The organism is Micromonospora sp. NPDC005220 (assembly GCF_040607895.1).
Classification (GTDB): domain Bacteria; phylum Actinomycetota; class Actinomycetes; order Mycobacteriales; family Micromonosporaceae; genus Micromonospora.
In genome coordinates, this window is record NZ_JBEXHP010000012.1 from 31,410 (window position 1) to 86,532 (window position 55,123).

The following is a 55,123-nucleotide window of genomic DNA, read 5'->3' on the forward strand; positions in this document are numbered from 1 at the left end:
TCCGCGAACGACGACAACTGATCCACCATCGTGTTGACAGTCGACTTCAACTCCAGAATCTCGCCCCGCGCGTCCACCGTGATCTTCTGCGACAGGTCACCCTTCGCCACGGCCGTGGAGACCTGCGCGATGTTGCGGACCTGGGCGGTCAGGTTCGACGCCATCGAGTTCACGTTGTCGGTCAGATCGCGCCAGGTGCCGGCGACCCCGCGTACCTGGGCCTGGCCGCCGAGCTTGCCCTCGGTGCCCACCTCACGGGCCACCCGGGTCACCTCGTCCGCGAACGACGACAACTGATCCACCATCGTGTTGACAGTCGACTTCAACTCCAGAATCTCGCCCCGCGCGTCCACCGTGATCTTCTGCGACAGATCACCCTTCGCCACCGCCGTGGTCACCGAGGCGATGTTGCGGACCTGGCTGGTCAGGTTCGACGCCATCGAGTTCACGTTGTCGGTCAGGTCCCGCCACGTACCGCTGACGCCCTTGACCTGGGCCTGACCGCCCAGGTTGCCCTCGGTGCCCACCTCACGGGCCACCCGGGTCACCTCGTCGGCGAACGACGACAGCTGATCGACCATCGTGTTGACGGTGTTCTTCAGCTCCAGGATCTCGCCCTGGGCGTCCACCGTGATCTTCTGCGACAGGTCACCCTTGGCGACCGCCGTGGAGACCTGGGAGATGTTGCGGACCTGGCTGGTGAGGTTGCCGGCCAACTGGTTGACGTTCTCGGTGAGGTCACGCCAGGTGCCGGAGACGCCGCGTACCTGCGCCTGACCGCCCAGCTTGCCCTCGATGCCCACCTCACGGGCCACCCGGGTCACCTCGTCGGCGAACGACGACAACTGGTCCACCATCGTGTTGACGGTGTCCTTCAACTCCAGGATCTCGCCCTGCGCCGCCACCGTGATCTTCTGCGACAGGTCGCCGCGCGCCACCGCCGTGGAGACCTGCGCGATGTTACGGACCTGGGCGGTCAGGTTCGACGCCATCGAGTTGACACTGTCGGTCAGGTCCTTCCAGGTGCCCGCCACATTCGGCACGTCGGCCTGGCCGCCCAACTTGCCCTCGGTGCCCACCTCGCGGGCCACCCGGGTCACCTGCTCGGCGAAGAGCCGCAGCGTGTCGGTGAGGTAGTTGATGGTGTGCGCCAACTCGGCGACCTCACCCTTGGCCGACACGGTGATCTTCTGGGAGAGGTCACCCTTCGCCACCGCCGTGGACACCTGGGAGATCGACCGGACCTGGTAGGTCAGGTTCGACGCCATGGTGTTCACCGAGTCGGTGAGGTCTTTCCAGGTGCCGGCGACACCCCGCACGTCCGCCTGACCGCCCAACTTGCCCTCGGTGCCCACCTCACGGGCCACCCGGGTCACCTCGTTCGAGAACGACGACAGCTGGTCCACCATCGTGTTCACGGTGCGCCCGATGCGCAGGTACTCACCACGCAGCGGCCGACCGTCGATCTCCAACGCCATGTGCTGGGACAGGTCACCGTCGGCGACCGCCACGATCACCCGGGCGATCTCGGTGGTCGGTCGACCCAGGTCGTCGATCAGCGAGTTGATCGCCCGCTGCCCCTCCGCCCAGGAACCGTCCAACCCCTCGTCGTCGAGCCGTTCGGTGAGCCGGCCGTCCCGACCGACGATCCGGCTGATCCGCCGCAGGTCCAGGTACTGCCGCTCCTGGAGCGAGACAACCTCGTTGAAGGCGTCCGCCACCTCACCGGCCGCCCCGGCGCGGCGGGGAAGCCGGACCTTCAGGTCGCCGCGACCGATCCTTCGCAGTGCCTCGGTCAACTCACCGAGGAGCGCCTCGTGGTCGGGCACGGACGGGTCCGCCACCGACTGCTTCGACGTGGTCATCATTCCTCGCTCAACTCGGGGGCACCGGTCCGTGCGGACAACACCGGCACCCCATATTGTGCCCGCGCGCGCCGTGGTGCCAGGGTGCGCGACCCGCCAGGTGCCATCGATCGCCAGTCGAACCGCCCGATCGGCGTCGAGCCGGCACGACGCGCCGCAAACCTCACCCGCCCTCCCGCAGCGGTCGTTTCGACGCGGCCCGCCGCCGCGCCGCTAACCGACGCGACAGCCCACGATCCGTGATCGGCTTGGCACCCGGCAGGGGAACGGTGGAGGATACGGGGGTGTCAGCCGAGACTGGGCCCGCGACGGCCGGGGCCCGGGACGGGGCCGTCCGGCGTGTCCGGCTGCCCGCCGACCGCCGCACACCGGCCGCCGCCCGCGCCGTGGTCCGCTCAGTGTTGACCGAGTCACACCTGGACGAGCTGGCCAACGAGGCGCTGCTGCTCACCACCGAGCTGACCACCAACGCCGTCGAACACGCCCGTACCGAGTTGGACATCGAGGTCGTCGCCGACGAGATCGGGCTGACCGTCACCGTCTCCGACTTCGCCCCCGGCTCGGGCGACGAGCTGACCGTCGGCGACCGCAACGACGCCACCGACATCAACGAGGTCTCCGTGCGGGGCCGGGGCCTGCTGCTGGTCGACCACTTCGCCAGTCGCTGGGGCACCACGTACCTGCCCACCGGCAAGGGTGTCTGGTTCCGGCTGGACCGCCCCGGCGTCGACCCGGCCGCCGCGGGCACCGTCGGTGAGTCGACACCGGCCAACGCCGGCCCTCCGACGAGCGCCGACGGGTCAGCGCCGAGCGCCAGCGCGATGAGCGAACTCATGCAGACCGCCCCCGACCTGTACGGGGACGACCCGTTGCCCGACTTCGCCGCCAGCCTGCTCAGCCGGGTCGCCGAGATGGTGGGCGCGGCCGGCGGCACCATCTACCTGGACCGGGGCGACGGGCAGGGCCGCCAGGTGCTGGCCCGCTTCGGTCGGCCGCCCCGCCCCGACAGCGACCTGCTCCGGGTGCCACTGACGGTGCACCGCCCGTACGCCGGGGAGTTGGAGTTGGACGCCGCGCCGTCGGCGTACGCCCGACCGCTGGCGGTGCTCACCGCCGAGCGGCTGTCGCTGCACCTGGAGAACGACCGGCTGCGTAGGACCGACCTGCGCCGGCAGGTGTGGCTGACGTTCCTGGCCGAGGCGAGCGAGCTGCTGGCCCAGTCGCTTGACGTCGACCTGACCATGGCGCTGGTGCCGCAGTTGGTGGTGCCGCGACTGGGTCAGTGGTGCGCGGTGCACACCACCGACGAGTGGGGTCGGCTCCGGCTGGCGGCGGCCAGCCACGCCGACGAGTCGACGCTTCCGCAGCTGCACAAGGTGCTGGCGGAGACCGGGCCGGACTCGATCCAGGCCCGCCTCCGCGAGGCGTCCCGGAGCGCGGCGCAGATCCCGCTGGGCGGGCCGATGGAGGGTTTCGCGGTCCCGCTGATCGCCCGCGGCCAGCGGCTCGGCACCCTGGCGGTGGGGCGGCACCAGCGGCATCGGCACGACCCGGACGAGGTGGCCGTGTTGGAGGACGTGGCCCGCCGGGCCGCGCTGGCCATCGAGAACGCCCGGATCCACGCCGAGCGCCGACGCGTGGCGCAGACGCTCCAGCAGTCTCTGCTGCCGCCGGTGCTGCCGGTGGTGGAGGGAATCGGTTTCGCCGCCGAGTACGTCCCGACCGGCGACGACGCCGAGGTGGGCGGCGACTTCTACGACGTGGTGCCGTTGCCCGACGGGCGCTGGCTGGTGGTGATCGGTGACGTCTCCGGCAAGGGTGTCCAGGCCGCTGCGGTGACCGGGCTGGTCCGCGACGTGATCCGGGTGCTGGTCGGCGACGGGAAACCGTTGCCGGAGGCGTTGGCCCGGCTCAACGAGACACTTGTCGAGCGCGGAGGCGGTCGTTACTGCACGCTGGCGCTGGCGGCGGTCGGGCCGGGCGAGGGCGACCAGTTGGACGTGTCGCTGCACCTTGCCGGGCACGACCGGCCGGTGCTGCTGGCCGGCGCGGGCGGCGCCGAGTTCGTCGGCACCGGCGGCACCGCGCTCGGTCTGCTCGACACGATCACCTCGCCGACCGCGGAAATCACGCTCGCGCCGGGCGATTCGCTGATCTTCTACACCGATGGTGTCACCGAGCGCCGACGCGGCCGGGAGTTGTTCGGCACCGACCGGCTGCGGGACGCTGCGGCGCCCCTGGCCGGATATTCGGCCGACGTGGTGGCTGCCCGCCTGCGCGCCGCGGCGATCAACTTCTCGGTCGAGCCGCCCCGCGACGACATCGCCGTCCTGGTGCTCCGCAACGACGCGACCTGACCGCCAGCCTCACAGGCCGCCGGGGAGCCGTCCGGGCGCGAGTCGGTGCTCCGGATCCAGGTGCCGCTTCGCGGCTCGCAACTGCGCCAGGCCGGCCAGCTCGCCCCAGAGGTCGACCGCCTGGCGGACCGCCGCCGGAGCCGAAACCACTACGCAGCGGCCCTGCCGGGCCAGCAGCACCCCTCGGACGGCGGCCAGGATGGACGCCACCCGGTCGGCCGCCAGGGCTCCCGGCAGCGCCGCGTGCACCACGCCCAGCCCGGCGGACCCGCGCACCGGCACCGGCGTGCCGGCCGCGTCGCGTAGTGCGTAGACGGCGGCGTGCAGGTCGCCGATCGGCACTTCCAGGCGCAGCGCGGTGTCACCGGGCGCGAACGGGTAGCGGCGCCACCACGTCGGTGCGGAGTGGGCGATCGTCGCCTCCCCGTGCAGCAGACCGACCAGCCGTTCAGCTCGCTCGGTGACGTCGGCGGGGCCGCCCTCCAGGAGCACCACCAGGCTGCCGGCCCGGGACGGCGCGCCGGCCCGCCCGGACATCGACGGATGGCGCTCCCGGGCGGTGGCCGACGGGTGACCGGGCGGGTACGGCGTACGCGGCCGAGGGGTGCCGCCGGGCAGGTCCAGCTCGATGGCCGACGGCTCCAGCCGCGCGGCGAGGATTGTCCGGACCAGGTCGTGCACCTCCAGCGGCGTCCACACCGGGCGGGACACCCAGAGCCGGCTCGCCGGCACCGGCTGGACCCGCAGGCTCGCCGAAACCAGCACCCCGAGCGCGCCCTGGGAGCCGCAGAGCAGGCGGGCCAGGTCGAGGCCGGGCGCGCCGCCGTCGACGCTGACCAGCTCGCCGTCGGCGGCGAGGTAGCGCACACCGAGCAGTTGGTCGCAGGGGCTGCCGTGGCGGTGACGCAGCGGACCCGCCTCACCGGCCGCGAGCACGCCACCCACTGTCGCGCCGGGTGACGGGGCGTCCATCGCGAGCCGCTGCCCGGTGCGTTCCAGCGTGGCCTGCACCGCCCGCAGTGGGGTGCCGGCCCCCACGTCGGTCACCAGCGAGTCGCTCGGCTCGTGACCGATACCGGCCAGCCGGCCGGTGTCGAGCAGGATGTCGACCTGAACGGGGGTGGCACCCCAGTCGATCTTCGTGCCCGCGCCTCGGGGCACCACCGTCAGGTCGTGCACGGCGGCCAGCCGCAGCACCTCGGCGGCGGCGTGCGGGCCGCCCGGAACCGCCACCCAGCGCGCCGGTCGCCCGGCCACCTCGTCGGCGGGCCCGGCCAGGCGGGAGAACGGCGGACCGCAGATCGCCGCCAACCGCCGGGTGATCTCGAGGGCTCCGGACCGGCCGAGGGAACTCGCTGCTGCCGCCATGCCGGCCATCGTACATGTGTTCGAAAGCCGTGGTGGCGGGGATCAGGATGCCGCTGGTCCGGCCCACTACGGCTGCCGGCCGGTAACGTGGCCGCCGTGACCACCGAGATTGCCCCGCCCGCGGCGAAGCGGGTGCCCAGCGAGCGCACCCACCACGGCGACACCGTCATCGACGAGTACGCCTGGCTCGCCGTCAAGGACGACCCGGAGACGATCGCCTACCTGACCGCCGAAAACGAGTACACCGACGCGCGTACGGCACATCTGGCCGACCTGCGCGCCGAGCTGTTCGAGGAGACTCGCCGCCGCACCCAGGAGACCGACCTGTCCGTGCCGACCCGCAAGGGCGGGCACTGGTACTACACCCGCACGGTCGAGGGGCAACAGTACGGAGTGCAGTGCCGCCGGGCGGTCCGCGACGGTGAGACCGACCCGCCGGTCAGCGTGGACGGCGCCCCGCTCGACGGCGAGGAGGTGCTGCTCGACGGCAACCTGCTGGCCGAGGGGCACGACTTCTTCTCACTCGGCGCGTTCGACGTCAGCCCGGACGGTCGCTGGTTGGCCTACTCCACCGACTTCTCCGGTGACGAACGGTTCACCCTGCGGGTGAAGGACCTGACCACCGGCGAACTGCTGCCGGACGAGGTGCCGGACACCTTCTACGGCACCGCCTGGTCGACCGACGCCTCGGTGCTGTTCTACGTGACAGTGGACGACGCCTGGCGGCCGAACCGGGTCTGGCGGCACACCGTCGGCTCCGCCGCCGCCGACGACGTGGTGGTCCACCAGGAGGACGACGAGCGGTTCTGGGTGGGGGTGGAGCTCACCCGGTCGGAGAAGTTCATCCTCATCGACATCCACAGCAAGGTGACCAGCGAGGTGCTGGTGATTCCCGCCGGCAACCCGACCGGCGCGCCAGCCGTGATCGCGCCCCGCCGACAGGGTGTCGAGTACACGGTGGAGCACCACGGCCACCGGTTCCTGATCCTGCACAACGACGGCGCGGAGGACTTCGCGCTGGCGTTCACCTCGGCGGACGTACCGGGCGACTGGGTGCCGCTGATCGAGCACACCCCCGGCACCCGACTGGAGGCCGTCGACGCGTTCGCCAACCACCTGGTGGTGTCGCTGCGCACCGACGGGCTCACCGGGCTGCGGGTGCTGCCGATCGGCAGTGACGACGCGTACGACATCGACTTCCCCGAGCCGCTGTACAGCGTCGGGTTGGACGCCAACCCGGAGTACCGCACCGGCCGGGTCCGACTGCGCTACTCCTCCCTGATCACCCCCGACTCGGTGTACGACTACGACCTGGTCACCCGGCAGATGGTGCTGCTCAAGCAGAAGCCGGTGCTGCCCGGGCCGGACGGGCGACCGTACGACCCGGCCGAGTACGAGCAGCACCGCGACTGGGCGCTCGCCGACGACGGCACGCGGGTGCCGATCTCGCTGGTCTGCCGCGTCGGCACCCCCCGGGACGGCTCGGCGCCCTGCGAGCTGTACGGCTACGGCTCGTACGAGGCCAGCATGGACCCGTGGTTCTCGGTGGCCCGACTGTCCCTGTTGGACCGGGGCGTGGTCTTCGCGGTGGCGCACATCCGGGGTGGCGGCGAGCTGGGCCGACGGTGGTACGACCAGGGCAAGCTGCTGGCCAAGAAGAACACCTTCACCGACTTCGTGGCATGCGCCCGGCACCTGGTCAAGGCCGGCTGGACGACCAGCGACCGGCTGGTCGCCCGGGGTGCCTCGGCTGGCGGCCTGCTGATGGGCGCGGTGGCCAATCTCGCGCCGGACGCGTTCACCGGGATCGTGGCGCAGGTGCCGTTCGTGGACGCGCTCACGTCGATCCTCGACCCGTCGCTGCCGCTGACCGTCACCGAGTGGGAGGAGTGGGGCAACCCGCTCGACGACCCCGAGGTGTACGCGTACATGAAGTCCTACACGCCGTACGAGAACGTGGCCGCCATGGATTACCCCGCGATCCTCGCGGTGACCAGCCTCAACGACACCCGGGTGCTCTACTCGGAGCCGGCGAAGTGGATCGCCCGGCTGCGGGCGGTCGCCCCGGGCGGCGACTACCTGCTCAAGACCGAGATGGGCGCCGGGCACGGTGGCCCGAGCGGTCGGTACGACTCGTGGCGCGAGGAGGCCTTCATCAACGCCTGGATCCTGGACCGCCTCGGCCGCGCCTGACGACGGGGGCGGCGGCGATGACCGACGAGGGCGAGCAGGGGTCGGCGCCCCGGCGTGCCTCCGCGTGGCTGATCCTCGCCGTGGTCGCCGCCGCCCTGCTCGTCTGCTGCTGCTCCGCCGCCGTGGGCCTGGTGATCTCCTGGTCGGCGGGGCTCTTCCACACCCCGACCTGACCGGTCGGCGGCTGATGCCGACGGGGCTTCGGTCCAGGCGATGGCCGACTCCTCGTCAGGCCGTGCGCAGCTCGTCCAGCGCCGTGCTGGCGCGCAGGAAGAGCAGACCGACACCGACCGTCACCAGCACCGCGACCAGCGCACCCGCGCCGAGCCAGGCCAGGTGCTCCAGGGGTACGGGAACGGCTCGCCGCACGTCGGGAATGTACACAATTCGGGTGTACTGCTCGCGAGTGGCCGGGTCGTCACAGAGTGCCGCCGCGGCCTCGCAGATCTGCGCCGATGAGCCGCCCGTTGACACCTCCGCGATGAGCCCTCGACCGAGCAGCGTGCCCACCGCGAGCGCGAGCATGATCGCCGGCACCGCCGGGGCCAACGCCTGCCAGGCCACCGAACGGCTCAGCACGGCGCGGGGCACCCCGGTGGCCACCAGCGCGGCGTAGGCACGTCGGCGGGCGACGATCCCCTCGACGAGCGCGACGATCAACCCGCCCGTCGCGATCAGGATGGCCACGGCCACCGCGCCGTCGACAAGATCCATGGTGGACAGATAGAAGGGGTTGGCGCCACCGTCCACCCCGGCGAGTCGACTCTGCTCCCGTTCGAGCTGGTCCTTGGTGGCGAAGTAGGCGCGCTGGGCGGCTGCGCCCCCGCCGAAGATCAGGGCGGCGAGCAGCGCGGCGAACGTCCGACTGCCCGCCCACGGGTCGGCCATCAGCCGGCCGGCCGCAAGCAGGGCCGCGGGACGGCGGGCGTGCCGACGCAGCAACAGCCCGCAGTGGTACGAGATCCAACCGGTGCCGAACACCACGCCGACCATCGCCGCGATCCCACTCGCCGCGAACATCAGCGGCGCCAGCCAGGCCACCAGCACGCCGTGGTCGTCGTACCGCTGTGCCACCGGACGGATCGCCGCGAACGAGACCACACCCAGCCCGATCAGGACGCCGGCCCACGGTCGCGGGCCGCGCTCGCGGGCGGCCTTGCGGCTCACCCCGAGCGGGCTGGTGGTGACCGTACGCAGCATCAGGGCGGTGGCCAGCGCCGCGACGGCCGGCAGACCGAGCAGCACGGCGGCCAACGCGCCGGGCGACGGCAGCACGTCGGTGGGCAGGGCCAGTCGGCCTCGCCCGTCCGGACGGTGCAACAGATCGCGCCCGACCAGGTAGGCGCCCAGCCCGACGAGCGTGCCGAGCAGGGCGGCCACCCCGGTCTCCAGCACCGCCAGCCGGGTGACCTGCCCGGGAGTGGCACCGGCCAGCCGGAGCGCGGCCAGTCGGCGGTCCCGTGCCGGTGCACCGAGCCGGGCGCACTGACCGGCCAGCGCCAGCACCGGGATCATCAGCATCAGCAACGCGAACGCCGTCCCGCCGCGTAACCCGGGCTCCACCAGCAGAGCGTTGTGGTACTGCTCCGACCACCTGTTCGGGTTCTCATCCGTCGCCGCCGGGGTGGGGATGGCCAGCACGGTGAGCGCCGCGAGCCCGGCCAGGGTCGCCAGCAGGGCGCTGAGCGCGGTGAGCACCACCCGGGCGGTGTCGGTGCGGGTGCCGGCCAGCGCGAGGCGGACCAGCGTCGTCGGTCTCACCGGGCACCGCCGGCCAGCGGCACGTCGAGCCCCAGGCCGGTGTGGTCCACCAGACCGTCACGCAACACGACCTCCCGATCAGCGTACGCGGCGATCCGTGGCTCGTGAGTGACCAGCACGACGGCGGTGCGCTGCTCACGGGCGAGCCGGACCAGTTGGGTGAGGACCTGCTCGCCGGTGAGCGTGTCCAGTGCACCTGTCGGCTCGTCGGCGAAGAGCACCCGAGGCTCGGTCACCAGCGCCCGAGCCGTGGCGCACCGTTGCTGCTGACCGCCGGACATCGCGCCCGGCCGTACATCGGCCACCTCGGCCACCCCGAACCGCTCCAGCCAGGTGAGCGCCGCCGTCCGTGCCTCTCGCCGCCCCGTGCCGGCGAGGAGCAGGGGCAGGGCGACGTTCTCCGCGGCGGTCAGCTCGGCCACCAGCTGACCGAACTGGAACAGCACCCCGAACTCGGTGCGCCGCAACCTGGACCGGGCCGCCTCCGACCAGGTGTCGATGCGGTGCCCGCGCCAGGTGACCTCGCCGGCGTCCGGGCGGAGGATCCCGGCCAGGCAGTGCAGCAGGGTCGACTTGCCGCAGCCACTCGGCCCGGTGACGGCGACGATCTCGCCCTCGGCCACATCGAGCGTCACGCCGCGCAGCGCGGGCGTCGGGCCGTACGCCCGAACCACACCGCGAGCCTGGAGTTGCGTCACGGATGCACCTCCCGGTGCCAGTCGGCGACCCGGCCCAGGGTGGCGTGCAGCCACCGCAGGTCCGCGTCGAGGTGGGCGATCGCGAAGTCGGCCGCGACCACATCGCTGAGGGTGGCGGCCAGGTCGGACTTGACGGCGGTCAGCTCGCGCAGCCGTGCGGTGTGCGCGGCCCGCTGGGCGATCAGGTAGGACCGGGCCCGATCGACGTCGGCGACCAGCAGCGCCACCACGACCTTGGCGAAGAGCGTGCTGGCCACGTACGGCATCGGTGGTTCCACGGTGGACAACCACTGGTCCAGCGCGTCCCGCCCCTGGTCGGTCAGCGCGTAGGCGGTGCGGTCCGGCCCGGCCACCCGGTCCTGCCCGGCGGTCGCCACCAGCCCGTCGCGTTCGAGCCGGCCGAGCGTGGCGTAGACCTGCCCGAAGGCCAGCGGCCGAGCCCGTGGCAGCCGCTCGTCGTGCGCACGCTTCAGCTCATACCCGTGTCGGCTGCCCCCAGCAAGCAACCCGAGCAGAACAAACGGCGTAGACACCCCGCCCACTATTCACCCAGCGAATACCCAAGTCAACAACCCACCCCAACCCCCAACCCCGCCCCAACCCCGCCCCAACCCCGCCCCGCCCCGCCCCGCCCCGCCCTCAACAGAGTTGATCAAGAGGTTTGCGTCAATAAATCGACGAAATCTGACGCAAACTTCTTGATCAACCAGGACGGGGTGGGGGGAGGCCGGCTGTTAGGGGGTTTGGGGCCAGGTGGGGGTGCGGCCGGTCTGGGCCAGGAGGTGGGCCAGGTCGGAGGGGACCGGGGCGCGGCTGGCGGTCGGGACGGGGTCGGCGAAGACGCCCATCTTGCGGGCGGTGGGGCCCAACTGCTCCACCAGCCCGTGCAGCTCGGCCACCACCTCCGGGGCCGGGTGGTACGGCTGGTCGGTGGCGACCGCGAGGTCCCAGCCGTGCACGGTCAGGTCCAGCAGGGCCATACCACCGACGAGGGGCTGCGGCATGCCCATGCCCGGTGACACGCCCTCCAGAGTGGACGGATCCGACCAGGCGGCGATCAACCGGCCGGTCTCCACCTCGAACCGGTCCCGCCAGCCGTCGCCCAGGTGGTCGGGCTTCTCGGCCCACTCCACCTGTCGCTTCTCGGCCAGCTCCTGAAAGTTGACCACCACCTGGAAGAGATGATTGAGCAGATCACGGACCAGGTAGTCCTGGCACGGCGTGGGCAGGTCCAGCTGGTCGTCGGAGATGCCGCGCACGACATCGACGGTTCGCGGCGCGGCGGCCGCCAGCAGATCGCTAGTCTGAGTGGACATAGGGCCAGCGTATGAGGGTGGTCTTGAACAAATGCGACAGCGACCGCGTGGCGACAGCCGGGGCATTCTCGACCCCGGGCGGCTGCTGCGCGAGGTGCGCTTCCGTCGACACCTGCCGGCGGAGTCGCTGCGCCCGCGGGTCGAGCACTACTGGTTGATCGACTGGGTGTTGCGCACGCCGTTCGAGCAGCGGGTCGTGCCGCACCCGGCGGTGAACGTGGTGTTCCGACGTGACGACGACGGGCCCGAGTCCGGCGAGGTGGCCGGGGTGGGCCGCGACCTGTTCCGGATCACCCTCAACGGCACCGGCCGGGTGTCCGGGGTGCAGTTCCGCCCCGGCGGCTTCCACCCGTTCTGGCAGCGCCCGGTGAGTGAGCTGACCGGCCGCCGGGTGCCGCTGCCCGCCGGTCGGCTGACCCACCCGGACTTCCCAGTGAGCGCGGGCGGGTCCACCTCGGCGGCCGACGACGACGAGCGCTGCCGGGCGTTGGACACCCTCCTCAGCGGCTGGCAGCCGGAGCCGGACCCGATGGCCGAGGAGGCCATCCGGCTGGCCGAGGCGGTCCGTACCGACCGGACGGTGCTGCGCGTCGACGACTTCGCCGCGCGGCACGACGTTCCGGTCCGCCGGTTGCAGCGGCTCTTCCCGGAGTACGTGGGGGTCGGGCCGAAGTGGGTGATCCGCCGCTACCGGCTCCAGGAGGCGGTCGAACAGGCGGCTGGTGGCCCGCTGAGCTGGGCTGACCTCGCCGCCGACCTCGGCTACGGCGACCAGGCCCACCTGGTCCGTGACTTCACCGCCGTCGCCGGGGTGTCCCCCGCCGCGTACGCCCGGTCGGTGCGCTGAGAGAGCCGGGAGAGCCACAGATCAGCGGCGACGCAGGACGACCACGGCGACGTCGTCCTGGATCTCCGGTGGGGCCAGTTCCACCAGCAGTCGGGCGCAGAATCGGTCCAGGTCACCGTCGACCGTCGCGGCGACCGCGGCGAGCGCGGCCAGCCCTTCGTCGATGGTGGCGTCCCGTCGCTCGATCAGCCCGTCGGTGTAGAAGACCAGCGTGGCCCCGACCGGCACCACGAACTCCAGGTCGGCCGGGCGCGGGGCGCGGACGCCGAGCAGCGGCGCGGGGTGCTGCACGAACTCGACCTTGCCGTCCATGACCATCAGCGGCGGAAGGTGCCCGGCACTGGCCAGCCGGACCCGTCCGGTCGGCGGGTGCAGCAGCAGTACGCAGAGCGTCGCCAGCTCGTTCGGCAGCAGCGTCCGCATCAGCTCGTTGACCCGGTGCAGGATCTCGCCGGGCTGGTGGCCCTCGACCGCGTACGCCCGCACCGCGTGCCGCAGCTCGGCCATCACGGTCGCCGCGTGCAGCGAGTGGCCGGCGACGTCCCCGATCGCCAGCAGCAGGTGCCCGTCGAGCATCACCAGCTCGTAGAAGTCGCCGCCCACCTCGGTCTGCGCGCTGGCCGGCTCGTAGCGCACCGCGAGGTCCAGGCCGGCCACCGTGGGCAGCCCGCGCGGGAGCAGGCTGCGTTGGAGGGTGACCGCGATCCGGTGCTCCTCGTCGAACGAGCGCTGCCCCTCCACCGCTGCCGCCACCGCCTGGGCCAACTGCTTGAGCACCGGCGTCCGCGCGGTCTGGGTGGCGGTCGGCACCACCACGTACAGCGGGGCCCGGTCCTCGCGCAGCCGGGCGGCGGCGACGGTCACCGTGTCGTCCGCCGGCCAGTCGACGAGCGACCAGTTCGCCGGGGTCTCCACCCGAACCGTGGCCCCGGTCGGCACCCCGGTGTCGTCGACCACCCACGGCACCACCGCGGCCACCGCGCCGGGGCCGGCGCAGACGCCGGCGAGGCAGTCACCGTCGAAGGTTTCGGCGATCACCGCGGCCGGGCTCTTGAAGATCTGGGCGGCCCCCTCGGCGGCGGCCTCCAGCAGGCGCGCGAAGGTCGGCGCGGCGTGCACGGCCACTGTCGTGTCGGCCAGCCCGAGCAGCCGCTCGGCGAGCAGTTCGGCGCGCTGCCGGGCCTGGTAGTAGCGCAGCACCGCCCGGGTGGTGGCGATCAGCTCCTCGGGCTCGATCGGCTCGGTCAGGTACGCGTCCGCGCCCCGGGTCAGCCCCTGGGCGCGGTCGGCCACGTCCACGGCGTGCGCCGACACGTGGATGACCGGCAGCACCGGATGCCGCGCCTTGATCTGTTCGCAGACCTCGTAGCCGCTCAGGTCGGGCAGCCGGACGTCGAGAACCACCAGATCGATCCGGTCCACCTCGACCCGATCCAGCGCCTCGGCGCCGTTCTCGGCCTCCAGCACGGTGAACCCGGCCCGGGTCAGCCAGCTGACCAGCAGGTAACGCTTGGTACGACTGTCATCGACCACCAGGATGGTCGCCGGCACGCCGTCCACGCCGTCACACTCCCCCGGTGGGCAGAGACAGCGTGAACGTGCTGCCCCGGCCCGGCGCGCTGGTCAGCTCCAGCGTCCCGCCGAGCAGCGTCACCAACCGCCGGGCGTACGGCAGCCCGAGGCCGGTGCCGCCGACCCGGGTGGCGCCGGGCACCTGGTAGAACTCCTCGAAGATCCGGTCGTGCAGCTCGGGAGCGATGCCCGGCCCGGTGTCGCTGACCTCGAACTGCCAGCGGTCGCCGTGTTGGCTGGCCCGCAGCCGCACCTCGCCGTGCTCGGTGAACTTCAACCCGTTGTGCAGCAGGTTGCGCAGCACCTGGCCGAGCAGCACCTCGTCGGTGCGCAGCAGGGCCGGCGCGGCCGGCTCCTCCACGACCAGCTCCACGTCCGGGCGGGTGGCCAGCGCGCGCAGGGTGCCGCGTAGTTGACCGAAGACCGGGCGCAGGTCGACCTCGGCCAGGTCCGGCTCGATCCGGCCGGATTCCGCCTTGGCCAGGTCGAGGAGTTCGTTGACCAGGTTGAGCAGGTCTGCCGCCGACGACCGGATCAGTTCGATCTGCCGGCCCTGCTCGTCGGTGAGCGGGTCGGAGGCGGAGTCGGTGAGCAGCCGCCCCAGGCCGATGATCGCGGTGACCGGGGCTCGCAGCTCGTGGCTCACGTTGGCCAGGAACCGGCTCTTCGACTCACTCGCCGCCCGGAGCTGGGCCGACTTCTCGTCCAGCTCGGCGTAGAGGGCGACGACGCCGCGGTTGGTCTCCTCCAACTCCTCGGTGAGCTGGTTGTAGAGCGCCAGCACGCCCCGGTTGGTCTCGGCCAGCTCCTCGTTCAGCACGGCCAGCTCGTCACGCTGACTGCGCACCTCGTCGAGTGCGGCGATGAGCTGCCCGTTCTGCACGGTCAGCTCGTCCAGCGCACTGGCCGGCGCGGTACGGCCGAGTTCGGCACGGAACTCGGCGAGCCGCTCCGGGGTCGGCGTCGGCGCGTTGGCCGGGACTCGTCGGGACATCCTTACGACCGTAACCCCCTCGACGGTCGAAGCGCTCAGTGAGTCGACCAGTCGGGCCACCGCGCCGGACTGCGGTTGGTAACGGCCGCCCGGAAGCGGGGAGATCGGGGCCAGGTCGGCGCGCAGGTGGAATCGGCCGTCGGCGGCGGCGTCGACGTGGAAGGAGACGTCGGCGCCACCGGTCATCCGCAGCAGGTCCCGGGCCACCTCGCTGAGCGCGGTGGCGATCCGCACCTGGTCCTGGTGTTCGAGGCCGACCACCGCGGCCACCTCGCGCCCCCGCTGGCGGATCACGAAGATGTCCTGTTCGACCCGCAGCGCCATCTGCAGCAGCGGCAGCGCGGCCGGCTCCCGGGTCATGCCCAGGACCTCGCGACCAGTACGCAGGCGTCGTCGCGGCGCACACCGGCGTCACGTAGTAGCGTCGCCGCCATGACCAGCGGGGATCGCTCCGCCAGGCCCGGGTAGTCGGTCATCCGCCACCGGTCGACCACCCCGTCGCTGTGCATCACCAGCCGGGCACCGGGACCGAACGGGTAGTCGTACTCCCGGATGGTCGGCCGTTGGTGGCCGGCGATGCCGGGCAGCGACACCAGCCCTCGGCGCTGGCCGTCACCCTCGACGATCGCGCCGGAGATGTTGCCCAGGCCGGCGTAGTGCAGCACGCCGGCCGTCGGCACCAACTCGGCGACCGCGAGCGCGGCGCCACGGGTGTGCGACATGCTCCGGTGCAGGTGACCGACCACCACCGCCGGTGGGCCGGCGGGGGCGTCCCGGAACGCGGCCAGCGCCGCGTCGGTGGCGGCCCCGGCCAGCGGGCCGTGCCCCAACCCGTCGCTGACCAGCACCTGGTGCCGCCCGTCGGCGACCCGGACCGCGTAGCCGTCACCGCTGACCGTCTCGCCGGTCAGCGGGCGGGTGAGGGCTCCGGCCCAGGACGGCCGGGCCGCCTCGGCCGGCCAGACCTGCACGGCGAGGACGGTGCCCCGGCCGGGCAGCGAGTATCCGTCGAACCAGCTGGACTGCCGGACGATGGCGCCCAGACCGATGCCGAGCGTGCCGGTGGTGGAGTGCCCGTCCCGAAACGAGACGGTCAGGTCGGCCATGCCGGGCCCGGAGTCGATGGCCACCAGCTCCACACCTGCCTGCCCGGCGCGGCGTACCGGCCGCAGCAGCAGGACACCGTCGTCGGCGTGCTTGACCAGGTTGCTGGTCAGCTCGGCCGCGACGATGGCGAGGTCGGCGATGCGCGCCTCGCCCATCTCCACCTGGGCGCCGAGGCGTTCGGCGGCACGCCGGACAGCGCTCGCCGCGCTGCTGGCCTCCACCCGGAACCAGATGCCACTGTCGGTGACCGGGTCCCCGATCACCGGGACCACTTGGTAACCGTGATCCGAGTACCGGTCTCCGCTGACGTCTCGATCTGGAACTCGTCGACCAGCCGTCGCGAACCACTGAGCCCGAGGCCGAGACCGCCGCCGCTGGTGTAGCCGTCGGTCATCGCCAGGTCAAGGTCGGCGATGCCCGGCCCGGAGTCGGCGAACAAGATCTGCACGCCCTTGCGTCGGCCGTTGTCCACGATCGTCACCTCGACCGAACCGCCGCCGCCGTACACCAGGGTGTTGCGGGCCAACTCGCTCGCTGCGGTGACCACCTTGGTCTGGTCGACCAGGGACAGCTTGACGGCCACCGCCACGGCCCGGACCAGCTGCCGGACGCGCACCACGTCCTCATCGCTCCGGACCGACTGCGCCTGCGGCTGGCCCAGTTCGATGCCCGCGGTCACGGCGTCGCCGTCTCGGCGTCCGGTTCGTCGTCGAGCTGGTAGTCGAGCTCGTCGGCGTGGGCCGCCGCGATCAGCTCCATGCCGCGCTCGACGTTCAGCGCGGTACGGATGCCGTTCAGCGACAGCCCCAGTTCGACAAGGGTGATGGCGACGGCGGGGCGCATCCCGACAACCACCGTCTCCGCGTCGAGCACCTTGGAGATCGACGCGATGGTGGAGAGCATCCGCCCGACGAAGGAGTCGACGATGTCCAGTGCGGTGATGTCGATGATGACGCCGTGGCAGCCGGTGGCCACGATCCGCTCGGCGAGATCGTCCTGAAGCTGGACCGCCGTCTGGTCGGACATGTCGAGCTGGATGGAGACGAGCAGGATGTCGCCGATCTTGAGGATCGGTACGCGTTCCATCAGACGCCCCGGCGCGGCTGGCGGCGGGCGGTCTCCACCCCGGTCAGTCGCAGCACGTGGCGCAGCGCGTCGGCGAGGCTCGCCTTGGTGGCGATGTCCCCGAACTCGATGCCGAGCGCCACGATGGTCTGCGCGATCTGCGGGCGGATGCCGGAGATGATGCAGTCGGCGCCCATCAGCCGGGCGGCCACCACGGTCTTCAGGATGTGCTGGGCGACCTGGGTGTCCACCGCCGGTACGCCGGTGATGTCGATGATCGCGTACGGCGAGCCGGTGTCGACCAGGGTCTGCAGCAGACGCTCCATGACGACCTGGGCCCGGGCCGAGTCCAGGGTGCCGACCAGCGGGACGGCGACCACACCCTCCCAGAGCTTGACCACCGGCGTGGAGAGTTCGAGCAGCTGCTCGGCCTGATCGGCGATCAGGCTCTCCCGGGTGCGGACGAAGCTCTCGAAGGTGAACAGCCCCATCTCGTCGACCAGCTTCGAGAAGGCGACGTAGTCGTGCAGCGCGTTCGCGCCGCCGGTCTCCTGCACCAGCTCGGCCAGCACGTCCTTCAACGCGAAGACGCTGATCGTGGTCTCGGTGGCGGAGAAGCCCTGCCGGGCCCGGCCACGGGACAGCTCGGAGAGCGCGGCGCGCAGTTCCCCGGCGCTGTCGGCGGACAGGTCGATGGTGCCCTGCTCGCCGCTGACGACGATGGCGCGGTGCAGGTCCTGGACCTGACGGCGCAGCTCCGCCTGGCTCAGCCGGCCTCGCAACGAACTGGTGACGATCTCGGTCCACCGAGTCGTGACCCGTTCGTCCTGCCCACTGAGCAGCGCGGCGAGCCGACCACTTTCTTCGGTGCTCAACGCCATTTCGAACCCCCTTGACCTGGACCGGGCGGACTCTATCACCGGGGGCCGACCAACTACTTGCCCCGTAGCAACGGAATGGCGATGGCCACCGGACACCGGCTCCCGTTCTACGTTCGGCAGTGGTCGTGGGATACCGTTCCCCCGATAACAGGAGGTCTGGCGAATGTCGTTGACGGTGCACACGGAACAACGCGGCGACGTGGTCGTCGTGGCGGTCGCGGGCGAGCTGGACATGGCAACCGCCCCGCAGTTGCAGGACCAGATCACCGACCTGCTCGACAAGGGCCGTAACCGGCTGGTGTTCGACCTGGCGGAGGTCTCGTTCTGCGACTCGACCGGGCTGTCGGTCTTCGTCCGCGCGAAGAACAGCTGCGACGAGGCTGGCGGCGTGGTCCGGCTGGCCGCCCCGCAGCGCGGCGTACTGCGCATCCTTGAGGTGAGCGGGCTGGTCGAGGTGCTGCACACCTACCCGACGGTGGATGAGGCAGTCGCCGGCGAACCAACGCCGACTTCCTCCTGACCGTCAGCGTTCGTCACTCGTCCTCGACGTAACGGGGACGAGCGATCGCCATGCCCGCCGTCGTCTGCACGGCGAGGGCGCCCAGGAGGAACCCGATCGGCGCGGTCCAGCCGCCGGTGGCCTCGTAGAGGATGCCGACCAGCAGCGGGCCGAGGGCGGCGATCACGTACCCGGTGCTCTGCGCGAACGCGGAGAGCGCGACGGTCCCCTCGGCGGTGCGGGCGCGCAGGCCGATGGCGGTCAGGATCATCGGGAACGCGCCCTGGCCGATCGCCAGGAGGGCGACCCAGAGCAGCGCGGCACCGTGCGGTGCGAGCGCCAACCCCAGGTAGGCCAGCGCGGACGCGGTGGTCAACCCGAGCACCAATGGACGCAGGCTGCCCAGCCGGCCGGCCAGGGTGGGCATCAGCAACGCGATCGGTACGCCGAGCGCGGTCACCCCGGCGAGCAGCAGCCCGGCCGACTCCGGATGGTAACCGGCGTCGCGGAAGAGTTGGGCCAGCCAGCCCATGATCGCGTACCCGCTGAGCGACTGCGCCCCGAAGTAGACGGCCATCGCCCAACCGAGCCGGGTTCGCGCCGGCCGGACCCGCGCCGGCGTGGCGACGGCCGCCGTCGGGGTCGCCCGCCGCGCGCCTGCCCGGGTCCGCAGCGCCAGCGGCACCCACGGGAGTACGGCCACCGCGGCCATCGCGGCCCAGACGCCGAGCCCGGCCCGCCAGGACCCGAAGGCGTGCGCGATCGGCACCGCGGAGGCGGCAGCCACCGTGGTACCCACCGTCAACGTCATGGTGTACGCCCCGGTGACCAGGCCGGTGCGGTGCGGGAAGTGCTGCTTGACCAGCATCGGCAGCAGGATGTTGGCGACCGCGATGCCGGACAGCGCCAGCGCGCTGGTGAGCACGAAGATCAAGGCCGAGTCGGTGGCGACCCGCAGCACCTGGCCAACGGCGAGGGCGAGCATGGCGACCACCAGCACCCGGGCCGGTGCCACCCGGCGGACCAGCCACGGGGTGAGCGCGCCCAGGCCGGCGAACGCGATGGTCGGCAGGGTGGTGACCAGACCGGCGGTGACGCCGGAGAGGCCCAGCCCGTCGCGGACCTCGTCGAGCAGGGCGCCGAGGCTGGTCACCACGGCACGCAGGTTCAGCGCGACCAGCAGCATCCCGACCAACACCAGCGCGCCACCGGTCGCCGGGTGGGTCCGGCCGCCCGCAGCGTCGCCCGTCGGGCGGGTGTCAACGGCGACGGGGGCGGGCGGGGCCGGAGCAGCGATGGGTGGCGGGGTCATGGCCTCTAACCTACAATCATGGGATGAATTTGGGACCGGTGATGTAACCAGTGCCACCGTCGGTTGAATTCCCCTCCGCCCCACCGGTGCCGCCCCCCGGCCAGCCACCCGTGCCACCGCGCGGCCACCGGGTCCGGCAGACCACCGAGCAGCTCCGCGCCCGGATCCTCGGCGGCGAATGGCCCGTCGGCGGGCGCATCCCCACCGAGCCACAACTCGTCGCCGCGCTGGGCGTGGGGCGCAACACGGTCCGCGAGGCGGTCCGCGCCCTGGTGCACGCCGGGGTGCTGGAATGCCGGCAGGGCTCCGGCACGTACGTGGTGTCCACCGACGAACTGGCACCGGTGGTCGCCCGCCGACTCGCCGACGACCGGATGGCCGAGGTCATCGAGGTACGCCGTGCCTTCGAGGTGGAGGCCGCCCGGCTCGCCGCGCTGAGGCGTACCCCGGAGGACCTGGCGGCGCTCGACGGCGCGCTCGCCCAGCGCGAGGCCGCCTGGCACGGCGGCCGGGTCGACGCGTTCGTCGAGGCCGACGCGGCACTGCACACGGCGGTGGTCGCCGCCGCGCACAACGCCATGCTCGCCGAGCTGTACGCCTCGGTCGGCACCGCCCTGCGCAGCACTGTCGCCCAGGCCATGGGTGAGGCACTCACCCCCGAGCGCTACGTCGACCACACCCGGTTGGTCGAGGCGATCCGGGCCGGCGATCCCGGCCGGGCGGCGCTCGAAGCCGGCGCTTTTCTGGAACCCGCCGAACGGGCATAGGTTGTGCCCGACAGAAAAGCGGACACCTCGGGAGTACGAATGCTCAAGGGCTTCAAAGACTTCATCATGCGCGGCAACGTCGTCGACCTGGCGGTCGGTGTCGTCATCGGCGCCGCGTTCACGGGCGTGGTCACCGCCCTCACCAACTCGTTCCTCAAGCCGATCATCAAGCTGGTCGGCGGTGGCGAAGATCAGTTCGCTGGCCAGTGGGAGATCAGCAAGGGCAACTTCATGGACTGGGCGGGGTTCATCAACGCCCTGATCACGTTTCTGCTCACCGCGGCGGTGCTCTACTTCTTCGTGGTGTTCCCGATGAACAAGCTGGCCGAGCGTCGGCAGCGGGGCGAGGAGCCGCCGCCGGCGGCGCCAAGCGAGGAGGTCAAGCTGCTCACCGAGATCCGGGACGCCCTGGTCTCCGCCGGTCACACCACCCCGGGCCAGCAGCGCGGGGCGCTGGACGACGTGCTGGGCCGTCGCACCGAGCCGCCGACGCAGCGCTGACCCGAACGGATGCACATCGGCCCCTGTGGGATTCCCGCAGGGGCCGCACCTTCTCGTACGTGTGTTCGATAGAGTCCCGGCATGGAGCAGCGAAAGCACTGGTGGAACGGGAAGTGGGGGCGACTGGCCCGGCGGGACGTCTTCCTGCGGGTGGACGCCGACCGGTGGCACGTCGAGCAGCGGGCCGGCGGCGCCGAGGGCATCTCCCGTTTCTACGAGTACGGCAGTGCGGACGAGGCCGAGGAGACCGTCCGGGCGCTGCTCGACGGCCCGGACACCTGGCGGGAGCTGTCCCCCCGCCCGCCCGGCGGCTGGACCCTCCCGAACGGCTGAACGGACGGGTCCGTCGCCCGGAGGCGGTGCCGCTCTTCACGGTGATGACTCTGCGGCATCGTGATGCCACCCAGTCATCACGCTCTCCAGCCCCATCGCTTCGAGAGCCGTGCGCCAGAGCGAAGCGCGGCGCCTGCGAGCGACGGCGTTTAGCGGCGCGCGGCCCCGGGAACCGCAGCGAGATGGATCAGCAGGACGCGCAGCAGGCGACCATCTCGCGGATCACCACCGGGATGCCGGTGATCGATTCAGCCGGCACCGAAGTCGGGACCGTGGACCTCGTCCAGCGGGGCGACCCGAACGCGGTGACCGTCCAGACACCCACCGCCGACCCCGGCAGCAGCCTGGACGAGCTGATCGAGGCGACCGCGGTCGAGGAGCCGGACGTGCCGGCCGATCTGGCGGCGCGGCTGCTGCACAGCGGCTACCTGAAGGTCTCGACCGAGCTGACCCGCACCGGCGCGGTCTACGTACCGGCCGACCGGATCGGGTCGGTGGCCGACGGCCGGGTCCTCCTGGCCGTGGGTGTGGCCGACCTGCCGCCCGAGGAGTGACCCCACTGCCCTGATCGGCTGTGGAAGAGCAGCAGCATCAGGCAGCCGGCGACCAGGCCCCAGAACGCGCCGCCCACGCCGATCAGCGTCACCCCGGACGCGGTCACCACGAAGGTGACCACGGCGGCCTCGCGGGTCGCCGGGTCGGTCACCGCCGACGCGAGCGCGGTGGCGAGGGCGCCCAGGAGCGCCAGCCCAGCGACCGCCTCGATGAGGATCGGTGGGGCGACCGCGACCAGTGTGGTGGCCACGCCGGCGCCCAGGCCGAGCACGGCCAGCCCGGCGCCGGCGGTGACCGAGGCGATCCACCGGCGCTCCGGATCCGGGTGCGCATCGGGGCCGGCGGCCAGCGCGGCGGTGATCGCCGCGAGGTTCACCGCGTGCCCGCCGGCCGGGGCGGCGAGCAGACTGGCCAGGCCGGTGGTCCGCAGCGCGGCGCCGAACGGCGGACGGTAGCCGTAGCCGACCAGCACGGCCATGCCGGGTACGTTCTGCGCGGCCATGGTGACCAGGAACAGCGGCAGGGCCAGCCCGACCAGGGCGGACGCGTTCCAGGCCGGCGCGGTCAACGTGACCGATGGGATCAGCGCGGCACCGGTCAGGCCGGCCGGCGGTGTGGTCAGCGCGATCGCCACCACCGCCACCACCAGCGCGCCGGGCACCGCCCAGCGGCGGGCGAACCGGTGCAGCAGCAGCCAGCCGACCACCACCGGCCCGGCCACCATCGGCAGTTCGACCAGCGCGCGGACCGGGGCGGTGCACAGCGGCAGCAGCACCCCGGCGAGCATCGCGCCGGCCACCGGCTTGGGGATGGCGGCCACCGCCCGGCCGAGTGGCGGGAACAGCCCGGCCGCGACGATCAGCAGACTGGAGACGAGGAACGCGCCCACCGCTACCCGCCATCCGCCCGGCGGTGGTCCGGTCGCCACCAGCAGCGCCGCGCCCGGAGTGGACCAGGCCGCGCTCATCGGTATCCGGTACCGCCAGCCCAGCCATGCGGCGACGAGTCCGCTCGCCACGCAGAGAGCGAGCAGGCCGGAGGCGGCCTGCGCGTCGGACGCGCCCGCCGCCCGGAGCCCGGCCAGCACGACGGTGAACGAACTGGCGAAGCCCACCAGCGCGGTCACCACCCCCGCCAGCACCGGTTGCACGCGTCCGGCCACCCCACCCTCCCGACTGTTCCGTTTACGGAACGGAAGCGTGTAGCACGATAGCCGGGTGCCGCACCCACCACCAGACCCGCGTCCGGGCCTCGACGTGGATCCCGCCGTCGTCGGCCGCCGGGTCCGTGCCCTACGCGAGGAGCGAGGGCTCTCGCTGTCCACACTCGCCCGGCTCGCCGGTATCGGAAAGGCCACCCTCTCCGGCCTGGAGCACGGCACCCGCAACCCGACCCTGGAGACGCTCTGGGCGGTCACCGCGCAGCTCGGCGTACCGTTCACCGCCCTGCTGGCCGAACCCGCGACCGAGCCCACAGTGCACGGCACCGCGGTCACCGCCACCCTGCTGGAGGTGTTCACCGACACCGATGCGACCTACGAGCTGTACCGGATGCGGGTCGCGCCCGGCGTCACCCAGCTCTCCCCCGCCCACGCGCCGGGGGTCACCGAGCACATCACCGTGTTCGCCGGGGTGCTGCGCGCCGGGCCGGTCGACGCACCGCTGACCGCCCCGGCCGGTGGTCACCTCCGCTGGGTGTCGGACGTGCCGCACAGCTACGCGGCGGTGGGTGACGAGGAGGTGGCCGCCAGCCTGCTACTGCGCTATCCGCGCCGCTGAGGCGCGGCCGATCGGTCACCGACCGTTCTACCGGTCGACGAAAATCGCAATCATTTCTCGACCGAGGTAGGAGGCGTAGAGACGAATGCGGGTTGTTCTTGGCAAGCTTGACCCCATGACGCTCATCCTCCGCTCGGTCATCCTCAACGACATTGGCTTGGTGCGCACCAACAACGAGGACTCCGCCCTCGCCGGTGACCGCCTGATCGCGGTCGCCGACGGCATGGGTGGGCTGCCTGCGGGCGAGGTGGCGAGCGAGATCGTGATCCGGATCCTGGACGAGCTGGCTCCGCCCACCGACCCCGACGGCGCCGCCGACGCTCTGCGTGCCGTGGTCAGCACCGCCAACCAGCGCATCCACGCCGCCATCACCGTCGACCCGAGCCGGGACGGCATGGGGACGACGCTCACCGCGGCGCTGCTGGCCGGGGAGACGCTGGTGCTGGCCCAGGTGGGCGACTCCCGCTGCTACCTGCTGCGCGACGGGGAGCTGACCCAGCTCACCCGGGACGACACGTTCGTGCAGGCACTTGTCGATCAGGGCACCCTCTCTCCCGAGCAGGCCCGCCACCACCCGCAGCGGTCCCTGGTGACCCGGGCCGTGCAGGGCGCCGACACCCCACCCGCGGTGGGTGTGCTCGCCGTGGTCCCCGGCGACCGGCTGCTGCTGTGCAGCGACGGGCTCTCCGACTACGTCGAGGACGAGGCCATCGCGGCGGCCCTGGGCATGTACGCAGACCGCCAGCAGTGCGGTGAGCAGTTGGTGAAGCTCGCCCACCACGCCGGCGCGCCGGACAACGTCACAGTCGTGGTCTCCGACGTCGTCGCCCGCTGACCTCGGCGCCGCGGCGACCGGGGTGGCTCGGCGGACGGCCCGGCAGATCGGGCCAATCCGGTTGCTGCGACCCGCGCGGCGGGTTGAGATGGGCGAATGACCATCCGCCGGGTGACCGACGACGACCGTCTCACCACCAGCTTTCCGCTCGCCGCGTACGCCTTCGAGTCCTCGCCGCTCAGTGCTGCCCGGACCGCGGAGTTCCGCGACTACCTGCCCTACAACCAGGGCAACCGGACGCTGATCGCCGAGGAGGACGGCACCACGTTGGCCGCCGTCTCGGCCATTCCGATGCGACAGAACCTGCGTGGCGTGGTGCTGCCGATGGCCGGTGTCGCCGGGGTGGCGACCCATCCACTGGCCCGCCGGCAGGGGCACGTCCGGACGTTGCTGCACCAACTCCTCGACGAGATGCGCGACGAGGGGCATTCGCTCAGCGCGCTCTATCCGTTCCGGCCCAGCTTCTACGCCCGGTTCGGCTACGCCGGGCTGCCCAAGCCACGGCGGGTCACCTTCACCCCGGCCAACCTGGGCTCGCTGCTCACGGTGGAGCTGCCCGGCGAGGTGGGCTGGGAACGCATCGCCGCCGGCTATCCGGCGTGGCGGGCGTTCACCGAGCGCAACCTCCAGGAACGACACGGCTTCGCGATCTTCCCGGAGCACCGGGCGATCGGAATGCGCGACCGGGACGAGTTCTGGCTGCTCACCGCACGGGTGGCCGGGGAGGTCACCGGTGCGGTGACGTACCGGATCGACGAACACGGCGGCACGCTGCACGGCAACGAACTGCTGGTCACCGATCCGCTCGCGCGGGCGCTGCTGTTGCAGTTCTTCGCCCGGCACGTCGACCAGATCGAGCGGGTCACCGTTCAGGTGCCGCCGGACGAGTTGCCCGAGCTGTGGCTGACCGACCTGGACGTGCACGTCGAGGCCCGGACGGCAGTGCCGGGCTCGTCCGCGCCGATGGCCCGGCTGCTGTCGCTGGACGCGTTGCGCGGGCTGCCCGCCGGCTCGGGCCGGGTGCGGATCGAGCTGACCGGGGACCGTTGGCTGGCCGGCACCCACCTGCTCGACGGCACGACCGGCGCGCTGGAGCTGGTCGACGACACCACCGGCCGCGCGCCGACGGCCACGCTCACCGCCGCCGGGCTCTCCGCCCTCGCGTACGGGGTGCTGGACCCGGCCGAGCTGCCGCTACGCGGCCTTGGCGAGGTTCCGGGGGACGCCGCCACGGAGCTACGCGGCCTGTTCCCCCGCCGGGTGCCGTACCTCTTCGCCGACTTCTGAGCGCGGTTTGCCACCCGGGCCGCACCGGGTACGTTCCCCAGAATGCCGGAGTGGTTACAGGCGGGTGGCTGGGGACTGCTGGCCGGGTCGGCGCTGCTGATCGGGGCGGCGGTCGGCTGGTTCGTCCGCGTCCCGCAGCGGCTCACCGCGTCGATCATGGCGTTCGGCGCGGGGGTGCTGCTCTCCGCGGTCTCCTACGAGCTGATCGAGGTCGCCCACGACCAGGGCGGAATGCTGCCCACCGTGATCGGCGCGGCCGGCGGCACGGGTGCGTACACCCTCGCCAACGTGGCGCTGGCCCGGCGCGGCGCGCGTCATCGCAAGCGGTCCGGCGAGCAGCAGCCCTCCGAGGGCGAGCAGCCCGGCTCCGGGTCGGCGATCGCGGTGGGCGCGCTCCTCGACGGCGTACCGGAATCGGTGGTGATCGGCGCCAGCCTGCTCAGCGGCGGCGCGGTCAGCCTGGTCACGGTGGCGGCGGTGTTCCTCAGCAACGTTCCGGAGGGGTTGTCCAGCGCGGCCGGCATGCGCCAGGCCGGCCGCACCCGACGGTACGTCTTCCTGCTCTGGACCGGGATCGCGCTGATCAGTGGCGTCGCCGCGCTGGTCGGCAACACCCTGCTGGGCGGCGCGCCGCCGGAGGTGCTGGCCGCCATCACGGCGTTGGCCGCCGGGGCGATCCTCGCCATGATCACCGACACCATGGTCCCGGAGGCGTTCGAGGACGCGCACCTGCTGGTCGGTCTGATCACGGTCGCCGGTTTCCTGACCGCCTTCGCCCTCTCCCACGTCTGACGATGGCGGCTTAGCAGTGCATTAAACCGGCTCGGCGGATTCGTCGCGACGCCGTCGTGGCTCCTAGCATCACCAGGGTGCGCATGACATCGCTTGCCGCTCTCCTCGTCCTCGGTGTCGCCACCGCGACCCTGCCCGCCTGCGCCCCCAACGACCCGGCCCCCGCCTTCGAGGCCGGCTCGTCCGCTTCGCCGTCGCCGAGCGGCGGCCAGGCCGAAGCGCCGGTGGCCCGGGACGGCCTCGGCGGCCCCGGGGCCAGCGCGAGCCCGAAGCCCGCCACCAAGGTGCTCGCGGCCGGCAACCCGAACGGCAAGGCCACGGTGCCGGCCGAGGCACGGGCGGTGGACACCTCGAAGCCGACCCGGACCATCGGCACCGGCACCCCGGCGAGCTGCACCTCCGCAGCGGTGGTCAAGGCCGTCGCGGCCGGCGGTGTCATCACGTTCAACTGTGGACCGGCCCCGGTGACGATCAAGATGGCCGCCACCGCGAAGGTCCGCAACGCCAACGGGCCGAAGGTCGTGCTGGACGGCGGCGGCACTGTCACGCTCAGCGGCCAGGGGCAGCGCCGCATCCTCTACATGAACACCTGCGACGAGGCCCAGGGCTTCACCACCTCGCACTGCCAGAACCAGGATCACCCGCAGCTCACCGTGCAGAACCTGACCTTCGCCGACGGCAACTCCACAGGCGAGAAGGCCGAGGGCGGCGGCGGTGGGGCGATCTTCGTACGCGGCGGGCGGTTGAAGGTGGTCAACTCGCGCTTCGTCCGCAACCGCTGCGACCGCACCGGCCCCGACCTGGGCGGCGCGGCCATCCGAGTGCTGAGCCAGTACGAGAACAAGCCGGTGTACGTCGTGGGCAGCACCTTCGACGGCGGTTCCTGCTCCAACGGAGGCGCGCTGAGCAGCATCGGCGTCTCCTGGGTGGTGCTGAACAGCCTGCTGAGGAACAACGAGGCGATCGGCAGCGGCGCCAACCCGGCCAAGTCCGGCACACCGGGCGGCGGCAGCGGCGGCGCGATCTACTGCGACGGCAACGAGTTCACCGTACGGCTCGCCGGCACGATCATCGAGAACAACAAGGCCAACGAGGGCGGCGGCGCGGTCTTCTTCGTGAGCAACAACCGCACCGGCACGATGAAGATCGAGAACTCGACCCTTCGCCGCAACCCCAGCGCCAAGTTCGAGACCCGCGGCTTCCCCGGCATCTTCTTCCTCGGCGCCCGCAACCCCACGGTGACCGGCTCCAAGCTGAGCTGAGGCTGCGTACCTCAGTAGGGGTTTCCTTCGCCTGGGGGGCGGGCGTGCAGGAGTGCGGCGGGGCGACCGGGCAGGTCCCGTGCGCCGGACATCGGCGGGCTCGCCGTGTGGTCGCCGTCGGCCATCCCGGCGAAGAGTTCCTTGAGCGCCGTCAGCGCACTGATCTTCGGCTGCCAACCCAGCTCGGTCTCGGCGCGTTCGCTGGACATCAGCGGGGCGTTCAGACCAAGCTCCACCCAGCCCGCGTCGACCGGTTGCAGCCGCGCCCGCCAGGTCAGCGCAGCCGCCGCGCGCAACACCGGCGCGGCGACCGGCACCGTCCAACCGTGGAAGTGCCGGGCCACCAGCTCCGGGGTGAGCACCGGGTCCGCGGCGACGTTGAAGGCGCCGCGCGCATCACCCAACACCGCTCGGGCGTACGCGTCGGCAACGTCGTCGGCGTGTACCGCCTGCATCCGCAACCGACGGTTCGTCGGCACCAGCGGGATCCGGCCGAAGCGCAGCAGCCGCACCGGAGCCAGCGGGCCGAGGAAGTAACGCGTGATCTCCGCACCGGCGGCCCGCTGGAAAATCAACCCGGGTCGCATCCGCACCACCCGCAGCGTGGGGTGGTCCTGTTCGACCCCGTCCAGCAGTGCCTCCACCTCGGCCTTGTGCTCGCTGTACGACGAGCCGGGCACACCGGTGGCCGGCCACCGTTCGCTGATCGGGTGGTCCTTCGGGCCGGGCGCGTAGGTGCCGACCGACGAGGCGTACACCAGGGCCGGCACACCGGCCCGGACCACCGCGTCGATCACCGCCCGGCTGCCCTCGACGTTGGTCCGGCGCAGCACCCGCTGGTCATGGCTGGGCTGGATCTGCCAGGCCAGGTGCACCACCACGTCCGCACCCGCGAACACCTCGGCGAGCTGCCCGGCCGCACCCGGCGCGCCGATGTCACAGGAGTGCCACTCCACCTGGTCGTACGGCTCGCCGGCATCCGGGCCGGGCAACCGTCGAACGACCCCGGCCAACTCCACGCCCCGCTCCCGGCGCAGCCGCCGCAGCAGCGCCGTACCGACGTTGCCGCTGGCCCCCACCACCACGATCCGCATGCCCGACCCCGTACCCGCCCAGCCGCAGCTCAACCACCACCCACCGACACGCCCACGGCCCACGGCCGGCTTGATCAACTCGACTTCCTGAAACTCGGGCCAACCGACCGGCCACGACACCCCGACTTCCGGAAACGCGAGTCGATCAAGGGCGAGGCGGGTGATGACCGGCCAGCCGCAGCCATCGACGGCCGGCCGGAAGCCGGGAGTCGTCGGCGCTCACCGGCGGGTAACCTGAGCGCGCGGGCCGCTAGCTGCGGAAGTATCACCCCTCTGCTGTCGCTCCCGGCTGATCCCCGCAGGTCCCGCAGGCGTTGTCCAGCACTCGTCGACGTACGGTCCGGTGTCGTGCGGCCTGACACGTGAGGGCAACTGTGAGCAGCGCCGCGCCAGCGAGAAGAATCAAAGACCCAGTGGTGACGACGAGGCCCGCCGGGGTGTGTCCGCCGCTGGTCCCCCAGATCGCCTGGCTGAGTTGATCGGTGCCGAGCAGACCGGCGGGGGTGGTGAGGAGCAGCGTCGCCCAGAGTCCGGTGTCATCGGCGCGCAGGGCGCGGCCGAGTCCGACGAGTAGGACCAGGGCAAACAAAAGCCCCCCGGCCATCGCCAGAAGTTCCGGGGTCGAGCTGTAGAAGACGAACCAATTCCCGCCGTTCTCGGCAGAGCTGAAAGCCGCGGACACGGCTGTTCCGGAGCCGGCCGCGAGGAGCGGCAGGCCTCGTGCGATCCAGCTGGGATGAGAGGTTAGTGCGAGGGTGGCGAGGCCAAGCGCGATGGTGGGGAGCAGCACGGACAGCGGCGGTCGGGGTTGTCCGATGAGAGCGGCCACAAGTGGCAGTGCGACGGTCAGCAGGAGACCACCGATCGCGGCGGTCCGCGCCCAAGACCCGGGCAGCGCCGTCGCGGTGAGGCCGACGACCAGCCAGCCCAGCCAGATGACGGCGCCGAGGGTCTGGAACGGACCCGCCGGGTCCAGCCCGGTGACGCGAGGGTCGTTCAGCTCGACCCGAAGGAGCAGGAAGGCCGCCAGTGCGACGAGAGTGTTCAGCGCGGCGGTCGCGGCCAGCGGAAGGGCGGCGGCCAGCCCGAGGGCGCCGTACCCGCGCAGTCGCTCCCGAAGTCCAGCAGCGAGCAGGTCGAGGGCGTCGTGTGGGGAGGGCCAGCGCCGCCCCGGTCCGACCGTGTCGAGGTACGTCCCGACGATCTCGTCGCCCCGCTCGGCCTGGTAGTCACCCGGGTAGGCGCGCAGCAGCCGCCGGTAGCGGGACTCCAGTGGCGATCCGGCCTGTTCCGGCGCGGGGTTGGGCTGGTTCATGCCAGGCCTCCGGTCGGTCGAAGGGTGGGGCGGGCGACCGCCCCCGGGAGGTTGACAGGGGCGCGTGAGGTGTCGCCGGCGGCGGGGATGCCTGCGGGCCGAATCCGTAGCCGCTGGCTGGCGGCCTCGACATTGCGGCGCAGACGTTCGGTCTCCGCGGTGAGCACGGACCGGCCCGCTTCGGTGAGCCGGTAGTAGCGGCGCAGCCGTCCCTCGACGACCTCCTCGTGGTCCCGCTCGACCAGCCCTTCGTCGCTGAGGCGATCCAGCGCGCCGTAAAGGGTGCCGGGCCGCAGTGCCAGCCGACCCCCGGAGAGCGCGGCGACGTCGCTGATGATGCCGTAGCCGTGCATGGGCTCCCGCGCAAGGGCGGTGAGGATGAGGAAGGTGGGCTCCCGTAGCGGCGTGGGTGTGGCCATGGCCTCAATATATCGGTGATGAAGCTATACCGGTGGCCAGGCGTTCAGAAACGCCGGCCCGGTCCTAACCAAGGGCGATCACTGGCGGATCTTGCCGGTCAGGTCAGGTGTCGTCCTCTGCGGCCGTCGGCGCCGACAAGGATGGCCGAGGAGATCGCTGCGGAAGCCTGTCCGCCGCTGATTGCGCCGGCGAGGTTGTGAACCAGCCACGAAACGGCAGCGGCCGGGAGGCGGCCAAATAGCTCGGCCGCGCGGTCGCCAGATTGTGGGCGAGGTGGCCGCTGGCCGGGCGAGGTTCATGGCTCGGCGGGCGGTGCGGGCAGCGTGAAGGTCCAGTTCGCCGGACGGGTTGGGAAGACTATCTGACCTGGCAACGGAACCCGATGAGACCGCTACCCACTCTTCCGCAGACCGTCTGGCACGAAGACGACCTGCCAGGATCCGGTGAAGTGTTCAGGCACAATCTCGATGGTCACTGACTCGCCAGGACGTAGGTCGAGGCCAAACTCGCGCTTCCAGGCCGCGTCCTTGTCTCCGTACATCCCGTTACCGCTCATCGCGTAGTCCCACCACTCACCGGTCATGACCTCCACCCCGTTGACCCGGAGGTGGAGGAGCCCCGGCGTCTGGGCGACCATGCCGATCGAGTCCAACGGCCTCCAGGTCAGGGTCCGCCGGACGGAGCGCATCGGATCGTCTGGGTTCGACCGGATGATGACGGCGTCCGGGCACAACGCCTCGGTGCAGCCTGCCGGGAGCGCCTGGTCCAGCGAGCCGAGCGTTGCTGGCCGGGGAGGCAGCGGATACCGGTCGAACGGGACCCGCTCGCCGATCGCGATCCCAAAAGTGCCAGCGTCCGGGATCGGCACCGAGACGTCACCCGTCTCCTCGGACCGCTGCGCTCCGTTGATCGTCATGACGAACGTGGCGGGCCTGCCGACCTCGACACCTCGTGCGTTCCAGCCCGAAGGTCGGATGGCGCTGCTGCAGCTACCCTCGCTGAGATCGTGGCCGTTGACGGTCAACGCCATGCCTAGCGCGATCTTCTCGTCAGTGCTGTCGCAGCGATTGAACACGACGAGATCGAGAGTTTCCGGCACGATCGTCACCTCGATGCGGCGCTCCGGCAGCTGCGTGGACTTCGCGGCCACGACTCGCGCGCCGTTGGCGTACTCCGGGAACCCCTCGATGGTGCGTACTGGGGAAGCGCCGTCCGCCGGGGTGGGCGCGACATCCCTGCGGAGTCCTGGCACGACGGCGGCCGCGGCGAGGCCGGCCAGGGCGACCACCGCGCAGGTGGTCCAGGTCGCGATCCGCAGGCGGCGACGCGCGACAACCTTCGCGTGTACGCCGTGCAGCCGCAGGTGATGAACGACGTGCTCCGCCGAGTCTTCGGAACGCTCGTCGAAGACCTGCTTGAGATCGGTCACGTTCATTGCAGCATCCCTTCCGGCGCCAGGGTCGCGTCGAGGCGGAGTTTGGCCATCGCCCGGCTGGCCTGACTCTTGACGGTGCCGACCGAGCAGCCGAGGGTGTCGGCGATCTCGACCTCCGAGAGGTCCTCGAAGTAGCGCAGTACAAGCACAGCGCGTTGGCGCCGGGGCAGGCGGCCCAGTGCCCGCCAGAGGCGGTCGCGATCATCGACGCCGGCATGTGGGTCGGCATCGACGACCGCCTCGGGAGGGTCGGCGGTGGGTAGCTCGCCCCGCCATCTGCGCCGCCAGGACGACGCGTACGCGTTAGCGAGGATCCGTCGCACGTACGGCTCGGGATCACCGTCGATGCGGTGCCACGCCTCCCATGCCCGTGCCAGCGCGGTCTGCAACAGATCTTCCGCCGATGCCCACTCGCCGGTGAGCAGGAATGCGGTCCGCAGCAGCCGCGGGGAGCGGGTTGCGACGAAGTCGTCGAAGCCCTCAGGTGTGATCATGCGTACGCCCCTCTGCCCGGCCCGTCGCAAAGTAGTACCGGCTGCGAGCCGAAAAGGTTGCATGGCCCGCCCGCCGCCCGCCGCCCGCGGCCCGCGGCCCGCGGCCCGCGGCATGATCCACTCGACTTCTCGAAAGTCGGGGCATCCGAGCGGCCAGAACAGCACGACTTCCTGAATCCCGAGTCGATCAAGGACGAGGTGGGTGGAGAGCAGGGTGCGGTCGGGCCATCGACGGCTGGCCGGAAGCCAAGAGCCGTCGCCGCTCACCGTCGGGTAACCTGAGCGCGCGGGCCGCTAGCTCAATGGCAGAGCTGTGGACTTTTAATCCATAGGTTCAGGGTTCGAGTCCCTGGCGGCCCACCAAAGACCCAGTTTGAGCTGCAAGAACCCGAACCAACGGATGCAGGTCTCCAACCTGTCCGCCGGTGGGCGTACCCCAAGGTCTTCCGCAGCTCGTGGGGCCCGATGCTGTTGCTCATCAACGTCGTCGCTAAGAAGTGGCGCCGGAAGTGGAAGGTGCTTTCCTTTGGCAGGAACCTGCGTCGAGGTCATCGGCACAAGGCTGGGGCACCCCTAACACCGATAACAGCTGCCGACGGCCGAAAGCGACGCAAATCCTGCCGAGGCCGAGCGATTCGCTTCTTAGGTCGCCGGCAGGTACATGGAGATCCAGGCCCTGAGTCGCTTCAGCACCAAGGTGTGGACGTCAACCGACTCGATCCGTTCGGCAACCACTGCTGGATCAATCAGCCCGGCCTGGATCAGCGCATTGGCGAAGGCGTGGTCCTTATCTCTGCCGGCGACCAGCTTGGATACCACACAGTCGTGCGGTTCGAGCGTGTAGCCGCGCCCCGGTTGGGTGCTCTGGGACTCCACCAAAACCAACCGGTCCCGCCACCCACCGGGCAGCACTGCGGTCGAGACGCTCACGCCTTGTGCGTAGTAACCGTTCATCTCATGGAACGGCGAGAGCTCGCCAATCGCGCCGTCGACCTGGTCAGCCTTCTTGTCATCCGGGTCATCGAAGAAGGCTACGTCGACCTCCATCGAGGCAGTGGCCTCCAGCGGAAGCCTGCTCTCCGGAATCGATCCCAGCACCGACTGGCTGCCGATGACGAGCACGTCCCGCTCTCCGACGATTTGGCACGCCGACCGCAGGACATGCTCCAGTTGCTCGCGCCTCACGCTGCTCGCTTCCAACCGCTGCGGGCAAAGGAGTCAAGAATCTTCTTACGCTGCGGCTGCGAAAGGACCCCCGCGAAGGGTGAGTTCTGTCGTAGCTCCACAGCTTCCGGGTCCTCCGAAGCCAGCACCTTGAGGACGGCTCCCACTCCCTCGTTCATCTTTTCCTGCCAACGCTTCAGCCAGAGCTCGGTCATGGTCCCTTGATGCTGCCGGAGGAGCCGATCGAGATTCTCCCTGGCCTTGCTCAGCACCTTGTCTGGTTCAGTCACCAAGCTGCCGGCCACCGCCTGATGCAGCCACAACGACTTGAGCTGATCACGAGTCAGCACCGGCTTGGGACGCAGGAACGCCTCAACCGCGGCCCGCTCTATCCTCCGATGCTTACCGACTTTCACGAACGGCAGATCCCCACGCTCGCACAGGTTGACCACCTGCTGACGCGACGACCCCAGCAGTTCGGCAACCTGACCAGTGGTCAGAAGGTCACCACTCACCGTCACCATAGTTGGAGCATGCGACATAAACGCTAAAAACGCAACTCCGCTGGCAGCAACTTCGCTTGGTCGAGCACCGGCCGATCGGCTGGCAGCGGTCGGGCGCCACCTCGCCGCCCCGCCGGGCGGCGGCAGCAGACGAGCGACATCGGCTCGCAATGCCGCCAACTCCGTGCGAAGCGCGGCCAATCCAGTCGCACAGCCAGCACTCACATGACCGGTCGATGTCGCCGTCCTTAGCGCCTTGAACAAGCCGCCGACGCACCAGCCCCGAAGGGCCCGCATTGAATTGCCGGACCCATAGCGCATCGACCAAGCGGTAGGATCTCGCGTCGGAGCGTACTGATGTGACCGCTTGGCAGTCCTCATCGACGCCGACCACGCTTAGCCGGCGGCCGCCGTTCCGCTGCTGGCCGAGGTCGCGAAGTACGGCACCGCCCCTGCCAAACGCGCCTACGGCGACTGGACCGGCAACGGCCTACGTGGTTGGAAAGAGCATCTCCTCGCCCAGTCCATCCAACCGATCCAGCATTGGATCACCAAGGACGATGTCGAGATCGTCGCCTGCCGATACCACGACGGCGACGGGTAGCGGACCGGGCTGGATCAGGAACGTCGGCGTCCCGCGAACTGCCGGAACACGGCCCGACCCGCACTGGAGTCGATCACAAACGTGAACGCCGGCCCGTCTTGCGAGGTGGGCCGGCGCTGAACCTGTTGCGGAGGTGCCGTCAGCAGTTGGTGTAGCTGCCGCTGCTGCCCCACGAGCAGCTGTCGATCGCCGCGCCTGCCGAGTTGCGCAGGTAGGCGGTGTCTCCGGTGTTGTTCCACACGTATGGGGCGCGCCCCCAGTAACGGTTGCTACCGGTGTTGGTGCCCTTGCCGGTGTGGATAACCACGCTGGCGCCGGCCTTCAGATTGAAATTGCTGCTGAACGTGTAGACATGGTTGGACTTGTCACGCAGAGTCCAGGACTTGAGGTTGATTGTCGAAGTGCGCTTGTTGGTCAGCCGCACGTATTCGGCGTTCAGGCTGGTGTTTGAGCCAGTGTCGCTGCCGGGCGAGTTGTAGTAAGCCTTGGTAATCATGATGGCGGGGGTGGCAGCCTGGGCCGGGGCGCCGATTGCCAGCGTCCCACCGAGGGCGATGGCAAGGGTGGACGCGACGCCGATCAGCCTCTTCTTCACGTGGTCTCCCGATGTCGAAAGTGGAGGCCGGCGCATGACCCATCGCCAGCCGGATGCCGTCCTGGCATTACCTGCGTGCAAGATCGTAGCGGGAGTAACCGACGAATTTTCGCCTCAAGAGTGGGCGCGAAGAAAACCGTGTCTAAATGGGCAGGTGAGCAAAGACATCTGGTTCAACTTGTGACTGGTCACCTGAGCCGTCGCTGAGAAAGAGGTGGGGCCCGCCGACGGACTGGCATCCGATGTTGACTCAGGGACGCGGCGAGGGTCAGACGTTCGTCCGGTCAAGGCGGAGGTGGCCGGTGACCGAATTGGACGCCGTGACTCCCGCCGGAGGCGCCATGGGCCGACATTCAGTTACATAGCGCCCCAACAACCCTCTGACCAGCGACACGTCCGGCACCTGGCGCCGGGGGCCGACGTAGATATCCTCTTCAGGTGCTGGCCCGTGTGGAGATCGTTGACACGGGTCCGGCACTGCGAAGGGACTATCGAACATGCCCCGTGTGGTACCGGCGGTCAACCGCGCGCTCGACGTCCTCGAACTGTTCCTGGACTGCCCCCAACTGTCGGCCCGCCAGGTGATGGAGCGACTCGATCTGCCCCGCACGACCGTCCACGAGTTGCTCGTGACGCTTGAGGCCCGCGCGTACCTGATCTCCATACCGGGTCAGCCGGTGCAGTATCGGCTCGGCATGCCGCTGTTCCAGCTGGGCGCGGCGTTCGCGGGCCGGCTTGATCTGGTACGCGAGGCGCAGGGCGTCGCGCGGGACGTGGCCGCCGCGTGCGACGAGGCGGTTCATGTGGCGGTGCTCGACGGCGCCGATGTCATCTACCTCGTCAAGTTCGACAGCACCCACCCGGTTCGGATGGTTTCCGGGGTCGGGCTGCGGCTGCCCGCCCACTGCACGGCGGTCGGCAAGGTGCTGCTGTCGGCCCTCGATCAGGCGGACCTGGACGCTGTCCTGCTGAAGGACCCTCTGCCGGGCATGACGCCGGACAGCATCACCGACCCGGATCTTCTTCGCGAGCATCTCGACCGTGTCCGGGTGGAGGGCGTCGCGGTCGACATCGGCGAGTCGGACACCGCGATGCGCTGTGTCGCCGCGGCGATCCGGGACCATACCGGCGCCGTCATCGCTGGGATGAGCCTGTCCGCGCCGATCATTCGCTGGACGCCTCAGGCGCAGGTGGAGTGGACCGGGCTGGTTCGGGAGGGCGCGGCCGCGTTGTCGGCTCGGATGGGCTACCGGGCGCAGCCTCGATAGCCAACCTCCCGCTTTCGGCTCGAAACAACATCGAAACATTGACATTGCTCTCCGTGCTGCCTTAGCGTCGCGACCACTCGATCCGGTATATCGAACCTAGTTCGAAATCTCGAACGGCGGTGGTCGCATGACCCGACCGAACTGGAACGTCAGCGCCTCGGCCCGGTCGCCGATCACGACGACGGTGAACGGCGGCGCGAGCGAGCCCGCCGTCACCGTCTCAACCCCACGAACTTCGACAACGAGCACGCGTACGCGCTGATCGATGCGGGCGGCGCGTCCCTGGTCGCCGTCACAGACACGCCTGGAGCACGAGCATCGCGGTGTTCGGCAGACAGGCCTTCGGCGTGCGGGGGTGCGGAGACTTTAAGGAGGCGAATGTCCATGGAGATCAAACCGGCGTGGTCCCGGCGCGGCTTTCTGGGGATGGGGGTGGGGGTGCTCGGCGCGGCCGGTCTGGCCGCGTGTGGGGGCACCTCCGAATCGCCCACGAAGGTGCAGCCGGAAGTTCCGCAGGAGCTGATCGACGCGGCCGCGTCGATGAAGGGCTCCTCGATGGGGATGCTGTCGCAGAAGCTGTACTCGACGGCGGCGAACGAAGCCCTCGACAGCTCGATCAAGAAGTTCGCCGACACCACCGGGACGAAGATCGAGAACAGTCTGGTCCAGGCCGACGCCGGTGACGTGGTGGCCAAGATTGACGCGGAGGTCAAGGGCGGGGTGGCCCGGGACCTGGCGTTCATGACCGACTCGCGGTTCGTCGCGCAGTTCCAGGCGCTGGGCGACCTGGAGGACGTGACGGACATCGTCCAGGCGCTGACCGCCAAGTACGGCGAGCCCTGCGCCGAGGCCAAGAACTTCTGCGTCTTCGACGGCAGGTGGTTCGCGATCCCGTACCACTTCATCGGGATCGGGTCGTTCCTGCGCAAGGACTGGATGCAGGACAAGGGCATCACCCCGAAGGACATCTACAGCTGGGAGGAGCTGCGGGACCTGTGCCTGGAGATCTCCGATCCGGGCAAGCGCCGGTTCGGCTGGGGCATGACGGTGAACCGCTCCGGTGACGGCAACGGCATGATCGAGGCACTGATCAACGCCTACGGCGGGTCGATCGCCTCCAACGACGGCCGGAAGGTCACGTTCAACTCACCGGAGACGGTGCAGGCGGTGAGCTTCCTGGGCGACATCTACACCAATTCCAAGTACAAGCCGATGTTGCCGCCGGGGGTCGCCAGCTGGACCGACACCAGCAACAACGAGAACTGGCTCGCCGGGATCCTCGGTTACACCCGCAACCAGTTCAGCGTCTACGCGGACTCCCGGACCAAGAAGAACCCGGTGCACGCGAACACCCACGTGTTCTCCGACTGCATCGGACCGGCGACCGACAATCCCCTGCTGCTCGGCCAGTCGCAGGGCTTCGTCGTCTTCAAGGGTGCCAAGAACCCGGCGCTCGCCAAGCTCCTGGCGCAGTACCTGGTCAGCGCCCCCGCGCTGCTCGGGGTGGCGAAGGAGGCGCCCGGCCTGGTGATGCCCGCCTGGGAGAAGGTCTGGGACGCCGACCCGTTCTTTACCAGCGGCGACCCGGCGTTCCCCATGCTGCGCAGGATCACTGAACTGAAGCTGCCGCTGAACACGAAGAACGGCCTGGCCTTCCCGCAGAAGGCCAGCGCGGGCCAGCAGGCGGTGGGGTCGGCCTACGTCCTCACCGACATGATGCAGCAGGTCGTGCAGGGCACGGCGCCGGCGCAGGCCGTGACGGCCGCCCACGCGAAGATGGTGCAGATCTTCAACCAGCAGGGGCTGCCGCAGTGAGCTCAGTCCGTCCTGCGCGGGTCCCGGCGGCGAGGAAGCCCGCGCCGCCGGGACCCGGCTCTCTCACGGCGGTCCAGCGGCGGCTGGGCCGTGACTGGCGGCTCGCGGCGCTGTTCCTGGCGCCCATGGCGGTACTGGTCGGCGGGCTTGTTCTCGTGCCGATCGCCCGGTCGATCATCACCAGCACCACGGAACGGCACGGGCAGGACAGCGTCTTCGTCGGCCTGGACAACTACCTCGCGCTCGTCGGCGACGAGCAGTTCCACACGGGCGTGGTGAACTCGTTCGTCTTCACCGCGTACGCCGAGGTTTTCAAGGTCGTGCTGGGGTTGGCCGCGGCCCTGCTGCTGCACCATCGACGCCGCGGGCGGGCGGTGCTGGCGGGGTTGCTCCTGGTGCCGTGGGTGGTGCCGACGGTGGTGACGGCGTTCAGTTGGCGTGCGCTGCTCGACCCGATCTTCGGCAGCGTCAACACGCTGCTCACCGCCACCGGGATCGGGCCGCTGCTGGCCAGCGCGCACCTGGTCGACAGCTGGCCCGCGGGCTGGCTGTCCGACCCGTCGCTGGCCATGCCGTCGGTGATCCTCGTCAACGTCTGGAAGGGGGTGCCGTTCTTCACCGTGTGTTTCCTCGCGGGGTTGAAGGCCATCCCGGCGGACCTCTACGAGGCGGCGACCATCGACGGGGCCTCGTCCTGGCAGCGGTTCGCCAATGTGACGCTGCCCGGACTGCGCCACGTGATCACCGTGACGGTGACCCTGTCGTCGATCTGGACGTTCAACAACTTCGACCTCGTCTGGTTGCTGACGCAGGGCGGCCCGGGTGACGTGACCGCGCCGTACGTGCTCATCGCGTACTCGAAGGCGATTTTGCAGTTGCAGTACGGCGCGGGCGCGGCCGTCACGCTCGTCATGCTGCCGATCATCGGCGGGTTGGTGTTCGTCCTGGTCCGCCTGTTGCGCCAGGACGGCAACATCAAGCTGCCCCGGCGACGCCGGGCAGCGCGGTGGATCGGGACGCGGCGGTGGGCCGGGACGACGCGGAAGGCGCTGCCGTGGGTCGTCGCCGCCGTGGTCACCGGTCTGCTCTTCTGGGCGTCGCCGCAGATCTTCTGGAAGGCGGCGGTGGTCCTCGGGGTGATTCTGCTGGTCGCGGCGACGGTCGGCCGGGTGGTCTCGACCCTCCAGTCCCGAGGTGGCCGCCGGTCGTCGTCAGTGGTGTCGGGCCTGGGGTCCTGGGTCGCGCTGGCCGGGTTGCTCTTCTTCGTGCTGGGCCCGCTGTACTGGATCGCCGTCACGGCCTTCAAGTCCGAGGGCCAGGTCGTCATGCGCACCGACGACCTGTGGCCGACGCCGTGGACGCTTGAGCAGTTCGGTGCACTGTTCGCCAACCAGCCGTTCGGCCGCTGGTACCTCAACACCCTGCTGGTGTCCGCGGCGTCGACCGCGGTGGCACTGGTCTGCGCCGCCCTGGCGGGCTACGCGCTGGCCCGGCTGCGGTTCCGTGGGGCGCAGGGCTTCACCGTCACGGTGCTGCTCACCTACGTGATGCCGGGCGCGCTGCTGTTCATCCCGCTTTACCAGATGCTCATCGGCGCCCGGCTCACCGACTCGTTGTGGTCCCTGGTGGTGACGTACCCGACCTTCACGCTGCCGTTCGCCACCTGGCTGCTGGTGGGGTACTTCTCGTCGATCCCCATCGAGTTGGAGGAGGCCGCGCTGGTCGACGGATGCAGCCGTATCCAGGCATTCGGCCGGGTGGTGCTGCCGCTGGCCAAGCCAGGGCTGCTGGCGGTCGCGCTCTTCACCCTGACCAACGCCTGGAACGAGTTCCTCTTCGCCTTCGTGTTCATCACCAAGGATGAGTACAAGACGCTCCCGGTGGGGATGCAGTCGATGATCGCCGGGGACGTCGTACCGCAAGGACAACTCGCGGCCGCGTCGCTGCTCGTCAGCATCCCCGTGGTGATCATGTACGCCCTCGGGCAGCGCTTCCTGACCGAAGGGCTCACCGCCGGGGCGGTGAAGGGCTGATATGCGAGGTTGCGCCGAGTCCCGGTGGCGACCTGGAGTGCGGCCTCCGACGTGACCTGGGGGCTCAGGTGTACGCGAGTAGGAAGTCCACGGTCCCCGTACCGCCGGGCTGGCCCTGCGGGGTCTGGAGGGCGGGCTCGCTGTTGATGACGTAGAACCCGCCGTTGCCGATCAAGCGAGGGGTGACAGCCATCGCCTGGTCGGCCATGTTCGCCCCGCTTGGCCGTACGACGAAGTCGCGCAGCAGCGTGAACAGGTTGTCGTTCAGGTTCGACACGTGCAGTACGCGGTAGGAGCGGGGGGCCGGGGCGCCGCCGCCCGTCAGGCCCCAGATCGGGACGATCTGGTTCCGCCAGTTCGCCGGGTTGTTGCTTATCGCGTTGTCGTACGCGTTCAGCTGGGTCTGGATGCCACTGTGGATGCCGGCCAGGTGGATGTGCAGTTGGTCCTGCTGGCGGGCGTTGGCGGAGTTGATGCCGAGCCCGATGTTCGGGTACACCACGTGCGAGGGCTGCCCGGGCTGCGCGTTGATCCAGGCGTCCAGCCAGTAGTTGGGCGCGGCGGAGGTGGCGATCCACGGGCACTCGATGCCCTTCACCCGGCAGGTCGGCACGAGCAGATAGTTGTGGGTGTTCGGCGGCGCCCCGTTCAGCACCACGTAGTCGGACGTGGTGCGTAGGCAGTTGGTCGGCGGCGTGGTCCGCGTACCCAGGCAGACCTGGACCCGGTCCCACAGGTCGAACCGGCCGCCGGTGTCGGTGGGATAGCCGCACAGGGCCGACGGTGTCGGACAGGCGGTGCCGCCCGGGTTCGGCGGTGGCGAGGGTTGGGGTGAGCCGTCACCACCGTCGGCCCTTCCGCCGTCCGCCCCGGCCAGGGCGAGAAGCCCGCCCGCGCTGGCGACCCCGGACAGCTTGACGAACTGACGTCGGGCCATCTGGTCGATCCGTCTGCTGCCGCTCATCGCCACTCTCCACCCAGGACGATCCGAGGACGCTGCCCGACCCGAAGTCCCTGGTCAGGGTTCGGACGGGAAAGTCGGAACGTGCCGAGATTAGGACAAACCTTCACACCTCAAAGGGTCGCTGGTGGCGGAGTCCCCTGATCGTGTCGCGAGGCGGCCTACCTGGGGAGAGGGTTGGCGACGTAGCTGGCAGCGACGCCCGGAGAGCAAGCGGCCTCGCGTGTCGTACTGGCCCTGCCCGGCCCGCCGTGAAGAGCTGCGACAGGAGTACGCCGGAGCGCTGGTGTCGCTCGCCCTCTACCTGGCCGCCCAGCTCGTCGACGCCACCCGCGATCTGTCCGACGTCCCCGCCGGCCAACTGCACCACCGGTTCCTGGGCTGGACCCGGCAATGTCTTCCGCTCACTGCCCGAGCCGTTTTTCGAACCAGTGGTGGGCGTAGCGCTCGGTGTTGTACGGCGGGATCTCCCGGTAGCCGGCCGAGCGGTACAGGGCGATCGCCTCGGTGAGGTTGCGGTTGGTGTCCAGCCGCACGGCTGTCGCGCCGCGCTCGGCGGCGTACCGCTCCAGCTCGCCCAGCAGTCGCCGTCCGACGCCCAGCCCGCGCACGGTGTCCGCCACCCAGACGCGTTTGATCTCGGCGGGCCCGTCGCGGTGCAGTTTGACGGCGCCGCAGCCGACGGGCTCGGTGTTGAGGGTGGCGAGCAGGAGTACGCCGGCCGGCGGGACGAGCGCCTCGTCGTGGACCGGGTTGCTCAACGCCGGGTCGAAGCCGTCGTCGAATCGTCGTCCGATCTCGCGGGCGTACGCGCGCAGGCAGGCGCGGGCCCGCCCGTCACTCAGCGGGCACGGTTCGATGACCACCATCGACCCGACGAGCAGCCGTTCCACCTCGGCCATGGCGGTGACGAGTCGGTCGCGGCGGTGTGCGGTGAGCGGTTCGAGGATCGAGGCGGCCAGCTCGTCGGACCGCCCGTCGAGTTCGGCCCACTCGGTACGGCCGGCGTCGGTGAGGGCGGCGGTGCGGACCCGGCCGTCACCCCCGGTCTGGTCTGCCGGCCCCACGGTGACGAGCCCGTCGTTCTCCAGTGCGCGCAGGAGTCGACTGAGGTATCCCGAGTCCAGGCTCAGCCGGGCCCGCAGCGCCACGACCTCCGCACCCGCCGGGCCGATCTCCCAGAGCAGCCGAGCCTGCCCGAGCGGACGCCCCTGGGCCATGTACTCGTCGTCCAACGCACCCACCCGCTGGGTGACCGTCCGGTTGAACCGCCGCACGGCGGCGATGAGCGCGGAGTCCACACCTCTGACTCTAGTCAGGTTTTCCGGCTGCGGTAGGAGAAGATGCCCGCGCGGTCCAGCACCACCACCACGAGCACCACTCCGGTCGCTACCGCGCTGACCGCCAGCAGCGGCAGCCGTAGGGCTGCCGCCGCGCCGGACAACGCGAACAGGGCGGCCACCCGGGGCCAGGAGAGCCGCCGGTGGATCGCCAGGGAGAACAGGATCCGCCCGATGAGGAACAGCGTGGGCCCGCCCAGGATGACCACTACCGCAGTCAGGTCACCCTTCTCCGTCGGATGGGCGATGCTCAGCTCGGCGCCGACGGCGGTGACCACCAGGCCACTGATCATCACGAGGTGCAGATAGCCCGTACGGACCGCGAGCCGAGTGGGATCGGCGTGCTCGATGGCCGGGGCCAACTGTCGGCCGGCGGGCGTCAGATAGAGCAGGCCGATCAGCACCGCGGTGGCGAAGACCAGCAGGAACGCGGCGGTCTCCGGCAGGTGCAGGTCGGTGTCGGCGTACGAGAGACCGGCGACCAGGACGAGTTCACCGAGCGCAATGATCATGATTTGTTGGTACCGCTCGGCGAAATGCTCGCTGGCCAGGCGCAACTCCTCCGGCTGGGAGCGGCCGAGGCGCGGCGTGGGCCAGCCGAGCCGTGGTCCGTTGAGGTCGATCGCCAGCGCCAGCACCCACAGCGGAACGCGCCAGCCCGCCAGGAACGCCCCGGCCAACCACGGTACGGCGGAGACGCTGTACCAGATCAGGATCCGCAGCGCCCGGCGCTGCCGCGGGTGCCCCCGCAGCGTCATGGCGGTGACCAGGCCCCGACCGACGAACAGCCCGACGTACGCTCCGGCGAAGAGCAGACCGCGACCATCCAACGCCTGCGGGATCGCCACCCCGGCCAGCAGACTGCTCAGGGCGGCGGCGAGCAGCAGCAACCGGACCGACGGGCTCTCCGGGTCGTACCAGTCGGCGAACCAGGTGGTGGTCACCCAGATCCACCAGACTCCGGTCAGCAGCAGGCCGGTCCGCAGCACGCCGACCACGGTCAGGTCGTGCAGCAGATGGTCGGCCAACTGGCTGAGGGCGAGGACGAACGCCAGGTCGAAGAACAACTCCAGGAACGAGGCGCTCAGCGGCGCGTCGCTTCCCCGCAGCAACCGTTCGGGCCGGCTCGCCATCGGCGCTCCTCCCGATGGCACGCCCTAACCCCGTTCGTACCACCCGGAGCCGGCCGCCGACGGCGAAAACAGGTCAGCGGCGGACGCCGACCCCGGCGTACCCGTGCGATTCCACCACCTCGGACTCCCCGTCCGGCCGCCACCGGGTGGTCTCGACCAGACCGGGCTCCACCAGGTCGTACCCGTCGAAGAAGCGCAGCGTCTCGGTGTGCGTGCGGGGCACCAGCGGGGCGCTGCTGTTGCGATACACGGCCTGGCCGCGCTCGGCCAACTCTGGCGAGAGGCCGTCCAGCGTCAGGTGCGACAACGCCAGGTGGCTGCCGGGCACGGTCGCGTTGCGCAGCCGGGCGACGGCCGCCCACGGGTCGTCCCCGTCCGGAACGAAGTGCAGCACCGCGAGCAGCAGCACGGCCACCGGGCGGTCCAGGTCGAGCGTGCCCCGCACGCCGGGGTCGGCCAGCAGGTCGTCGGGCCGCCGCAGGTCACCCTGCACGACGACAGTGCCGGGCACGTCCGTCAACAACCGCTTGGCGTACGCGACAGCCACCTCGTCGTAGTCCACGTAGACCACCCGGGCGTCCGGCGACACCTCACGCACCACCTCGTGCACCGTGCCCTGGGTGGGGAGCCCCGCGCCGATGTCCAGAAACTGGTGTACGCCCTGCTCGGCGGCGTACCGCACGGCCCGGCGCAGGAAGTGCCTGTTCATCTGGGCGGCCGCCCCGGTGTCCGGGAAGATCTCCAGCACCCGCTGGGCGGCGGCCCGGTCGGCGGCGAAGTTGTTGCTGCCACCCAGGAAGTAGTCGTACATCCGGGCCACGTTGGGGCGGGCGGTGACATCGGTGGCGTCGGGTGCCGGCTGGTCGGTCACGAGGGGTCCCTTCGACGGCGCGGTCGGATCTCGATGTCTAGCACCCGGGGCGACGACCCGCTGACCCCTCGTGTCGTTGATCCGGCTGCACCCATGGTCATCGCTGACCACGGTGGGGGCACCCACTCAACGAGGAGGGACGTCGATGACCAGTCAGCGGGAAACCGTGCAGGTCGACAACGATCTGTTCCGCGCCGTGTACGACTCGCCCGCATCACTGCCCGGCCGACACCGCTGGACCACCCCGGAGTCGGATGTCCGGCGGCTGGAGAAGCTGCTCGGCATGCCGGCGCGCAGCATCGGCGCCCCGCTCTGGGTCAGCGGCGACGAACCCGACTGCCCGAAGTGCCGCCGGCGGATCACCTGGTACGACATCGTCTCGTCGGCGCTCTCCGGCCTGCACGACAAGACCCTGATCGCCACGGTCATCCTGGGCGAGCGCAAGTACGTCAACACCGAGATCCCGGACGCCATCGCCGGGGTGCGCTGCTCCGACTGTCACACCGCGATCGACGGTCTGCGCAGCTTCAAGTGCCACAACTGGGCGTACGCCTTCGAGGCGTTGGAGGCCGTCCGGGAACGGATGGCCGGCGGCCCCGTCCCGACCTGAGCTGGGCGCCGCAACGGCGTGAGCCGGAAGCCGCAGCAGCCCAGCGGAAGCCGCAGCAGCCCCAGCCGGGAGCACCGGCGACCCCTGCGCCGGTCGCAGCGGCTCAGGCGGCCGAACGGCGGGTGGGGCGGCGGCCGGGCGGAGAGGGCGGCTCCGGGCCGGGGTCGGGCACCGACGGCATCGGCCGGATGACCGGCTCGGCACCGGTGACCAGCAACGACTCGCCGTGGTGCCAGAGCTCGACCTCGGCGTCTCCGGCGGCCTCGGGCAGCTCGTAGCGGGCCTCGGCCGGAGTCAACGTGACCCGCAGCGACGAAGGTCGTGCCGACCGCCCGACCTTCGACAGCAGCGGTGCCCGATGCCGCGTTCCTAGGGTGTCCGCCAGGTGAACAAGGTATGAACGTGAGGTGAGGTGATGCATGCTCGACATCGGCAGCATGGACGTTCCGGAGATCAGCGCCGAGTGGTACAGCGACGTCGTCGACGCCGCCGCCGGCAGCCCAGAGCCGGTGCAGTGGTTCGTCGGACACGCCACCGAGGGGGTGATCCTGCTGCTCGGCGCGCTGCTGCTGGTAGCCGCGCTGAGCCGTCGGTCCGGCGGCCCGCACGACCGGGCACTCGCCCTGATCGCGCCGGTGCCAGCCCTCCTGGCGTACGCGGGCAGCGAGTTCCTCAAGACCGTGGTGGACGAGGAGCGCCCCTGCCGGACGATCGGCCGGGCCATCATCGCGGGCGCCTGCCCACCGCCGGGCGACTGGTCGTTCCCCAGCAACCACGCCACCATCGCCGGGGCGTTGGCGGTCACCACGTTGCTGCTCTCCCGCCGACTCGGGCTGATCGCGCTGCCCCTGGCCGCGCTCGCCGCCTTCTCCCGGGTCTTCGTGGGCCTGCACTACCCGCACGACGTGATCGCGGGCGTGCTGTTCGGTGCGCTGGTCGCCGTGGTGGCCACCCCGTTGCTGGCCCGCCCGACGGCCGAGGTGCTCCGCCGCCGGGCCGACCGTACCGACAGCGCGGTGCCCAAACTGGCCGGCCGCTTCCGCCCTTGACCAGCCGCAGGGCGGGTCAGGTCGCCAGCGAGAGCGCGCCCACCGTGCCGAGCAGCAGGAACGGGCCGAACGGCAGGTGGGTGCTCCAGTTGGCTCGGCGGCTGGCCAGCAGCCCCAGACTCACCAGGGCGGAGAGCCCGAAGGTGAGCAGCAGCCCGAGCAGCAGCACCGGCCAGCCGTACCAGCCGAGCAGCGCCCCGACGCTGAGCGCCAGCTTGGCGTCGCCCAGCCCGAAGCCACGGCGGCCGAGCAGCAGCGCGGTACTGGCGAAGAAGAGCGCCAACCCCGTGCCGCCGATGACGGCCCGCAGCCAGTGCCCCGGGTCGGCGTCGAGCGCGGCCACGCCGAGCAGCAGCCAGGTCCCGGCCGCCGCGGGCACTGTGAGCCGATCCGGCAACCGGTGCACCGCCAGGTCGACCAGGATCGCCGGGATCGTCCAGCCGAGCCACCAGCTCAGCGCCGGCAGCACCCCGCCCGACGGACCGGCGATCGCCAGCAGCACCGCGCCCGCGAGCACTGCCAACTCGACGGTGCCCGGCCGTGGGTCGACCCGAGCGCGGCAGTGACCGCACCGGGCGGCCGGGCTCAGCGCCGGCCAGGGGCGGGTCAGGCCGACCGGCGCGCCGCAGGCGTCGCAGCCGGTCCGGCTGGGCAGGCCCGGGGGTACGGCGTAGCGCAGCGCGGCCAACCGCATCAGCGGGCTGATCGCGAGGATCGCGAACCCGGTCGAGACCCGGGTGCGTGCCACCGCCGAGACGAGGCCGGCCGGTCGTTCGCGCCCCGGAGCGGGCGCTGTCGGGCGGGCGGGTTCCTCCGTCGCATCGCCGGACGGCGGGGGCGCCGAACGCCGATCGGGTGGGTTCTCCCGACCGGGGACGGCCGCTGGGGGGCCGGTCAGCGCCATGTCGTCTCCGTTGCGGCCAGACGTTCCCTCGCGATGGTGAACACGGATCGTGATCGAGCACTGACAGTGGTGTAGCGGATGGTGCCGAAAGCGACCTGACGACCCGGGCCTGCGGGGGTGCTTTCGCGCTCTTTCGAGTCGGCCGAGGCAGCCCGCCGACCGGTCGCCAGGGCCGTTCGAATGCCGGGATGAGGCCGCGATGTCCCACTCCCGCGACCGGCGACGAGACTTCGGTCAGCCCATCCGAGCCGGCGACGCCCCATCAATAACGACAGTTCGCTCGACCACTGCCCGGGGCGCAGTGTGGACACCCGCCACCACCACCTATCATCACGCAGAGTGTTCGCTTGAATTGCCTCTGTTGCATCGGCGAGCGTCAGCCTATGCTCGCCCCTTGGGTGTGATGCAAGCCTCACCTTCACCATCGGACGACACAGGACCCCGCATTTGCAAAAGATCCGTAACGGTGAATGCAGAAGCGCAATGAACGGCTCCGGATGTGCTGATCCGGGCGCGCTTCCGCATGCCCGACGGCGGTGAATTGCCACCGCCCCGGGCGACCACGAGGAGGCTCGACGGTGCGCGGACGGCAGCTCAGACGAGCGGCAATCTGCTTGCTGGCGGTCGTGGCAGCGATGCCGGTCACCGCCTGCACCAGCGGACGGGAAACGGTTGAACGGCCGACCGTGGCCCGTGACGACGAACAACGGACCGACCCGGACGTGGAACGGCAAGCCGCCGAAAAGGCGGCCCTCGACGCGTACTCCGGTTATCTCGCCGCCTCGCGCGCGGCGGGCGTACGCAGTGACCCACGCGCACCGGAACTGTCCCGGTTCCTTGGTGATCCACTGCTGACTCGAGTTCGGGTGTCCATTCGCGAGGCCAAGGAGCGCGGCGCCATGCGTACCGGGACGTTGAAGTCCGACCCGACCGTGACCGCCGTCAGCCTGGACGCCAAGCCAGCCACCGTGGAGATCCAGGACTGCCTGGACACGACCAGCTACCGGTTGGTCTACGCCAAGGACAAGCGCCCGGTCCCGGGCAGCGGCGGCGGCCGACACCTCGCCACCGCCACCGCGAGCCGATATCCGGATGGTCGCTGGCTGATCAACTACGGTGCGACGCACCTGGACCAGCCGTGCTGAGCCGGGCCGCGACAACCCGGCGGGCGATCGCCGGGGTCGGCCTCGCGCTGCTGCTGGTGCTCGGCGCGACAGTGCCGGCCGCCGCCGCGCTACGGGCCGACCCGGGAGCGGGCTGCCCACCCGACCAACCCGACTGCAGCGTCTGGGACGACGAACCCGGCAACCCCGGTGATCCCGGCGGCGGCGGGGACAACGGTGGGGGCGGCGACGAGGGCGGCGGTGGCGGTGGCGGCGTCTGCCAGTGGAACGGGCGGACCATCCCCTGCTACGACGAGGACCTGGGCTGGTTCAACAACGGCGACGGCTGCTACTACAAGCTGACCGAGGCACCGGACCCGCCCCCCGAGGGTCAGCAGTGGTATCTGAAAACCTGCAACGGCGGCGACCTGGGGGCCCAGGAGATGGTGACGCTTGCCGATCCGCCGCCCGGCTTCGGCGCTCCGCCGGACCCTGAGGAACTGGCCCGTCGCGCCCTGGCGTCGATCAAGCTGCTGCCGGCGCGGCTGAAGGTCGCCCCCCGCAAGGACGTCGGTCCGGGCCTGGTCGGTCTGCCCGTGTGGATGTGGGCGACCCCGACCCCCAGCTACTTCGGCCCGCTGACCGCGTCCGCGTCCGACCGTGGGCTGACCGTCTCCATTGAGGCGAAGGTCGACCGGATCGTGTGGAACATGGGCAACGGCGACAAGGTCCCCTGCGAGGGCCCCGGTACCCCGTACGACGCGAAGGACAAGGCGCTCGCCGGCCGCGCCTCCCCAGACTGCGGTTACGACGAGGGCTACCCGAAGGCCGGCACCTACCGCGTCGGTGCCACCACCTATTGGACGGTGCGGTGGTGGACCGACGGTGGCGTCGAGGGCGAACCGATTCAGCAGACCCGGACCAGCGGCACGGTGCCGATCCAGATCAACGAACTCCAGGTGGTGACCCGATGAGCCTCGCGACCCGCAACGGGACCGGATCGGTGGACGCGCCCGTCAATCCGCCCACCGTGGTCCGACAGCGCCGGGTCCGTCCCGGGCTGCTCGGTCTCGCCGTTCTGCTGATCGCTCTGGGTGGGCTGGGCGCGGCGTTCGCGGTCACCTCGGTACGGGCCACCGGTAGCTATCTGGCGGTGGCCCGGCCGGTGGAGGTGGGCCGCGAGATCAGCGCCGCCGACCTGGTCACCGTGCAGGTCGCCGGCGGTCAGGGGCTGCGTCCGGTGCCCGCCGCACGGCTCGACGAGGTGGTCGGAAAAAGGGCCGCGGTCGCGCTGCTCCCGGGCACGCTGCTCACCCTGGGACAGGTCACCGACGATCCGCTGCTCGGCCCCGGCCAGCAGCAGATCGCGCTCGGCCTGAAGACCGCCCAGGTGCCGGCCCGCGAACTGCACCCCGGCGACAAGGTGCTGCTGGTCAGCACTCCGGCCAACAACGCCAACGGAGACGCGGCCGCCGCCGGCACCCGGTTCGCGGCCACCGTCATCGACATGGTCAGCCCTGCCAACGACGACAAGGTCCTGTACCTGGCGCTGCTCACCCGTGACGTGCCAGCGGTGGTGGCGCTCGCCGCGCAGGAACGGCTCGCCGTCGTGCTGACCGAGGCGGCCTGAGCATGGCGATCATCGCGCTGGTGTCCGCGAAGGGTTCGCCCGGCGTCACCACCTCCGCGCTGGCCTGCGCGCTGGCCTGGCACCGACGGCTGGTGATCGCCGAATGTGATCCGGCCGGCGGCTCGATCCTCGCGGGCTACCTCGGCGGCCAACTGGACGGCCCACGCGGCATCGGAGAGCTGGCCGTCGGGGAATTGCGCGACGGCAACCTGGAGACCGCGTTCTGGTCGCAGCTGGTCGATCTGGACGCGCCCCGCCGGGAACGGCTGCTGCTGCCCGGCCTCGTCGACCCGGCCCAGAGCGGCAGTGTCACCCCGCTCTGGCAACGCTTCGCCGACTACTTCGACGCCCTCGACCGGGGCACCCCCGGCTACGACGTCCTGGTCGACTGTGGTCGGCTGCACGTGACCGGGCCGCCGTGGCCGTTGCTGCGGGCCGCTTCGGTGGTGCTGTTGGTGACCCGGGCGCACCTGCCGGACCTCTCCGGCACCCGGGCGGTGGTCACCGCGATCGAACGGGACTTCGCCGAACACCGGGTCCCCCCGGGCACCCTGCGGCTGCTGCTGGTCGGCGCCGGGCACGGGCGGGCCGAGATCAGCCGCGCCCTGAAACTGCCGGTCATCGCACGGCTGCCGCACGATCCGCGTACCGCCGGGGTGCTCGCCCTGGGCGGGACCGTGCGGGCCGGTCGGCCGCTGATGCGGGCGGCGGCCGCGCTGGAGGTCCCGGTCGGGGCGCTGCTGGAGCGGCGCCGGGCCCGGCTGGCGTGGCCCGTGCAGCAGGGGGTGCCGGATGCGGTTTGAGCCGGTCTCCACCGATCCGCGCCAACAACCACCGGACGTGACCTCCACCGCGCCACCCCTGGCCGGGCCGAACGGGCGGCACCACTCCGTGCCGCAGTCGACGCCCGCGGCCACCCCGCCGCCGGAGTCGCCACCGCGCCCTCGGATGGACTTCCAGGTGGTTCGGGAGCTGCGCCGGGAACTCACCGAACGGCTCACCCTCTGGCAGCGCGGCCGGGAGTTCACCGTCGACGAGGAGGACACCGAGCGGGCCCGGCTCGCCGTCACGGTGGTCGCCGCGTACGCGGACTCGGTGCGCCGGGCCGGCACACCGATGGCCGCCGGCGATGAACGCCTGCTGCTCGACCAGGTGACCGCCGAGCTGGTCGGGCTGGGCCGGCTACAGACCCTGCTGGTCGACGACACCATCGAGGAGGTGCACATCCTCGGCTGCGACCAGGTGCGCATCACCCGGCACGGCGGTGGGGTGGACTGGGCCGAGCCGATCGCCGACAGCGACGCCGAACTGGTGGAGATCCTCCAGGCGGCGGCCCGACGGGCGGGCGCGACCGAGCGGTCCCTGTCCACGGTGAAGCCCACCCTCGACCTGCAACTGCCCGACGGCAGCCGGTTGGCGGCGGTGTTCCTGGTCAGCCACCGCCCGTACGCGGTGATCCGCAAGCACAACACCCTGGACGTGAGCCTCGACGACCTGGCCGGCGCCCGGGGTGACCTGGACGAGATGATCGATCCGCTGCTGCGCGACTTCCTCCGCGCGGCGATGCGCGCCGGTCTGAACATCATGGTCGCCGGGTTGGCCGGTGCCGGAAAGACCACTGTCATCCGGGCGCTGATGAACGAGATCCCGCCCGACGAGCCGTACGTGCTGCTGGAGGAGAGTCGGGAGCTGCTCCCGGCCCGTCGCCGGGAGCGGCACCGGGCGGTGATGAGCTTCGAGGCCCGGGAGGGGCACGGTGAGCGCGGCTTCGACGGCCGCCCAGCCGGCGAGGTGACCATCGCCGACCTGATCCCGCTGTCGCTGCGGATGGGCGTCCTGCGGATCATCGTGGGCGAGGTGCGGTCCCGGGAGATCGTGCCGATGCTCCAGGCGATGACCACCAGCCGCGGGTCGATGTGCACCATCCACGCCCGTACCGCCGCCGGGGTGGGTGAACGGATCGTCGAGCTGGCCCTGGCGCACGGTCGGGAGATGACCGTCGACCAGGCCCGCCGGATGGCTGGCAACGCCCTCGACCTGATCGTCTACGTCACCGTCGAGGACGAGACCGCGATCGGCGGGCGGAAACACCGGTTCGTCTCGCACGTGGAAGAGGTGATCGGGGCCGGCGAGGCCGGTCGGATCACCACCACCACGGTCTTCGGGCCCGGCCCGGACGGTCGTGCGGTCCCCCGGCACCTGCCGGAACGGGTCCGCGACCAGTTGCTGCGGGTGGGGTACGACGCGCGGTTGCTGACCCGGTGGGTCGAGGCCGGGGCCGGGGCCTGGCGGCGGCCTCGGCAGACCCGACTGGCCCGGCGGTGACCTGATGCTCGACAGCCTGGAGTTGATCGCGGTGGTCTCCGGGGCCGCCTGTGTGGCCGGGCTGCTGCTGGCCGTGGTCGCGCTGGTCGGCACCCGCCGACCTCCCGGCCCGGGCCCGGGCAGCGGGCCGGGTGTCGCCCGGCTGTGGCGCGGGCCGGGCAGCACGCCGGCCGAGCAACGGGCCTATCAGGCGCTGCTGGTCGCCGCGCTGGTCGCCGGTGCGTTGGCGTTCCTGCTGACCGGGCTGCCGGTGGTGGGCCTGCTGGTGGCGGTGGCGGTGCCCGGCACCCCGTGGCTGTTCGGGGTGGGCAAGGCCGAACAGCGGGCGATCGCCCGGATCGAGGCGGTCGGCGAGTGGACCCGCCGACTCAAGGACGTCTCCGGCACCGGGCAGGGCCTCCAGCAGTCGATCATCGGCACGATCGGCAGCGTGCCACCCGGCATCGAGGACGAGGTACGGCTGCTCGCCGCCCGTCTACAGGCCGGCTGGATGGCCCGCTCCGCGCTGCTGGCGTTCGCCGACGAGATCGCCGACCCGGTCTGCGACCAGGTGGTCGCGGCGCTGATCCTGCACCTGTCAGACCGGGGTGAGCGGCTGGGTGACGTGCTCGGTTCGATCGCCGGCGCGGCGTCCGCGGAGGTGGCGACCCGTCGGGAGATCGAGGCCAAGCGCACCCAGCCCCGGTTCGCGGTCCGCTTCCTCACCGGGATGACGCTGGCAACCCTGGCGTACGGGCTGGTCAACACCGAGTACATCAAGCCGTACGGCACGCCGGTGGGTCAGCTCGTGATGGCCGCCCTCGGCGCCGCCTTCATCGGTCTGCTGGCCTGGGTGCGGTCGATGAGTCAGCCGCAGCGGCCGGCCCGGTTCCTGCCGGCGCCCGACCCAACCGAGGTGATCGCGTGAACTGGCAGTTGGCCATCGCGGTCTGTGGTGGTGCCGGGGTGGGGTTGGGCGTGTTCCTGGTAGTTCGCGAGTTGGTGCCGGCGACTCCGGCGCTCGGGCCGGCGCTGCGCCGGCTGCACCAGCCACCGGGCACTGGCCGCCTCGCCACTCCCGCGTCCCGGCGACTCGACTGGCTGAGCGGGTTCTCCCGCTGGCTGCGCCCGCCGCACCGGCAGCTGGCCCTGATCGGTCAGACCTCCGAGCAGTACGCGCTGTCGGTGCTGCTCTCCGCCCTGTTCGGGTTGGCCCTGCCGACCCTGCTCGGGGTGGCGCTATTGGCGGTCGGCATCTCGATCCCGCTCGTCATACCGGTGCTCGGCAGTCTCGGCCTGGCGCTGATGGGTGGCCTACTGGCACACCGTGCCGTACTGACCAAGGCCGAGGCCGCCCGCGACGAGTTCCGACAGGCGGTCTGCACCTACCTCGATCTGGTGGCGCTGCAGCTCTCCGCGGCGCACGGGCCGGTGCAGTCGCTGGAGCGGGCCGCGGCGGTCTGCGACGGCTGGGTGTTCGACCGGCTTCAGGAGTCGCTGCGGATCGCCCAGATGCAGATGCACGCACCCTGGGACGAGCTGCGCGAGCTCGCCGACAAGATCGGCATTCCGGAGCTGGGCGACGTTGGCGCGATCATGCGCTCCTCCGGCAGCGAGGGTGCGCAGGTGCACGAGACCCTGCGCAGCCGGGCCGACTCGCTGCGCGATCAGATCCGCACCGACAACCTCGCTCGCGCCGAGGGTGTGACCAGCCGACTCGACATCCCGGGCGCGCTGCTCGTCTTCGTGCTGCTCGGCTTCGTCGTCTATCCGTTCATCGCCCGTATCTGACCCCACCCACGAAGGAGCACGCCATGTCCATCCTCAGCTACCTGCACGTCGTGCTGACGACGCGCCTGGCCGAGCTGCACCGTGACGGTGAGCGCGGCGACAGCCCGGTGCCCACCGCGGTGATCATCTTCGGCCTGGTCTTCGTCGCCACGGTCGTCACCGGCCTGGCCCTGAACAGGGCCAACAACTGGATGACCAACATCCCGACCTTCTCGAACCCGGTCCCGTAACCGCCGGCATGAGCCGAGCCGCGTACCCGTGGTGGCACCGGGCGGTCAGCGCCGCCCGGGGCCGCCTCGCGGCCGTCGACCGGGAGCGGGGTGCCAACCCGGTGGAGCTGGCCGTGATGATGCCGCTGATCCTGGTGCTGCTCTTCGCCTCGATCCAGGTCGCGGCCGTCTTCCTCGCCCGGTCGACCGCGTTGAACGCGGCGCAGGGCGGTGTCAATGCGCAGCGGTCGTACCAGGCGGGGGACGGCGCCGGGGTGGCCAGCGCCACCCAGTTCCTGAACGCCGCCGGGGGCTGGCTGGTGGACTGGAAGACACCCGGCCCGAGCTGCGTCACCGTCGACGACGTCCACGTGACCTGCACGGTGAGTGGCCGGTCCCTGTCGGTGGTGCCGGGCGTGGACTTCGCGATACAGCAGACCGCCCACGGAACGGTGGAGAGGGTGACCCTGCCATGACCCGCACCGCCGAGCGCGGCTCCGTCTCCATCGAGGTGGCGGTGCTCGCGCCGGCGT

General features: G+C 71.1%; 58 protein-coding genes and 1 tRNA gene (1 of these 59 running past the window's edge). 31 read left to right on the forward strand and 28 right to left on the reverse strand.

Annotated features, from left to right (window positions below):
- Positions 1-1,868, reverse strand: a 1,868-nt coding sequence (locus ABZU52_RS08180) for a HAMP domain-containing protein (RefSeq protein WP_354970358.1), incomplete at its 3' end; no start/stop codon positions are given.
- A 281-nt stretch (positions 1,869-2,149) separates the two neighbouring features.
- Between ABZU52_RS08180 and ABZU52_RS08185 the strand changes: the two genes are divergently transcribed.
- Positions 2,150-4,222 (forward strand): SpoIIE family protein phosphatase, encoded by a 2,073-nt coding sequence (locus ABZU52_RS08185; protein WP_354970359.1) that lies wholly within the window; start codon positions 2,150-2,152, stop codon positions 4,220-4,222.
- A gap of 9 nt (positions 4,223-4,231) precedes the next feature.
- On the opposite strand, the gene ABZU52_RS08190 is transcribed toward ABZU52_RS08185, so the two are convergent.
- The gene (locus ABZU52_RS08190) at positions 4,232-5,590 is read right to left on the reverse strand and encodes an FAD-binding oxidoreductase (RefSeq protein ID WP_354970360.1); all 1,359 of its coding nucleotides are present in this window, start codon (positions 5,588-5,590) and stop codon (positions 4,232-4,234) included.
- Positions 5,591-5,686: 96 nt separating this feature from the next.
- Between ABZU52_RS08190 and ABZU52_RS08195 the strand changes: the two genes are divergently transcribed.
- Complete coding sequence (locus ABZU52_RS08195) at positions 5,687-7,783, forward strand: S9 family peptidase (protein WP_354970361.1); 2,097 nt, start codon at positions 5,687-5,689, stop codon at positions 7,781-7,783.
- 17 nt (positions 7,784-7,800) lie between these two features.
- Positions 7,801-7,956: a hypothetical protein gene (locus ABZU52_RS08200; protein ID WP_354970362.1), complete on the forward strand. Its 156-nt coding sequence runs from the start codon at positions 7,801-7,803 to the stop codon at positions 7,954-7,956.
- Positions 7,957-8,011: 55 nt separating this feature from the next.
- Here ABZU52_RS08200 and ABZU52_RS08205 read toward each other — a convergent pair whose 3' ends face one another.
- The 4 genes from ABZU52_RS08205 to ABZU52_RS08220 form a co-directional block, all read right to left on the reverse strand.
- Positions 8,012-9,544 (reverse strand): FtsX-like permease family protein, encoded by a 1,533-nt coding sequence (locus ABZU52_RS08205; protein WP_354970363.1) that lies wholly within the window; start codon positions 9,542-9,544, stop codon positions 8,012-8,014.
- Positions 9,541-10,242: an ABC transporter ATP-binding protein gene (locus tag ABZU52_RS08210; RefSeq protein ID WP_354970364.1), complete on the reverse strand. Its 702-nt coding sequence runs from the start codon at positions 10,240-10,242 to the stop codon at positions 9,541-9,543. Before ABZU52_RS08210 ends, ABZU52_RS08205 begins: the two co-directional genes overlap by 4 nt.
- The gene (locus ABZU52_RS08215; RefSeq protein ID WP_354970365.1) at positions 10,239-10,775 is read right to left on the reverse strand and encodes a PadR family transcriptional regulator; all 537 of its coding nucleotides are present in this window, start codon (positions 10,773-10,775) and stop codon (positions 10,239-10,241) included. Before ABZU52_RS08215 ends, ABZU52_RS08210 begins: the two co-directional genes overlap by 4 nt.
- Positions 10,776-10,976: 201 nt before the next feature.
- Positions 10,977-11,558, reverse strand: a complete 582-nt coding sequence (locus ABZU52_RS08220; RefSeq protein ID WP_354970366.1) for a TIGR03086 family metal-binding protein — start codon at positions 11,556-11,558, stop codon at positions 10,977-10,979.
- 31 nt (positions 11,559-11,589) lie between these two features.
- Here ABZU52_RS08220 and ABZU52_RS08225 point away from each other — a divergent pair, with 31 nt between their 5' ends.
- The gene (locus tag ABZU52_RS08225) at positions 11,590-12,405 is read left to right on the forward strand and encodes an AraC family transcriptional regulator (protein ID WP_354970367.1); all 816 of its coding nucleotides are present in this window, start codon (positions 11,590-11,592) and stop codon (positions 12,403-12,405) included.
- A gap of 21 nt (positions 12,406-12,426) precedes the next feature.
- On the opposite strand, the gene ABZU52_RS08230 is transcribed toward ABZU52_RS08225, so the two are convergent.
- From ABZU52_RS08230 to ABZU52_RS08255, 6 genes are read right to left on the reverse strand one after another with little or no spacing between them, the layout of a single operon-like run.
- Positions 12,427-13,965, reverse strand: a complete 1,539-nt coding sequence (locus ABZU52_RS08230; RefSeq protein WP_354970368.1) for a SpoIIE family protein phosphatase — start codon at positions 13,963-13,965, stop codon at positions 12,427-12,429.
- A gap of 4 nt (positions 13,966-13,969) precedes the next feature.
- Entirely contained in the window at positions 13,970-15,331 is a 1,362-nt protein-coding gene (locus tag ABZU52_RS08235) for an ATP-binding protein (RefSeq protein WP_354970369.1), read from the reverse strand.
- The gene (locus tag ABZU52_RS08240; RefSeq protein ID WP_354970440.1) at positions 15,328-16,341 is read right to left on the reverse strand and encodes a SpoIIE family protein phosphatase; all 1,014 of its coding nucleotides are present in this window, start codon (positions 16,339-16,341) and stop codon (positions 15,328-15,330) included. Before ABZU52_RS08240 ends, ABZU52_RS08235 begins: the two co-directional genes overlap by 4 nt.
- Positions 16,338-16,757 (reverse strand): anti-sigma regulatory factor, encoded by a 420-nt coding sequence (locus ABZU52_RS08245; protein WP_354970370.1) that lies wholly within the window; start codon positions 16,755-16,757, stop codon positions 16,338-16,340. The genes ABZU52_RS08240 and ABZU52_RS08245 overlap by 4 nt, the downstream gene beginning before the upstream one ends.
- Entirely contained in the window at positions 16,754-17,164 is a 411-nt protein-coding gene (locus ABZU52_RS08250; protein ID WP_354970371.1) for an STAS domain-containing protein, read from the reverse strand. The genes ABZU52_RS08245 and ABZU52_RS08250 overlap by 4 nt, the downstream gene beginning before the upstream one ends.
- Positions 17,164-18,024 carry an STAS domain-containing protein gene (locus ABZU52_RS08255; protein ID WP_354970372.1) on the reverse strand — a complete coding sequence of 287 codons (861 nt, stop codon included), beginning with the start codon at positions 18,022-18,024 and terminating at the stop codon, positions 17,164-17,166. Before ABZU52_RS08255 ends, ABZU52_RS08250 begins: the two co-directional genes overlap by 1 nt.
- A 163-nt stretch (positions 18,025-18,187) precedes the next feature.
- Here ABZU52_RS08255 and ABZU52_RS08260 point away from each other — a divergent pair, with 163 nt between their 5' ends.
- The gene (locus tag ABZU52_RS08260) at positions 18,188-18,544 is read left to right on the forward strand and encodes an STAS domain-containing protein (protein WP_354970373.1); all 357 of its coding nucleotides are present in this window, start codon (positions 18,188-18,190) and stop codon (positions 18,542-18,544) included.
- Positions 18,545-18,557: 13 nt separating this feature from the next.
- Here the strand turns inward: ABZU52_RS08260 and ABZU52_RS08265 are convergent, their stop codons facing one another.
- Positions 18,558-19,835 (reverse strand): MFS transporter, encoded by a 1,278-nt coding sequence (locus ABZU52_RS08265; protein ID WP_354970374.1) that lies wholly within the window; start codon positions 19,833-19,835, stop codon positions 18,558-18,560.
- An 86-nt stretch (positions 19,836-19,921) separates the two neighbouring features.
- Between ABZU52_RS08265 and ABZU52_RS08270 the strand changes: the two genes are divergently transcribed.
- From ABZU52_RS08270 to ABZU52_RS08285, 4 genes are all read left to right on the forward strand, one after another.
- Positions 19,922-20,602, forward strand: a complete 681-nt coding sequence (locus tag ABZU52_RS08270) for a FadR/GntR family transcriptional regulator (protein ID WP_354970441.1) — start codon at positions 19,922-19,924, stop codon at positions 20,600-20,602.
- 39 nt (positions 20,603-20,641) lie between these two features.
- Positions 20,642-21,103: a large conductance mechanosensitive channel protein MscL gene (gene mscL, locus ABZU52_RS08275; protein WP_354970375.1), complete on the forward strand. Its 462-nt coding sequence runs from the start codon at positions 20,642-20,644 to the stop codon at positions 21,101-21,103.
- A gap of 81 nt (positions 21,104-21,184) precedes the next feature.
- Complete coding sequence (locus ABZU52_RS08280; RefSeq protein WP_354970376.1) at positions 21,185-21,436, forward strand: hypothetical protein; 252 nt, start codon at positions 21,185-21,187, stop codon at positions 21,434-21,436.
- A gap of 182 nt (positions 21,437-21,618) precedes the next feature.
- Positions 21,619-21,990 carry a hypothetical protein gene (locus ABZU52_RS08285; protein ID WP_354970377.1) on the forward strand — a complete coding sequence of 124 codons (372 nt, stop codon included), beginning with the start codon at positions 21,619-21,621 and terminating at the stop codon, positions 21,988-21,990.
- Here ABZU52_RS08285 and ABZU52_RS08290 read toward each other — a convergent pair.
- Positions 21,903-23,153, reverse strand: coding sequence for a benzoate/H(+) symporter BenE family transporter (locus tag ABZU52_RS08290; RefSeq protein ID WP_354970378.1), 1,251 nt, complete (start codon positions 23,151-23,153; stop codon positions 21,903-21,905). The genes ABZU52_RS08285 and ABZU52_RS08290 overlap by 88 nt on opposite strands.
- Before the next feature lie 55 nt (positions 23,154-23,208).
- Here ABZU52_RS08290 and ABZU52_RS08295 point away from each other — a divergent pair, with 55 nt between their 5' ends.
- The 5 genes from ABZU52_RS08295 (at position 23,209) to ABZU52_RS08315 (ending at position 27,945) form a co-directional block, all read left to right on the forward strand.
- The gene (locus tag ABZU52_RS08295) at positions 23,209-23,769 is read left to right on the forward strand and encodes an XRE family transcriptional regulator (RefSeq protein ID WP_354970379.1); all 561 of its coding nucleotides are present in this window, start codon (positions 23,209-23,211) and stop codon (positions 23,767-23,769) included.
- 115 nt (positions 23,770-23,884) lie between these two features.
- The gene (locus ABZU52_RS08300) at positions 23,885-24,604 is read left to right on the forward strand and encodes a protein phosphatase 2C domain-containing protein (protein ID WP_354970380.1); all 720 of its coding nucleotides are present in this window, start codon (positions 23,885-23,887) and stop codon (positions 24,602-24,604) included.
- A gap of 96 nt (positions 24,605-24,700) precedes the next feature.
- Positions 24,701-25,891, forward strand: coding sequence for a GNAT family N-acetyltransferase (locus ABZU52_RS08305; protein ID WP_354970381.1), 1,191 nt, complete (start codon positions 24,701-24,703; stop codon positions 25,889-25,891).
- 42 nt (positions 25,892-25,933) lie between these two features.
- Positions 25,934-26,683: a ZIP family zinc transporter gene (locus ABZU52_RS08310; RefSeq protein WP_354970382.1), complete on the forward strand. Its 750-nt coding sequence runs from the start codon at positions 25,934-25,936 to the stop codon at positions 26,681-26,683.
- 83 nt (positions 26,684-26,766) lie between these two features.
- On the forward strand, positions 26,767-27,945 hold the full coding sequence (locus tag ABZU52_RS08315) for a hypothetical protein (RefSeq protein WP_354970442.1): 1,179 nt from the start codon (positions 26,767-26,769) through the stop codon (positions 27,943-27,945).
- Between the two features lie 11 nt (positions 27,946-27,956).
- On the opposite strand, the gene ABZU52_RS08320 is transcribed toward ABZU52_RS08315, so the two are convergent.
- From ABZU52_RS08320 to ABZU52_RS08340, 5 genes are all read right to left on the reverse strand, one after another.
- Positions 27,957-29,039 (reverse strand): NAD-dependent epimerase/dehydratase family protein, encoded by a 1,083-nt coding sequence (locus ABZU52_RS08320; RefSeq protein WP_354970383.1) that lies wholly within the window; start codon positions 29,037-29,039, stop codon positions 27,957-27,959.
- A gap of 265 nt (positions 29,040-29,304) precedes the next feature.
- Positions 29,305-30,354 carry a GlsB/YeaQ/YmgE family stress response membrane protein gene (locus tag ABZU52_RS08325; RefSeq protein WP_354970384.1) on the reverse strand — a complete coding sequence of 350 codons (1,050 nt, stop codon included), beginning with the start codon at positions 30,352-30,354 and terminating at the stop codon, positions 29,305-29,307.
- Complete coding sequence (locus ABZU52_RS08330; RefSeq protein ID WP_354970385.1) at positions 30,351-30,773, reverse strand: PadR family transcriptional regulator; 423 nt, start codon at positions 30,771-30,773, stop codon at positions 30,351-30,353. Before ABZU52_RS08330 ends, ABZU52_RS08325 begins: the two co-directional genes overlap by 4 nt.
- Before the next feature lie 392 nt (positions 30,774-31,165).
- Entirely contained in the window at positions 31,166-32,209 is a 1,044-nt protein-coding gene (locus ABZU52_RS08335) for a hypothetical protein (protein WP_354970386.1), read from the reverse strand.
- Positions 32,206-32,703: a SigE family RNA polymerase sigma factor gene (locus ABZU52_RS08340; protein ID WP_354970387.1), complete on the reverse strand. Its 498-nt coding sequence runs from the start codon at positions 32,701-32,703 to the stop codon at positions 32,206-32,208. The genes ABZU52_RS08335 and ABZU52_RS08340 overlap by 4 nt, the downstream gene beginning before the upstream one ends.
- 288 nt (positions 32,704-32,991) lie before the next feature.
- On the opposite strand from ABZU52_RS08340, the gene ABZU52_RS08345 reads away from it, so the two are divergent.
- Positions 32,992-33,066: transfer RNA gene (locus tag ABZU52_RS08345), tRNA-Lys, on the forward strand.
- Between the two features lie 279 nt (positions 33,067-33,345).
- On the opposite strand, the gene ABZU52_RS08350 is transcribed toward ABZU52_RS08345, so the two are convergent.
- The 3 genes from ABZU52_RS08350 to ABZU52_RS08360 form a co-directional block, all read right to left on the reverse strand.
- The gene (locus ABZU52_RS08350; protein WP_354970388.1) at positions 33,346-33,888 is read right to left on the reverse strand and encodes a DUF6036 family nucleotidyltransferase; all 543 of its coding nucleotides are present in this window, start codon (positions 33,886-33,888) and stop codon (positions 33,346-33,348) included.
- Positions 33,885-34,391 carry a helix-turn-helix domain-containing protein gene (locus ABZU52_RS08355; protein WP_354970389.1) on the reverse strand — a complete coding sequence of 169 codons (507 nt, stop codon included), beginning with the start codon at positions 34,389-34,391 and terminating at the stop codon, positions 33,885-33,887. The genes ABZU52_RS08350 and ABZU52_RS08355 overlap by 4 nt, the downstream gene beginning before the upstream one ends.
- A 722-nt stretch (positions 34,392-35,113) precedes the next feature.
- Positions 35,114-35,569 carry a lamin tail domain-containing protein gene (locus ABZU52_RS08360; RefSeq protein WP_354970390.1) on the reverse strand — a complete coding sequence of 152 codons (456 nt, stop codon included), beginning with the start codon at positions 35,567-35,569 and terminating at the stop codon, positions 35,114-35,116.
- Positions 35,570-36,066: 497 nt separating this feature from the next.
- Between ABZU52_RS08360 and ABZU52_RS08365 the strand changes: the two genes are divergently transcribed.
- From ABZU52_RS08365 to ABZU52_RS08375, 3 genes are all read left to right on the forward strand, one after another.
- Entirely contained in the window at positions 36,067-36,837 is a 771-nt protein-coding gene (locus ABZU52_RS08365) for an IclR family transcriptional regulator (RefSeq protein WP_354970391.1), read from the forward strand.
- 384 nt (positions 36,838-37,221) lie between these two features.
- A complete protein-coding gene (locus ABZU52_RS08370) occupies positions 37,222-38,652 on the forward strand; it encodes an extracellular solute-binding protein (protein WP_354970392.1) in 1,431 nt (476 codons plus the stop codon).
- A gap of 125 nt (positions 38,653-38,777) precedes the next feature.
- Positions 38,778-40,685 carry an ABC transporter permease subunit gene (locus ABZU52_RS08375; RefSeq protein ID WP_354970393.1) on the forward strand — a complete coding sequence of 636 codons (1,908 nt, stop codon included), beginning with the start codon at positions 38,778-38,780 and terminating at the stop codon, positions 40,683-40,685.
- 64 nt (positions 40,686-40,749) lie between these two features.
- Here the strand turns inward: ABZU52_RS08375 and ABZU52_RS08380 are convergent, their stop codons facing one another.
- Positions 40,750-41,649 (reverse strand): CDP-diacylglycerol diphosphatase, encoded by a 900-nt coding sequence (locus tag ABZU52_RS08380; RefSeq protein WP_354970394.1) that lies wholly within the window; start codon positions 41,647-41,649, stop codon positions 40,750-40,752.
- A gap of 220 nt (positions 41,650-41,869) precedes the next feature.
- Here ABZU52_RS08380 and ABZU52_RS08385 point away from each other — a divergent pair, with 220 nt between their 5' ends.
- Complete coding sequence (locus ABZU52_RS08385; RefSeq protein WP_354970395.1) at positions 41,870-42,157, forward strand: hypothetical protein; 288 nt, start codon at positions 41,870-41,872, stop codon at positions 42,155-42,157.
- Here ABZU52_RS08385 and ABZU52_RS08390 read toward each other — a convergent pair.
- From ABZU52_RS08390 to ABZU52_RS08400, 3 genes are all read right to left on the reverse strand, one after another.
- Positions 42,051-42,947, reverse strand: coding sequence for a helix-turn-helix domain-containing GNAT family N-acetyltransferase (locus ABZU52_RS08390; protein ID WP_354970396.1), 897 nt, complete (start codon positions 42,945-42,947; stop codon positions 42,051-42,053). The two genes, ABZU52_RS08385 and ABZU52_RS08390, sit on opposite strands and share 107 nt — an antisense overlap.
- 14 nt (positions 42,948-42,961) lie before the next feature.
- The gene (locus ABZU52_RS08395; protein ID WP_354970397.1) at positions 42,962-44,119 is read right to left on the reverse strand and encodes a low temperature requirement protein A; all 1,158 of its coding nucleotides are present in this window, start codon (positions 44,117-44,119) and stop codon (positions 42,962-42,964) included.
- 73 nt (positions 44,120-44,192) lie between these two features.
- Positions 44,193-44,990, reverse strand: a complete 798-nt coding sequence (locus tag ABZU52_RS08400; RefSeq protein WP_354970398.1) for an SAM-dependent methyltransferase — start codon at positions 44,988-44,990, stop codon at positions 44,193-44,195.
- 145 nt (positions 44,991-45,135) lie between these two features.
- On the opposite strand from ABZU52_RS08400, the gene ABZU52_RS08405 reads away from it, so the two are divergent.
- On the forward strand, positions 45,136-45,600 hold the full coding sequence (locus ABZU52_RS08405) for a hypothetical protein (protein ID WP_354970399.1): 465 nt from the start codon (positions 45,136-45,138) through the stop codon (positions 45,598-45,600).
- A gap of 103 nt (positions 45,601-45,703) precedes the next feature.
- Here the strand turns inward: ABZU52_RS08405 and ABZU52_RS08410 are convergent, their stop codons facing one another.
- Positions 45,704-45,898, reverse strand: coding sequence for a hypothetical protein (locus ABZU52_RS08410; protein WP_354970400.1), 195 nt, complete (start codon positions 45,896-45,898; stop codon positions 45,704-45,706).
- Between the two features lie 121 nt (positions 45,899-46,019).
- Here ABZU52_RS08410 and ABZU52_RS08415 point away from each other — a divergent pair, with 121 nt between their 5' ends.
- Entirely contained in the window at positions 46,020-46,649 is a 630-nt protein-coding gene (locus ABZU52_RS08415; RefSeq protein WP_354970401.1) for a phosphatase PAP2 family protein, read from the forward strand.
- Positions 46,650-46,665: 16 nt separating this feature from the next.
- Here the strand turns inward: ABZU52_RS08415 and ABZU52_RS08420 are convergent, their stop codons facing one another.
- Positions 46,666-47,343 carry an A24 family peptidase gene (locus ABZU52_RS08420; protein ID WP_354970443.1) on the reverse strand — a complete coding sequence of 226 codons (678 nt, stop codon included), beginning with the start codon at positions 47,341-47,343 and terminating at the stop codon, positions 46,666-46,668.
- Positions 47,344-48,131: 788 nt separating this feature from the next.
- Between ABZU52_RS08420 and ABZU52_RS08425 the strand changes: the two genes are divergently transcribed.
- The 10 genes in view from ABZU52_RS08425 to ABZU52_RS08470 are tightly spaced (at most 23 nt apart) and all read left to right on the forward strand, a layout consistent with a single transcriptional unit that may run on beyond the window.
- Positions 48,132-48,698, forward strand: a complete 567-nt coding sequence (locus tag ABZU52_RS08425; RefSeq protein WP_354970402.1) for a hypothetical protein — start codon at positions 48,132-48,134, stop codon at positions 48,696-48,698.
- Entirely contained in the window at positions 48,692-49,630 is a 939-nt protein-coding gene (locus ABZU52_RS08430) for a hypothetical protein (protein WP_354970403.1), read from the forward strand. Before ABZU52_RS08425 ends, ABZU52_RS08430 begins: the two co-directional genes overlap by 7 nt.
- Positions 49,627-50,286, forward strand: a complete 660-nt coding sequence (locus tag ABZU52_RS08435) for an SAF domain-containing protein (protein ID WP_354970404.1) — start codon at positions 49,627-49,629, stop codon at positions 50,284-50,286. Before ABZU52_RS08430 ends, ABZU52_RS08435 begins: the two co-directional genes overlap by 4 nt.
- A 2-nt stretch (positions 50,287-50,288) precedes the next feature.
- A complete protein-coding gene (locus tag ABZU52_RS08440; protein WP_354970405.1) occupies positions 50,289-51,089 on the forward strand; it encodes a ParA family protein in 801 nt (266 codons plus the stop codon).
- Positions 51,079-52,611: an ATPase, T2SS/T4P/T4SS family gene (locus ABZU52_RS08445; protein WP_354970406.1), complete on the forward strand. Its 1,533-nt coding sequence runs from the start codon at positions 51,079-51,081 to the stop codon at positions 52,609-52,611. Before ABZU52_RS08440 ends, ABZU52_RS08445 begins: the two co-directional genes overlap by 11 nt.
- 4 nt (positions 52,612-52,615) lie before the next feature.
- Positions 52,616-53,518 carry a type II secretion system F family protein gene (locus tag ABZU52_RS08450; RefSeq protein ID WP_354970407.1) on the forward strand — a complete coding sequence of 301 codons (903 nt, stop codon included), beginning with the start codon at positions 52,616-52,618 and terminating at the stop codon, positions 53,516-53,518.
- Positions 53,515-54,381 carry a type II secretion system F family protein gene (locus ABZU52_RS08455; RefSeq protein ID WP_354970408.1) on the forward strand — a complete coding sequence of 289 codons (867 nt, stop codon included), beginning with the start codon at positions 53,515-53,517 and terminating at the stop codon, positions 54,379-54,381. The genes ABZU52_RS08450 and ABZU52_RS08455 overlap by 4 nt, the downstream gene beginning before the upstream one ends.
- A gap of 23 nt (positions 54,382-54,404) precedes the next feature.
- On the forward strand, positions 54,405-54,611 hold the full coding sequence (locus ABZU52_RS08460; RefSeq protein WP_354970409.1) for a hypothetical protein: 207 nt from the start codon (positions 54,405-54,407) through the stop codon (positions 54,609-54,611).
- 8 nt (positions 54,612-54,619) lie between these two features.
- Positions 54,620-55,066: a TadE/TadG family type IV pilus assembly protein gene (locus ABZU52_RS08465; RefSeq protein ID WP_354970410.1), complete on the forward strand. Its 447-nt coding sequence runs from the start codon at positions 54,620-54,622 to the stop codon at positions 55,064-55,066.
- Positions 55,063-55,123, forward strand: partial view of a TadE/TadG family type IV pilus assembly protein gene (locus ABZU52_RS08470; protein WP_354970411.1) — the 5' end (the start) only. The gene runs 395 nt beyond the window's last position; 61 of the gene's 456 nt are visible here — the first part of the coding sequence; it begins with the start codon at positions 55,063-55,065; its stop codon lies off the right edge, out of view. The genes ABZU52_RS08465 and ABZU52_RS08470 overlap by 4 nt, the downstream gene beginning before the upstream one ends.

What these genes read in the sequence shown, in the direction of transcription:
- ABZU52_RS08190 (WP_354970360.1), bottom strand. Translation starts at nt 5,590, where the DNA reads ATGGCGGCAGCAGCGAGTTCCCTCGGCCGGTCCGGAGCCCTCGAGATC.
- ABZU52_RS08200 (WP_354970362.1), top strand. Translation starts at nt 7,801, where the DNA reads ATGACCGACGAGGGCGAGCAGGGGTCGGCGCCCCGGCGTGCCTCCGCG.
- ABZU52_RS08220 (WP_354970366.1), bottom strand. Translation starts at nt 11,558, where the DNA reads ATGTCCACTCAGACTAGCGATCTGCTGGCGGCCGCCGCGCCGCGAACC.
- ABZU52_RS08225 (WP_354970367.1), top strand. Translation starts at nt 11,590, where the DNA reads ATGCGACAGCGACCGCGTGGCGACAGCCGGGGCATTCTCGACCCCGGG.
- ABZU52_RS08235 (WP_354970369.1), bottom strand. Translation starts at nt 15,331, where the DNA reads ATGACCCGGGAGCCGGCCGCGCTGCCGCTGCTGCAGATGGCGCTGCGG.
- ABZU52_RS08250 (WP_354970371.1), bottom strand. Translation starts at nt 17,164, where the DNA reads ATGGAACGCGTACCGATCCTCAAGATCGGCGACATCCTGCTCGTCTCC.
- ABZU52_RS08255 (WP_354970372.1), bottom strand. Translation starts at nt 18,024, where the DNA reads ATGGCGTTGAGCACCGAAGAAAGTGGTCGGCTCGCCGCGCTGCTCAGT.
- ABZU52_RS08260 (WP_354970373.1), top strand. Translation starts at nt 18,188, where the DNA reads ATGTCGTTGACGGTGCACACGGAACAACGCGGCGACGTGGTCGTCGTG.
- ABZU52_RS08265 (WP_354970374.1), bottom strand. Translation starts at nt 19,835, where the DNA reads ATGACCCCGCCACCCATCGCTGCTCCGGCCCCGCCCGCCCCCGTCGCC.
- mscL (WP_354970375.1), top strand. Translation starts at nt 20,642, where the DNA reads ATGCTCAAGGGCTTCAAAGACTTCATCATGCGCGGCAACGTCGTCGAC.
- ABZU52_RS08280 (WP_354970376.1), top strand. Translation starts at nt 21,185, where the DNA reads ATGGAGCAGCGAAAGCACTGGTGGAACGGGAAGTGGGGGCGACTGGCC.
- ABZU52_RS08285 (WP_354970377.1), top strand. Translation starts at nt 21,619, where the DNA reads ATGGATCAGCAGGACGCGCAGCAGGCGACCATCTCGCGGATCACCACC.
- ABZU52_RS08300 (WP_354970380.1), top strand. Translation starts at nt 23,885, where the DNA reads ATGACGCTCATCCTCCGCTCGGTCATCCTCAACGACATTGGCTTGGTG.
- ABZU52_RS08305 (WP_354970381.1), top strand. Translation starts at nt 24,701, where the DNA reads ATGACCATCCGCCGGGTGACCGACGACGACCGTCTCACCACCAGCTTT.
- ABZU52_RS08310 (WP_354970382.1), top strand. Translation starts at nt 25,934, where the DNA reads ATGCCGGAGTGGTTACAGGCGGGTGGCTGGGGACTGCTGGCCGGGTCG.
- ABZU52_RS08315 (WP_354970442.1), top strand. Translation starts at nt 26,767, where the DNA reads ATGACATCGCTTGCCGCTCTCCTCGTCCTCGGTGTCGCCACCGCGACC.
- ABZU52_RS08320 (WP_354970383.1), bottom strand. Translation starts at nt 29,039, where the DNA reads ATGCGGATCGTGGTGGTGGGGGCCAGCGGCAACGTCGGTACGGCGCTG.
- ABZU52_RS08325 (WP_354970384.1), bottom strand. Translation starts at nt 30,354, where the DNA reads ATGAACCAGCCCAACCCCGCGCCGGAACAGGCCGGATCGCCACTGGAG.
- ABZU52_RS08330 (WP_354970385.1), bottom strand. Translation starts at nt 30,773, where the DNA reads ATGGCCACACCCACGCCGCTACGGGAGCCCACCTTCCTCATCCTCACC.
- ABZU52_RS08335 (WP_354970386.1), bottom strand. Translation starts at nt 32,209, where the DNA reads ATGAACGTGACCGATCTCAAGCAGGTCTTCGACGAGCGTTCCGAAGAC.
- ABZU52_RS08340 (WP_354970387.1), bottom strand. Translation starts at nt 32,703, where the DNA reads ATGATCACACCTGAGGGCTTCGACGACTTCGTCGCAACCCGCTCCCCG.
- ABZU52_RS08355 (WP_354970389.1), bottom strand. Translation starts at nt 34,391, where the DNA reads ATGGTGACGGTGAGTGGTGACCTTCTGACCACTGGTCAGGTTGCCGAA.
- ABZU52_RS08365 (WP_354970391.1), top strand. Translation starts at nt 36,067, where the DNA reads ATGCCCCGTGTGGTACCGGCGGTCAACCGCGCGCTCGACGTCCTCGAA.
- ABZU52_RS08370 (WP_354970392.1), top strand. Translation starts at nt 37,222, where the DNA reads ATGGAGATCAAACCGGCGTGGTCCCGGCGCGGCTTTCTGGGGATGGGG.
- ABZU52_RS08375 (WP_354970393.1), top strand. Translation starts at nt 38,778, where the DNA reads ATGGCGGTACTGGTCGGCGGGCTTGTTCTCGTGCCGATCGCCCGGTCG.
- ABZU52_RS08380 (WP_354970394.1), bottom strand. Translation starts at nt 41,649, where the DNA reads ATGAGCGGCAGCAGACGGATCGACCAGATGGCCCGACGTCAGTTCGTC.
- ABZU52_RS08395 (WP_354970397.1), bottom strand. Translation starts at nt 44,119, where the DNA reads ATGGCGAGCCGGCCCGAACGGTTGCTGCGGGGAAGCGACGCGCCGCTG.
- ABZU52_RS08405 (WP_354970399.1), top strand. Translation starts at nt 45,136, where the DNA reads ATGACCAGTCAGCGGGAAACCGTGCAGGTCGACAACGATCTGTTCCGC.
- ABZU52_RS08415 (WP_354970401.1), top strand. Translation starts at nt 46,020, where the DNA reads ATGCTCGACATCGGCAGCATGGACGTTCCGGAGATCAGCGCCGAGTGG.
- ABZU52_RS08420 (WP_354970443.1), bottom strand. Translation starts at nt 47,343, where the DNA reads ATGCGGTTGGCCGCGCTGCGCTACGCCGTACCCCCGGGCCTGCCCAGC.
- ABZU52_RS08435 (WP_354970404.1), top strand. Translation starts at nt 49,627, where the DNA reads ATGAGCCTCGCGACCCGCAACGGGACCGGATCGGTGGACGCGCCCGTC.
- ABZU52_RS08440 (WP_354970405.1), top strand. Translation starts at nt 50,289, where the DNA reads ATGGCGATCATCGCGCTGGTGTCCGCGAAGGGTTCGCCCGGCGTCACC.
- ABZU52_RS08445 (WP_354970406.1), top strand. Translation starts at nt 51,079, where the DNA reads ATGCGGTTTGAGCCGGTCTCCACCGATCCGCGCCAACAACCACCGGAC.
- ABZU52_RS08450 (WP_354970407.1), top strand. Translation starts at nt 52,616, where the DNA reads ATGCTCGACAGCCTGGAGTTGATCGCGGTGGTCTCCGGGGCCGCCTGT.
- ABZU52_RS08460 (WP_354970409.1), top strand. Translation starts at nt 54,405, where the DNA reads ATGTCCATCCTCAGCTACCTGCACGTCGTGCTGACGACGCGCCTGGCC.
- ABZU52_RS08465 (WP_354970410.1), top strand. Translation starts at nt 54,620, where the DNA reads ATGAGCCGAGCCGCGTACCCGTGGTGGCACCGGGCGGTCAGCGCCGCC.